Source organism: Arachidicoccus sp. BS20, from assembly GCF_001659705.1.
Lineage (GTDB): Bacteria > Bacteroidota > Bacteroidia > Chitinophagales > Chitinophagaceae > Arachidicoccus.
Genome location: NZ_CP015971.1, coordinates 1,384,114 through 1,439,968, shown reverse-complemented (window position 1 = coordinate 1,439,968; position 55,855 = coordinate 1,384,114). Strand labels below are relative to the sequence as shown.

Genomic DNA, 55,855 nt, shown 5'->3' with positions numbered 1-55,855 from the left:
TTTTTACAGAGAGTTCAAGCATTCCTGCGGAATTAAAATGTGCCAGAAATTCTTCACTTGCAACTGTGGAATAATTCTCCTGAATGCGGTCGATAATATTGTTTCTGCCGAAAGATATTTTATAATTTCTTCCATCGCGGTATTCTTCAAATTCTTCTTTGGAAATATTCACTACCACGTTTTCAAACTTGTCTATAAATATAATTTGTCCTTCCAGCCAGTTGCCGCCAAAGCTCGGACGCATAGGATAACGCTCTGTAAAATTTGTAAATTCTTCGCCTATTTGCAAAGGATATTTTCCTAAAACCAATTTACTCGTCGCTGCCGCAAACGCCGATAAATACTGTAAGGTATTCAATGGCGCTTGATGCGAAATGTTTACTTTAAACACTTCGGCAGGCTTTTGTTTGTATATCATTGTAAGAATGCCGTTGTCCGGACAAAGAATGTATTGGCTTCTATATTTTGCGATGAGAAAATGTGTGGGTTTAAACTCAAACAAATTCACGATTACAATGTGAATGGTTTCGCCGGGAAAATGTTTAAAAGCATTCTGACAAATGTATGCTGCTTCCGCAAAATTACTTGAAGACAAATCGTGCGATATATCCACTACTTGCAATGCAGGATGCAACGACAGCAACTGACCTTTGAAAGCGCCCGTAATAAAATCATAAGTTCCAATATCGGTTGATAGCGTTACAATAGCCATTTGCGCAAAAATCTATTTTATCAATTCTCCTTTTCTGAAATAAAATTTGTGTACCAGTTTATCTGCAAGCGATGGAAGAAAACGGTTTAAGAATACGGTTTCTTTTCCCTGTGTTGTTAATATTAGTGTGCGCTTTTTCTTCAGCATAGCGTTGTAAATATGTTGCGCCACTTCTTCAGCAGGCATTAGTTTCCCTTCATCCAGTTTCGATTCGTCTTCCGGCTGCGCGTGTTTGTTCAATGCTACTTTGCGAATGTTGGACGCTGTAAATCCCGGACAAACTGTAATTACGGAAACGCCTGTTTCTCTCAACTCCGTACGAATGGTTTCGAGCCAGCCATTGAGTGCGTGCTTGGATGCAGAGTAGCCTGAGCGTCCCGGCAGTCCTCTGAAACCCGCGATAGACGAGATTCCTACAATAGTTCCTTTGTTTTGAATAATGTAAGGCAACGCATATTTAGTGCAATAAACTGCGCCCCAAAAATTTACATCCATCAATTTTTGCAGCGTGCTTATTTCGGTATCGGCAAATAAAGCGCGCATGGAAATGCCGGCGTTATTAATCAACACATCAATCGTGCCGTAAGTTTTAATTACAGCGTGTATAAATGATTCACATTCGTTTTGCTTACTCACATCGGCTGTGTGTGTGAACAAAGGTAAATTTGGATGCAGGGTTTGGAGTTGGTATAGCTTATCAAAATTTCGTCCGCAAGTCGCCACCTTTGCGCCTTGTTGCAGAAACAATTCGACCAATGCTTTGCCAATTCCTTCCGAACCGCCTGTGATGACAACCACTTTATTTTCAAATGATGACATGGAATTAATTTATTATGAGCAAAAGTAAATAACATCGTTTCATTTCAAAAGTAAAAAATGTAAATATCATACTACATACTTTGAAAATTTGTATTTTGCTCAATTATTCAAGCCGCGAGAGGTAATGCTGAACAACGAACAATTAGAAACACTCAAGTATGAAATAGCCTTGTATGAAAGTGAAACCGCATACAAAACTCTTTTTGACTTATGCTTTCCGCCTTTGGTAAGATATGCTTTCACTTATTAAATTATAGTTTTGCGCCTAACTGGCAAAATAGTTCTTTTAACCCGGCATACAGATATGTAATGGCTGATTTCTACGCCTTATACAAATCTGGATTAAAAGAAGCATATCCCGAAGTATATGCAATGACACGCTTAACCGAAGTTACGGCTATTGCAAGAGTTACCGATAGGTTCGGAGCTATCCCTTATTCTAAAGTAGATGGCACGGTTACAGGTAGTTATCCTTATGATTCGCAACAAGATGTGTACTCTTTAATGTTTTTGAAGATAGATACGGCTTTGGATTTATTAAAAGCGCACGTTCAGGCAAACGGTTCTTCTTCTGCTGTGGGTAATTATGATTGTGTTTATGGCGGAAATTGTACAGAGTGGATAAAATATGCCAACACATTAAGATTACGCTTGGCTATGCGTATCGTAAAAGCAGACCCTGCAACAGCTAAAACACAGGGCGAAAAAGCATTGGCAGATGATGGTGGCTTGTTGTCCACTGCTGCCGATGTTGCAAAGATGAGTATATATGCAGGCTGGAATGGTGGTACAAATGATTATGACCTTGTAGCAGGTTGGGGCGATACCAGAGCAAACGCTGCCATCATTACTTATATGAACGGATATAGCGACCCGAGAATAAGCAAATATTTCTTGCCTGCGACAGATGCTTCCGTAGCGGGGCAATACATTGGACTTAGAATAGGAGGAGATATCAGTGCCGGCGCTCACGATACGTATGTTGGTTATTCCAATTTGAATGTAAACGGCGCCTTTTCGCAAAGCGCTTCGCAGCTGATTATGTCTGCGGCAGAAGCATGGTTTCTGAAAGCCGAGGCGGCTCTCAGAGGATGGGCGAATGCAGGCGATGCGCAAAATGATTATGAGCAAGGCATTCAGGTTTCTATGAACGAATGGGGTGCCAATATAGGAAGTTATTTAGATAATTCTACCGGCAAAGAAACTGCATACACCGACCCTAATGGTGCAGATAACAGCAGTCCCGCATTAAGTACTATAACAGTGAAATGGGATAAAAATGCTTCCGATGAACAAAAATTGGAACGCATCATTACACAAAAATGGATAGCTATGTTCCCCGACGGCGCCGATGCGTGGGCAGATTATCGAAGAACAGGATATCCACGGTTATTTCCTGTGGTAGTGAACAATAGCGGCGGAACTATTGATACGAAAATTCAGATTCGCAGAATTCCTTATTGTTCAGACCAAAAGACGCAGAATGCCGATGCTGTGAATGCAGCAATACAAAAATACCTGAATGGCAAAGACGATGGCGGACAACGCGTTTGGTGGGATGTTGCAGGAAAAGGAAATTTTTAAATAATCAATAAGAGGCTGCTTTTACGAAGGCAGTCTCTTGATTTAATAGCCATACTTATTGTTTAGAGTGGATATTATTTTTTACAATTTAAATATAATCTCTATGAAAAAGACAAGTATGTATATCGCTATATCAGCATTGTTGGTATGGCTGTTCGTTGGCTGTAGCAAAAATGTAAACGAAACAGCTTTTAAGCCTGAGTTATCGGCTGCTGCAAATACTCAATCAACTGCTACTCTCTCCTCTAAAAACGGTCCCACCGGTGTGTGCTATGTTGAAGTGAACAGCAACAATATTTTGAATGTGGGCAATTACGTTCTCCAAAATAGTGGACAACAGTTGTTTGACATTGGAATTATTTTCGCGGCAAATATCAATTATGATGCGACACAAGGCAAAGCTGTGTTGTACGACAATCCGCAGGTAACAAATGTGCTTACCAATGCAAGCACTTATATTCAGCCATTGCAGGCAAAAGGAATTAAGGTTTTGCTGAGTATTTTGGGCAATCATCAGGGTGCTGGTATCAGTAATTTTACAAGCAGGGCTGCGGCGCACGACTTTGCAGCGCAATTGTCAAATGCCGTAATGACTTACGGCTTGGATGGTATTGACTTTGACGATGAATATGCAGAATACGGGCAGCATGGAAGTCTTCCGAATTCCAATGATAGCTCTTTTATGTTGCTGGTAGAAGAACTCCGGTCTTTAATGCCCAACAAGATTATTTCGTTTTATTATATAGGACCATCTATTTCTCATCTTTCTTACAATGGTGCACAAGCCGGTAGTTATGTGAATTATAGTTGGAATCCTTATTATGGAACATTTGCTGCACCAAGCGTTCCCGGCTTGGGAAATGCCAATCTGGGCGCTGCGGCAATAGATGTTACTTCTACAAGTCAAAGTACGGCTAATTCTTTTGCGCTGCAAACAATCTCCGGAGGCTATGGGGTTTATTTATATTATAATCTTGATGCAACGAATCGAGCAAGCTATTTATCAGGTATTTCGAATGTGTTGTACAACGAAAATACAGTAAATGTAACCGATACAACGCTTGCTCCACCGAGTTCCGGCGCAATATTTTATCAGGACATCAATTATGGCGGCGCGGCTACGCAACAAATTCCTAAAGGAAATTATACATTGTCTCAGTTGCAGGCTTACGGCTTTGTAAATGACTGGGCTTCTTCTGTTCAGCTACCTGCGGGGTGGACGGCGGTGCTTTATACCAACGATAATTTTTCAGGAACTTCATGGACTGTAACAGAGAGTACAGTTGACTTTACAAGGCTTACAGCACGTCCCGGGTTATTCAGTATTATCAACGCCAATGACCAAATATCTTCTGTAAAGATTCAATAAAATAAAGTTGTCTTTTAAAAGTTAATTGATAAATAGCCAAGTAGTCTTCAATTGCTTGGCTATTTTTTATCTTCATGCTACAATTGTAAGGTATGTGTGCAAAATTAATTTCTTTTCTGAATAAAATTTCCGAACCGCAAAAAGCTGTCATCGGTTTAATGATTGCTGTTATAGCATATTTTCTTTGTCCGATGAAACCGTTGCCACGAGCGGTTTTCGGATGGAATGTGTTTTGTGTCGCTTTATTAATCCTCAGTTGGATTACATTTTTTACAACGCCGCCGCGAGACATAAGAAATGAGGCGCAGCGTGAAGACGGTAGCCGGATTATTGTATTCATCATTACATTGTTGGCAACGGTTTGGAGTATGTTTGCGGTTGTGGATATGATAATTTCCAATTCGCAAACCGGAGAAGGCAAAGCGTTTCATTTGGTTTCAGGAATTATTTGCATGATACTTTCTTGGTGTTTGATTCACACGATTTTTACGTTGCGCTACGCGAATTTGTATTATGCCATCGATAAAGAAAATAATTCATCCGAAAAAGGCGGACTTGACTTCCCGGGAAAAGAAAAGCCTGATTTTATCGACTTTGCATATTTTTCTTTTACGATAGGAATGACATTTCAGGTATCGGATATCGAAATTTCCGGAAAGCATATAAGGCGTTTCGCTTTGCTGCACGGTTTGTTTTCATTTGCTTTCAACGCACTTATCATCGCGCTTTCCGTGAATATTATTTCGGGATTAGTGTCGAAGTAAAATTATTTCTTATTGAATATTTTTCTATATAATTCCACGCCGTTGCTTGTTTTTTGCGGCGCATCTTCTTTTAATTTAAAACTATTGTCGTCGTTTGCACGAAGAAATAAAATGTTATTCTGATTGTTTTTGAAATACCCGTTTGACAAATCGTGCAAATGTGTAACGAAGAAAATTTTATTATCGCTTTCAAGCAATGCGTTAATAATTTGCCTTGCCACTTCAGAGCCTTCTCTTTCATTTGTCGCTGCAAACGATTCGTTGAAAAGCAGCAACGATGTGGGTTTTAGATGATTGGTAATGTCGTCCATGCGTTTCAGCTCTTCATCGAACTTGCCGCTTTCCATCGTGTTGTTTTCTTCTCTTTTGAAGTGTGTGAACACACCGCTGCAAAGATTTGCTTCAAACTTTTCGGCTGCCATAAACATTCCACACTGCATCATCAACTGTGCCGTGCCAATGCTTCTGAGGAAAGTGGACTTGCCGCCTTTGTTGGCACCTGTAATAATGATGAGGTTTTTATCATCCGCGATTAAATCATTCGTTTCAATTTTTTTGTTCATACTCAAAGCCAAACAAGCATCGTACAAATTTTTGCAGTTATGTTTTTTATGGGTTGATGAATAAGTTTTTGGAAAACAAAACGGCAAGCCCAATTCGCTGAAACGCTGATGCAGCCTGATATTTCCAAGCCAAAACGCTAACTCGTTTCGCAAAACGGTAAAGAAATTTAAAATATGTTCGTTGGCATCTGCAACAATGTTGGCGACTTTTCTAACGGCGTTATCGTTGAGTTCCGCAACGGCGCGCGCGCCGCTTTCGTCGCGCGGATTGATTTGAAAAGTATAGCCCGGCAATTTCGGCGGAAACATTTTTTGTAACCAATTCAAACGCTTTGCCGTGAACGAATGCAGCGTATAATTTACGCCTTTGTTGCCCGCGCCCAACTGCGCGCTCATCAATATGCCGTCTTTGGATTTGAGCTGCAAAAGTTGCTGTTTTACTTCATCGATGTATTCGTCTGAAATTTCTTTTTTCAATACAGAAAATAAATTGACAAAACCTTCGGAAGAAAATCTTCCTTCGTGTTGTTTTACATAATCGCGCAACGATTTCAGGTAATCAAGATAAATGTTCATCAGCCCGACCGAACCCGAAAGGACGGACGTCGGGTGTTTCGTGAAAATGCTGTACCACGTGTGTTTGCGGCTTTCGACAGCTTCAATCGACAGCTTATACATGGCTTCAATAACGGAACTGTTTGTCAGACAATCTTTCAAAATTTCCTGCCGGTAATGAATGGTTGCTTCGTCAATGAACGTGGAAGAAAGGATTACTTTTTTGGCAACTGTAAAGATTAAATCGTCGCCGCCAGACATACAATCGAACAATATTTTCAACCCGAAATCCTGCAGGAGCAATTCGCTGTTCCACAATATTGATTGCTCAATATTGAAGTCTTTGTTGCGGTATAAAAGATGTGCGTTCATGCGTTCTTTTTTATTTTCCAACGCCGCGGTTTGTGTCTGCACGAACCGCAATTTCGGTACGTGAGACACGTACCGAGGCGGAAACATTCATCGTGATAATCGTTCTTTAAGCTGCTGGTATGTGAGCTTGTATTTTTCTGCAATGGACAGCGCAAACGCAATGCCGTCGGGCGTTTTGCGCATTATTTTGAATGTGCGTATTGCAGGATTTTCTTTGTTCACAAGACTTACCATGCTTACCGTTTTATCACTATAACTAACTAATTCGTCGATAAACGTAACCCACAGGCAAAGTGAATCGAGCGACACAATTTTTTCCATAATTCTTTTGCAAAGAAAGATGGCGTCTTCCAGCGAAGTGGATGAAAATATTTCGTTTAAAATAATGATGCTTCGCGGTGTAGCTTCATCCAAAATTGTATGCACTCTTATTAAATCGTCCTCAAACTTGCTGCGATGCGTTTCCACATCTTCCTTTCTTTCGTAATGTGTAAAAATATTGTCAAACAAAAACAATTTTGCTTTGCTGCCCTGCACGGCGCAACCGAGTGAGGCGAGATAATGCGTCTGCCCGAATGTTCTTGAAAAAGTTGTTTTGCCGCCTTGATTCGGTCCCGTTACAATGATGAAGCGTTCTTTACCTTTCAGGGAAAAATCGTTGCACACAACCGTTTTGTTTTGCTGCGACAATTTGTGCGCAAGCGCCATGTCGAAAGTGTCGTAAGCGTAAATATCTTCTTTGCTGTCGGATAATTCGGGATAGCAAAATTTTAAATCTTTTTGTTTTATGGCGTTGATATAATCGAGGTAAGAAGCATAAAATTGCACTTCCCTGTCAAATTAATGTCCTTGCTGTCAAAAGTTTTTTCCGTGTAATCGTGCGCAGGATTGAATTTGAATTTGTCAAATATCTGTGCAATTTCGCTGCTGTAATCGCTTTCGGAATGATGCGCATTTACGTTGATGGTAAGCCCGTTGATGAGTACATTGTATCTTATTTTTTCCAAATCGGAAAGCAGGTTTTCAGCATCATCATTTAGAGAAATAAATGTTTGCGACGCCATGTATTCCGACAAATAATTTTTGAAAGAGAGCAATCCTTCGGAAGACAAATTGTAAGAAGAAATATTTTTAGATAAAGTCTGAACGCCTTGACAGTAAAGGATTACAGCGTCCAAGAATGTTCTTTCTTTTTGATAAGGATAAAAATATTTTTCCTGTTTTTGCAGTAAGGTGCGCATATCATTCATCGCGGCGGCGAAAGATTTTATAAGATTCATCAGCGTTGCATCTTCCAAATCTTTCATCACATTTTGACGATACATAATTTCGTCTTTGTCTTGCAAAGGCAAATAAAAAAACGGCTTCAAATCATACTGCGCTTTGTCTTCTGTAATTTTATTTACGACTTGGTCTAAATGCAAATCGACAAAAATTTCAGGCGTGTTTTCAACGTGCGATTGAACGTCTGAATTTTTATATAAAATACTTTTGAACGACATTTTTAGTTATAAATCGAAGATTTCTTAATAATTTCTTCTACATTTTCAAACGTATTAAACAAATATTTTTTCAGCTTGCTTTTCGGCACCCACTCAGCGCGCTCGATGCTTTCTTTTTCCAACGGAATAAGCTGCTCATTTTTGTCACCGAGCATCTCAAACCAATGCGTTTCTTTAATGGCTTCTTCGCGAAATTTTCTTTCATAATAAATATGTTCCGTTTTGCCGACAAAGCCTTTTAACTGCAAATTTTTCAAACCCGTTTCTTCCTGAACCTCATGAATGGCGCAACCTTCAAGCGTTTCGCCTTTGTCGAGATGGCCTTTTGGCAAGTCCCAAAGAAGCCTTCTGAAAATCATTAATAATTCTTTGTCCTGATTGATAACAATGCCGCCTGCAGCAAGAACTTTTTTCATAATCGTATTAATTTTTTCCTGTTTTAAAATAATTATCATACGCATGAGATAAACCTTCATCATGAATTTTTTGCACAACACGCGCCTTGTCATAAGGCAAAAATTCAAAATGCACTTCAACAGATTCAGGCGATTCCAAAGTTGTTTCGTGGTTGATGTTTACAAAGCAGCAACAAGCATCTGTGCTGCCCGTTTTTGACTTTCCAACTGAACCAACATTGATTGCGTGGCGATAAATTTTCTTATTTTCTTCTTCGCAAAAAATGGTTTTGTGATAAGGAACGTGCGTGTGTCCCATCAATAAAATATCTGCATTTACATTGTCCATCATTTCGTTCAAAAGCTCGTCCGGCGTGGCTTCCATAACATAATCGTTGTTGGAAAAAGGGCTGCCATGCACCATTGCCAAACGTAAATGATGAAACGGAAAACGAAATTCCAACTGCAACATAAAAGGCAGCGTGGACAAATATTTTCTGTTCTCGTCCGTGATAATTTTATTTACTCTTTTGATAGAATGCAAGCCGAATTTTTTCTGTTCTTTATTGGCATAAGAAAAAGAAAAATCGTTTTTATGATTGCCGATGCCTTCGTCGTGATTGCCCTGAATGCAAGGAATATCGTTCTTTCTGAGCAAATCAATTACTTCATTATCGAAGCACGCAAAATTTACCAAATCGCCCAAACAGTAGATGCCATCGGGCTTTTGGCGTTCTATAAATCTAAGCGTCGTTTCCAGCGCCGGAAGATTCGCATGAATGTCGCTGATAAATGCAAGCTTCATTTTTTATTTTTAATTTTTCTTTGCTTTCTTAAAGTCCCTCCTTTGGAGGGATTTAGGGAGGCTTTTAATATTTTAATAATCGCCCTCCGTAATAAATGGGCAACCCGCTTTTTTTAATTTCTCTGATAACGGTATTAATGTCATAATCCAGGCGAAAAAACTGTACTTCAACGGCATCGCTTTCCGTATGAAAATCTTTTTGTTCATCAATCGAAACAATAGCGTAGCAGGCGTGCCAGCTCCCGTCTTTCGGGCATCCTACCGAACCGGGATTGATGATGTGCTTGTAAAAGATTTGCCCGTTGTTTTCTTTAATAATCTCTTTGTGAAAAGATGCGTGGGTATTGCCGATGAGCAAAATATGAGTGTCTTCTTCATCCAGGATTTTCAATAATTGCGACGAAGGATAAAACCTGTAAATGCGTTCTGTATTGCTTTGCGGCGTTCCATGCGTAAGCGTGATTTTCAGTTCGCCAAAATTTGTTTTTACTTTCAGTTGCAACTTCAAAGGCAACTGTTTGAGCCATTCTTTGTTTGAAGCATTTGTGCGCTGTAAAGTGTATGCAATCGCTTCTTTGCCCCATTTCAATTCATCGTCCGTGCCGAAAGAAAAATTAAAATTGTATTTATCGTTGCCGATGCCTTCGTCGTGATTGCCACGCACGCATGGAATGTTGTGTTCTTTTATAAAATCAATCACTTCATTGCTCCACACATTTTGATTGACCAAGTCGCCGAGGCAATAAATGCCGTCCACGCCTTGCTTCAAAATGTGTGCATACACGGCTTGAAGCGCAGGCAAATTCGCGTGAACATCACTGAATACGGCTATTTTCATTATGCTATTCCGAATTTCTCATTGTATAATTTTATGCTTCGTTGTACGCATTTCCATGCTTCTTTTTTGCCGTACATATCGCCGACTTTCACGGTTTTATTTTCCAGCGCTTTATAGCTTTCAAAAAAGTTTTTCAGTTCATTCATCAAATGTTGCGGAATGTCTGTAATGTCGCTGATGTGTGCAAATGCAGGGTCGTTCGCGGCTACGGACAAAATTTTGTCGTCGATGCCGTTTTCATCTTCCATGTGCATGATGCCGATAACTTTTGTATCCACCACGCAAAGCGGCTGTATTTCAAACGAACACATAACGAGAATATCGAGCGGGTCGCCGTCATCAAAATAAGTTTGCGGTACTAATCCGTAATTCATGGGATAATGCGTGGACGAATAAATAACGCGGTCTAATTGCAGTAATCCCGATTCTTTGTGCAGCTCGTATTTCATGCGGCTGCCTTTTGGAATTTCAATCACGGCTTTAACGATTTCCGGTGCTTTATCGCCGATAGATATGTGCCACGGATGCACTACTTGTTTAATAATTTCCATAATTAAAGTTGTTTAATTTTTTTCACCACAGAGGCACAAAGTTCACAGAGGTTTTTCTTCGTGTTCTCTGTGTCTTTGTGGCAAAATATTATTGATTTTTAAAAGTTTTAATGCCTGCAAATGTTGCTTTGTCCCCCAATTCTTCTTCGATGCGCAACAGTTGATTGAACTTCGCAATGCGCTCGCCTCTGCAACCGCTTCCTGTTTTCAAATGCCCCGCTCCCGATGCAACCGTGAGGTCTGCGATAGTTGTATCTTCCGTTTCGCCGCTGCGGTGCGAGATGAAACAGTTGTAATTGTTTTTGTACGCAAGATCAATAGTTTGCAGCGTTTCCGTAACTGTGCCTATCTGGTTTAATTTGATTAAAACAGAATTGGCAACGCCTTCATCAATGCCTTTTTGCAGAATGGCAGGGTTGGTGCAGAAAATATCATCGCCCACCAATTCAATCTTATTGCCTAATTCTTTAGTCATCAGTTGCCAGCCGTCCCAGTCGTTTTCGCCCAAACCGTCTTCCAGCAAAACGATGGGGTATTGTTTGAGCCAACTGCCCCACAACACAATCATTTCTTCCGAAGTTTTGGATGATTTATCGCTCTTGAAAAAAACATATTTTCCATCCTGCCACATTTCGCTTGTTGCAGGGTCAAGGCAAAGTGAAATATCTTTTCCTGCTTCATAACCTGCTTTCCTAATCGCTTCAAGAATGACTTCAACGGCTTCTTCATTCGATTTTAAATTCGGCGCAAAACCACCTTCGTCGCCCACGCCCGTGAAATAACCTTTGCTGTTCAAAATACTTTTCAAAGCATGAAAAGTTTCTTCGCCCATGCGAATGGCTTCTTTGAAAGAAACGGCATTGTGTGGCGCAATCATAAACTCCTGAAAGTCTACATTATTATCCGCGTGCTTGCCGCCGTTAATCACATTCATACAAGGAACAGGCAATGTGTAAATATCTCTTTTGTATAAATATTGATACAACGGTTCTTTGTTATATGCCGCCATGCTTTTTGCATAAGCCATAGAAACCGCAAGTAACGCATTCGCGCCGAGCTTCTCTTTATTGGGCGTTCCGTCCAACTGCAATAAGGCTTCATCCAGCTTTGCCTGTGAAGCGAAAGATTTTTCTTCAAGCGCTTTTGCAATAATGTCGTTCACGTTGCTTACCGCTTTTAAAACGCCTTTGCCATTGTAACGTTTCTTGTCGCCGTCGCGCAGTTCAACGGCTTCTCTTTCGCCCGTGCTTGCGCCCGACGGTACAATGGCTCTGCCTTTTACATTGCGAACGATAGACGAATCGCCGTTGAAGCTGCCTTCAATATTTACTTCCGCTTCAACCGTTGGGTTGCCTCTTGAATCGAGTACTTCTCTCGCATGGATTTTTGTAATCTTCATTTTGTGACTTATTTTGATTTAAAATTTGTTTTGTTAAGTATGTATGTTCTGTTTTACCTTCAATATTTTCAATGCCTTGCCGTCAATAAGAAACACTAAGAGGATAACGGCGATTAATTGCGTAATGACCGAAAAAAGGATTAATCTGTTGATAGAAATGTCGTACAGCCGACCCATGATAAAACTTCCCGTAAACCAAAAAGTGCCGAATGCCGTGTTGAACAATCCGAAGCCTTTGCCGCGATTTTGTGCTGGAAGCATTTCTGCAACAATGGCTTTCATCACCGATTCCTGCGCGCCCATGCCAATACCCCAAATAATAACGCCGATTAGCGCCATGAAAAAATTGCCGCGAAAAACAAGCGGTGCAAAAAAGAATGCAATAAAGCTTGCAACAATTAAAACAGTGATGCCCAGCTTGTCAAATAATTTGCCCAGCAACAGCGCAACAAGTCCTTCGGCAGCCATTGCGATGGCGTAAAATATCGGAATGGTTTCATCATTCATTATTGAATGACTTTTGAAATGATAAGCCATTAAAGGAAAATCGGCGTAGCCCAAAGCAATAAAAACTGTCGATAAAATATAGAGCCAAAAAAGTTTGGGATAACCTTTTGTAACAAGACTTGTATTCTTTATTTCAAGATTGGAAGGATTGGGATATAATGAGCTTGCAACTAATAAAATAGTGATAGCAATAATTGCGGGAATTGCCAAAAAAGCGTAAGCAATTTTGTAGTTATTGTTGTGTGCATACAACGCCAAAGCAATCAGCAATGGTCCAACTGTGGCGCCTGTTTGGTCCATTGCTTCGTGCAAGCCAAAGCCCCAGCCGCTGCCCATTTGGCTTGCGCCGAACGACAGCATTGCATCGCGCGAAGGCGTGCGCAGGGCTTTGCCTATTCTTTCCAAAATCATTAAAACAACGGCGAGTTGCCAATAACCAGCTAACGCAAGCAACGGCACGGAAAGTAAATTGATGATATAACCCGAAATGGCAATAAGCCAATATTTTTTTGTCTTGTCGGCGAAGTAACCGGAAACAATTCTTAAACCATAACCAAGCAATTCGCCTAAACCGGCAACCCAACCTACGGTTGTTCCTGACGTGCCAAGCACTTCAAGATATTGTCCGTTAATACTTCGCGCCGATTCGTAAGTCATATCGGCAAACAGGCTGATGCAGCCAAGCAGGATTACAAATGTGGTAGCTTTCTTTTTGTTGATATCCATACCTATAAATGATTAATCTTTTTGATTAATTTTTACAGGCATCATCGTCCTTCTTAAAGGCGGTTGATAAGGTAGAATGCCATTACCTTTTTTTAAATTTATTGCATCCTTGGCGGCGTCAGCAGCACGGGAACTGTTGCATGGCGAACAACATACTCGGCTTTTGAGCCGCTTAATATTCGTCCGATTGCTGTGCGCCCGTGTGTTCCCATCACAATTAAATCGGCTTCCCACTGGTTGGCAATATTGATGATTTCTTCTTCGGGAATGCCTGTGGGCGTAAAGCGCAACACTTCGTCTTCGCCGTCGTATAGTTGAATGTATTGCTGTATCGTTCTTTCGGCTTCGTTCAGTAAAGCAGATTGGCTTTGCTCAGGCGTGATGCCCAAATCGGCATTGACGACTTCTTTGGATTGGTCAATCACATATACAAGTGCAACGGCTGCTTTTGTTGCATGAACAATGGCAAAGCCTGTGTGTGCAGCTTTCATCGAAAATGCACTGTCATCAACCGCGATTAATATTTTATTGAATATCGTATCCATATTGCAACAGTTTTATTTAAATAATAATGTGCCGCACCATGTAGCCAAAAATCCAAGTATTACGCTACACCCCGCATATAAAACGAAGTATAAATAATTGCCCTGATTCATCAGGCTGACACTTTCGTATGAGTAACTCGAAAATGTAGTAAATCCGCCGCAAATTCCGGTAATTAAGAACAATCTCCATTCGGCAGTAAACCATGCTTGTCGTGTAGCTAAGCCATACAATAAACCGATGATAAAGCATCCTGCAATATTTACAATAAATGTACCGAGCGGAAACGTCAGCGCAATTATTTTACTGATGCCCACTTGTGCCAAATACCGGCATATACTGCCGATTGCTCCGCCAAGTCCAACAAATAAAATCGGTTTCATGTACTTCTTTTTATTTCACACAGAGTCATGGAGTAAATGTTTTTTTGAGCCTCTTTTTCTTTGTATTCTCTGTGAGAAATTTCATTCAACATCCCAAAATTCCACTTCTTTATAAATAACCACTTTGTTATGTAATAAGTCTTTATGTTTTAAAAAAAATGTTTCTAATTTTTCTCTTTTATCAATCAGTTCCACAACCATCGCTAATTGTGAACTGTCGCCCTCTGCGCTTTGCATTACTATTTTACCGTCGCTGGTAAAACTTGTGTGCGTATTGTGAACGGTAGCATTGATAATGCCGTCTTTTTGGGCTTCTTTGATAATATGAAGATACGCAGATTTGGGAAACAATTTTCTGAATAGTGTTCTGTCGCCGTGCCTTATTTTATGAGAAGGCTCTACATAAATCCGTAAGTTGCCCAGCTTATGATTCTTTATTTTAGAATGTTCCATTTTTCTTGTTATTAATTCGTTTATCTCTTACTTCGTGCAATGTTTTATTATTATGGTGTAGTAAATCTTGGGCTTTAGGCGCACCTATTCTTTGTGTGCCGTAGATGCCTGTATGTCCGCTGAAATAATATGCAGTAAAGCAGGCAATCGCAAAATAAATGAGATATTCACCGCCGAAAAGTTCTACGCCCATAATTGTACACGCAACCGGTGTATTGGTAGCGCCGGCAAACACAGCGATAAAACCAAGTCCTGCCATTAAATCGACAGGTGCGCCTGTAACTTGTGCAACAGCATTTCCCAATGCCGCCCCAATGAAAAACAATGGTGTTACTTCGCCGCCTTTGAAGCCCATGCTTAACGTGATTGCCGTAAATAGCAATTTCCAAAACCAACTGAAATAGCCCGCGCCGCCTGTGGTAAAACAAGTAGCAATGCTTACTGAATTGGGATTCAGATTTGTTACACCAAGTCCCAAATAACTATCTGTTCCCAAAATGTAAGTCAGTGCAATAATGATGCAGCCGCCGGTAAAAGGTATCAGCCATTTTATTTTAATCAGCTTGTTGCTATAATTTTTTATGGTGTGGGAAAGTTCGGAAAACAAATATCCCGCAAGCCCGAAACATACGCCGCCAAGAATTACTTTGAGTAATAACAATACATCAAAGTGTATAACGCCAAATGCTTTAATAACGTCTTTAAAAGCAATCGCATATTGTGTATGTTCGATGCCCCAGGATTTGCAGGCAATGTTGGCAACTACGCTTGCCATGAGGCATGGCAGCAGGGCATTGTGATTAATTTTTCCAACGGTTAATACTTCCAATGCGAATATTGCGCCTGTGAGCGGCGTGCCGAAAACAGAACCGAAACCTGCGGCGATTCCCATCATTAGCAGAATGCGAATATCGTCTTTTGACAGATTGAATTTTCTGGCAAAAAAACTTGCGATGCTTCCGCCGATTTGAATTGCCGTGCCTTCTCTGCCTGCGGAACCACCGAAAAAATGCGTAATCACAGTAGTTGCCAACACCAATGGCGCCATGCGGAAAGGTACGCCGCCACCAGGTTTGTGAATTTCATCTACAATTAAATTATTGCCGCCTTCCGCATTTTTGCCCGACCATTTGTAAGAAAAATAAATGAAAATACCTGCCAGCGGCAACAGGAACAATAACCACGAATGTTGCCAGCGTATTTCAGTTGCACGTTCCAGTAGCCATAAAAACAATGCGACTATGGAGCCTATAACTGCTGCTACGGGAATTGAAATAATTGCCCACTTCAATAAATGTTTTGTGATAAAAAAATGTTCGAAAGAAGTCCTGATTTTTTTCATGAATCCTACAAATAAAAATTATGTGTTTTTACAACACGGTTAATAAATTTGTAGGCGCCATCAGCTTTTAGCGGTTGGAGAAGGAAGACACCATTTCCTTTTGCGATGCAAAGATAAATCATAATTATTAAGAATAAAAATTATTCGTTTTTTACGGTTAAATACGGAGAAATGTTGTTGTATGTTTCTTCGGATATAAAAGGAATCTTTTTCAATTCGTCCACCGATGTAAAACCATTGTGTTGCTCGCGGTAAATGATAATCGCTTTAATAATGCTGTACGAAATTTTGTGACTGTCGCGCATTTGCTGTTCACTTGCAGTATTAATATTTATCAATGTTGCGGGTGTTTGTGAACTTGCATTCTGCGATGTTTGTTGTTGAACAAGGGTGTCGTTAATTGTAAGATACGGACGAATAAGATTGAACGTTGAATCGCTGATACCGTAAGTCTTTTTCACTTCATCAATGCTTTTAAAACCGTGCTTTGCAGTTCTGAATTTTACAATTCGTTTGCTCAGTACTTCGCCGATGCCGGGAAGGTTTTTCCATTCATCTGCCGTTGCTGTGTTAATATCAATTGCGGCAATTTCTTTAGAAGATTTGTTTTGATAAGAGTAAGAATGTGTTGATGAATAATTGCTAAAATGCTGATGAATATTGCTTTTTATGTGAATGTAGGGAATGAGTTTGTCTGCGAGCGACTGATTGAGTCCGTAAATTTTTTTGATATCTTCCGGCTTGTAAAATCTTCCGCCTTTGTTGCGGTAATTGAGAATCGTATGAATATTTCTTTCGGGCAAGCCTAATTTTTTCCAACCGTTTTCGTCCAAAGTGTTCGGGTCAAATTCAAAGAAATTGACAAAGTCGATTTCTTGATTTACATTGTTGTGATAAGTTGCAATATGCGACGAAAGTTTTGTAGCGCTGTCAGTAAGTGTTTGTACGAATTGGTGTGTGGTTTCAACATTATCATTGGTTTTCCAAAACATCGATGCAGCCGTGACGCTTCCGATAATTGCGATAATGATAAGCGTTGCATTGCGTTCTTTTTTTGAAAAATGAAAATAACTTTTCCAATCGATTTTTTTCATAGAAGAGGGTTTAAAAGGTTAGACAGTTAAGTTACGAAACTTATTCTACGTCTAATGTCAAACCATCATACGCCAAATGAATATGCAGCGGCAATTCTTTTTCAACTTCATCGTGCAATCCAAGCTGATGGCTGATGTGCGTAAAGTAGGCATTCGGTATTTTTAGTTCATCAACTAACTCAACTGCTTCGCCTAATGTAAAATGCGAAATATGTTTTTCTTTGCGAAGCGCATTTATAACAAGTGTTTCAGAACCTTTGATTAATTCTTTCTGAACATCATCAATTTTGTTTGCATCTGTAATGTATGTGAAATTGCCGAAGCGAAAACCAATCACTTCCAGCCGATGGTGCCACACTTTTATGGGCGTTACTTTTATTTCGTTTACGAAGAACGGCTTGTAATTAATCGTGAACAAATCAATCTGCGGAATGCCCGGATATTTCGGTTCATCAAAAGCATAATAAAACTCGCGCCGCAATTGTACTTGCGTTTCCTCCGTTGCATACACAGCAATGCTTTTTTTCTGGAAATAATTGTAAGCTCTTATATCGTCCAAGCCCGCGATGTGGTCTTTGTGCGCGTGTGTGAAGAGCACAGCGTCAAGTGTGTCGTTTTGTGCACGCAACATTTGTGTGCGAAAGTCGGGCGTTGTATCAATGACGACGGTCGTCTTGTCCGATTTTATCAAAATGCTGCTGCGCAATCTTTTGTCTTTCGGATTGGTTGATGAACAAACTTTACAATGGCACGCAATCATGGGAACGCCGCTGCTGGTGCCGGTTCCAAGAAATGTGATATGTAATTTTTTTGTGTTCAAAAGAATATTGTTTTTGTCGTGAGACGTGAATCGAGAGTTGTGAAAAATATAACGCTTCACGTCAGTTATTTCTCATCGCCAAAATGCTGTCCACAATATAAACCGTATTGCCGCGCCATGGAATGCGTCCGTGATATTCAATGTAATGAAGGTCGAAAACCTTGCCGCTATTGACTTCCAGCGTATCAAATATTTTTTTGTCCTTGATGGAAAATTCAAATTCATAGCTTTGGAGCGGACCTTTGTTCTGCGAACCGAAACCTTGCTGAATTAATTTTCCTTCATATGTTTTAAAAATATTTCCTTTATAAACCGCAAAGTTCAACACGCCTGTTTTTACGCCTTCAGCAAATACAAAAAAGTAACGCCAATAAACGTATCCGCCGCAAAGCAGAACAATGATAACACAAAAAACAATGAAAAATTTTTTCATCCGGTCGGCGATTTTATATTGAGCAAATTACGATAAAATATTTTGAATTTATGCTAAATGACTGATTACGATTGTTTTCTTATTTTTGACCAAAACGATATTATGCGCAAGATTTTTGTCTCTTTATTATTGATAACCTTTAGCGTTCCTGTTTTTGCTCAGGAGGTTAAAACAAGATTGGCTACTGCAACGCAACATTTGTTGAACGATGTGCAAATGAAAAATGCTTCCATAAGTTTTTACGTTGCAGATGCTTCCACGGGGAAATTGGTGTATCAATACAATGGAGAAAAAGGATTGTCGCCTGCGAGTACACAAAAGATTTTTACAACAGTTGCGACGTTTGAAATTCTCGGAGATAATTATACTTTTAAGACGGATATCGGTTATAACGGAAATGTTTCCAACGGCATTTTAAAAGGCGATTTGATTGTAAGAGGCTTTGGCGACCCAACGCTGGGAAGCTGGCGATACGCGGGTTTCAAGCCGGAAGATGTGAAAGAAAAATTTCTTTCAATTATTGCGAATGCGGGTATTCAACAAATAGACGGTAATATAATTATTGACGAAAGCAGCTGGGGATTCAATCCAACGCCGGGCGGCTGGCCCTGGGACGATTTGGGAAATTATTACGGTGCAGGCGATTGGGGAATTAACTGGAATGAAAACCAAATCAACCTGACTTTGCGTCCCGGAAAAAGCGTGGGCGATGATGTTGCCGTTACAAAAATTGACCCGCAGTTGCAAGGTGCAAAATTAGTAAATCGATTAACAACAGGAAGTGCCGGTTCGGGCGACAACAGCACCATTTATGTTGCACCGTATTCTCCCGTTGTGTATGCCGACGGTTCTGTTCCTGCGGGAAAATCGTTGATGATTACAGGCTCAATGCCCAATCCGCCGTTGCAGTTCGGTTATGAACTAAAAAAATGGTTGGGCGAAAAAAATATTAGTTTGACCGGAGAAATTAAAACTGCATCTGACTTTATTTTAATGGACAAAAACGCTCCGAAGATGACGACCAAACTGGCTGTTTACAATTCGCCGTCGGCGCGCGATATTATTTATCATTTTCTGCGAAAGAGTGTTAATCTTTACGGAGAATCTTTTGCGAAAGCCATCGGTTGGCAGGAAAAAAACAATGCTTCAACAGCAGCAGGCGTAAGCGTAATTCGCAAGTTCTGGTTAGAAAACGGAATTAATTATGCTTCGTTGCACATGATTGACGGGAGCGGACTTTCGCCGCAGGATTATGTAACGGCGCACGCCGAAGTTACGGCTTTGTTGTACGCGCAAAAGAAAGATTGGTTCAGCGAATTTTATAAATCTTTGCCCACTTATAACGGCACGAAAATGAAAAGCGGAACCATTAGCGCATGTAAGGCTTACGCGGGTTATCAAACTTCCAAATCGGGAAAGAAATATGTATTCTCGATGATTATCAATGATTATTACGGAAGCCAATACAACTTATTGCCGAAGATGTATAAAATATTGGATGTGTTGAAATAATGTGTTGAATATTGATGTTCAATTATTCCGTTGTTTCCCAACAATATTCTAATTTTATTGTGTGAAAAATGAAAAGTATTATATAGAGTCCAATTCGTCGCTATTACGGTTTGAATTTTTCAGCGAAGGTCCAAATGGAAAAATAAAAAAGCAAGTCATTTTCAGACAAACCGATAATCCCAAAGTTTTCAATTTGGGTTTTGGCGATGTTGATATAGAAACGGGAATTATCAGCGATATTGTCATAACAAATAACAGCGACAGCAAAAAGGTTTTGGCGACCGTAGCGTTGACTGTATTGAAGTTTTTTGAGAAGTATCCTGATAAATATGTTTTTGCTACGGGCAGTACGCCATCCCGAACAAGACTTTATAGAATTGGAATTTCCAATAACTTTGAGGAAATAAGCGATTTTCTTGAAGTCTTTGGATATAACGGGCAAGATTGGGAAATTTTTAAAAAGGGAAAAGAATACGATGCTTTTCTTGTTAGAAAAAAAATATAATTTTGTAAGTGATGCAAACGATCGAAAAAAAAATAAAAAAGCAAGAGCCAGTCAAACAAGTGCTTAAAATTAAAGTCAATAAAAAGTTGGACAATATTGAAGACGCACCTTTTTTTAAAAAGAAAATGGCGAAAGCAAATAAAATATTGTCTGCCGCAAAACTGCCTGAGTAAGTTGCTGAGAAACGGTGCATAATCAATGCAATATTCAATTATTCAAATGCCAACGGATAATTTTTTCTTGCGTTTTCCTGAATTTCCCTGTATGTTTTTAACGATGCGAAACTCAGCAACAGCAGTGCAACAAATATGATGACGAACAGGAAATAATAAACAGGATGTTGTGTGAGGTTATCATAAATATCTTTTTTCCCAAAGAAAAATAGGTTTAAAAAGTTAGGAAGTTGACACACAATTCCTAAAGGCTGAAACACATTTGAATATTTTAAGCAAAGCAATTCTTTCTTCGTTTTTTTATATGCTCTGAAATAAAAAATTATGGACAAGATTACGGCTAACATGAAGAAAATTACCGTTGCTCCAACCAATATCTTCAAATTGTTTTTATTTACTTCAAAATAAAGAAAAGTAAAGACACTGATGAACAAAATCGTAACTGCAATTTTTGGAACAGTAAAATATTCTTTGAAATAATTCCAGTTTCTTTTTCTGATTTGTCTGGATGCGGCTTCTGTTTTTTGCGATATGATTTTTGAAAATCCCATTCGCCCGAAACCCGCATAAACACTGTTTAAAGTGGTTTCAAAATCTAAATTTTTATCTGCATCCATTTTTGCTTCAATAGCATTTGCAAGATGGTCAACCAACTCGATTTGCACGTCGTAATAACGCACATAATGCTGCACGCAAAATTTATATAAACGATTAATTTGTTCTTCGTTCAACATAGTTTATGATTGAAATGCTAAGGGATAATTGTTGTGAATTTTTTGAAGTAATTTTTTTGAAACAATAATTTCCGAATAATATAAGATGGATATTAACAAGACTGGACGCATTAATAAATGTCCATATTCTTTACTGTAAAATTTATAAATTAATGGAACTAAAAAAACGTACGTATAAAAAAGGATTGTAATAATGAGAAATAGATGTCGTTGAATACGGAATGCCAATATGACTTTATTTCTTTTCTTCATTAAATATTTAAATAATTGTCCTCTGCTAACAGTTAGAGAACCTATAAAATAAAAAGAAAGCAAAGCTGTATAATAAAGATATTTGGAAGGGAAAATATCAATAAATATTAGCATAATTGCTGCAATCGTTACCACAATTTTCGGCACAGTAAAAAAGCTTTTAAACTCTTTCCCAAATTCTTTCAAATACTCGCTGCGCAAGGCTTTGCGCTTTTCCGTTTCAATCGTTTTCCATTCTTTAGAAAATTCAGGCGCTTTTTCTTCAAGAATATTTTCAAAAGATTTGCCGGGAAATTGTGCCTGCTCTTCTTCAATTACCGAAGCTAAATGGTCGGTAATTTCTTGCTCCAAATCGTAATAAACAACGCCTTTTGCGTAGCAATAATTTTGTAGTGTTTTTATTTGTTCTTCGTTCAACATGGTCATGCAAGTTTAGGGTTAAGCACTAATTGAAGTGTATTTACAAAGTTCTGCAACTCGCTCATCGCGGCAGTTTTTTGTTTTTTGCCGTCTTTGGTAAGCGAATAATATTTGCGCACGCGGTTGCCGATATTTTCCATTTCCGCCTGCAAAATTCCTTCGGCTTCCAAGCGGTGCAAAAGCGGATACAGCGCGCCTTCCGTAATGTTCAGCTCGCCTTTGGTCAGCTCTTTCACACGCTGCGTAATTTCGTAGCCGTACATTCTTTTATTTTCGTGCAACAGCTTCATAATTATTGGCTCAAGGCAGCCTTTATATAAAATACTTTTGTTCATACTATTGATTTGTACAACAAATATACATAAACAAACAATACATTGACAACTTATGTATATTTTTTAAAGGAGTAAGAAAAAAAGCAACGTTAAAAATTGCGAACAAATTTGCGTTGTTTTAAATTTTTAAAATAGATTGCAGCATTGAGCAAAACCAATGAATCTATCTTTTGAAAATATCAGTTATTTGTGGACACTGTTAATCATTGTTCCGCTTGTTGCCTTGTTTATTTATGTATTAAAGTGGAAGACCAAAGTCAAAAAATCTTTAGGCGACGAACGTTTAATACAACAACTCACGCGGAATTATTCGTCCGGATTATACAAGGTCAAATTTTATTTAATTGCTATTGCATTGTTTATCGGCATTTTCGCGGCAGCAAATCTTCGCAAATATGATTCGAGCGACAAAGAAAAATCCGCCGGCATTGATATAATTGTTGCCTTGGATGTGAGCAAAAGTATGCTTTCGCAAGATATTAAACCCACCCGTTTAGATAGGGCGAAGCAACTGATTGGAAAGCTCACGGACAATCTGTACAATAATCGTCTGGGCTTCGTTGTGTTTGCCGGGCAAGCGGTTTTGCAAATGCCTTTGACTGATGATGTGGGCGCAATTAAAATGTATCTTTCAAATGTGAATACAGATGCAGTTCCTGTTCAGGGAACGGCTATCGGCGATGCGTTGCTCACGGCAAATAATTCACTGAACGCAAAAGATAAAAAGCATAAAGCTGTTATCTTGATTACAGACGGGGAAGACCATGACGAATCCACAGAAAGTGCAATAAAAACTTTGTATGACAACGGCGTTACGGTATTCACAATCGGAGTAGGAACGGCAAACGGTTCGCCCATTCTTGACCCTGTAACCAACGAATATAAGAAAGATGAAAATGGCAATACTGTAATTTCAAAGCTGAACGAAAAAGAGTTGAAAGAAATTGCACAAAAAACGGGCGGCGAATTTGTATTGCTGAATAATGATGCAACAGTTGTGAATACGATTGTTACAAAAATCAACTCTATGGAAAAGAAATTGATTGAATCGGGTAAGGTAGGCAGCCGAAATTATTTTTATTATTTTCCATATTTTATCGCAGCAATTTTATTGTTGTTGATTATCGAAATTTTTATTCCTGAAAAGAAAAGGAGCGTGGCTTGATGAAGAAATATTTATTCATATTTGCAGCGTGTTTTGCTGCTTTTACAGTAAACGCACAGAACAATGTGAAAGGAAACAAAGAAGTATTTCTTGGCAACAAAGCGTACGACAAAGGCGATTTAAAAACGGCGCAAAGCGAATATCAAAAAGCATTGAAACTGTCGCCGAATAATTGGTCGGCGCTCGCGAATCTTGGCATTGTCCAAAGCAAACTGAAAAATGCGGATGGTGCGGTAAAAAGTTTTGATAATGCTTTGACGAATAATAAAGATGTTCAATTAAAAGCTACGTTGAATTACGATAAAGGCACTACTTTAGCCAAAGCAAAGAAATATGAAGATGCTATAAAGGCGTTTAAAAATTCTTTGCGCATCAATCCCGAAGACCAGCAGGCGCGTGAAAATTTGCAGAAAGCCATCAATGAACTGAAGCAACAGAATCAAAAAAATCAGAACCAGAATAAAGATCAAAATAAGAACAAAAACCAGCAACAAAAACAAAACGACAAACAACAGCAAAAACAGGATAAGAATAAGCAGCAACAAAAACAACAGCAGCAACAAAACCAAATGTCCAAAGAGCAGGCAGAGCAATTGTTAAAAGCTTTGCGCCAACAGGAAAAGGAAACCCAGCAGAAATTAGACCGGCAAAAAGCAGGCGGCGGTGTTCCTAAAAATGGAAAAGACTGGTAGTGTTTTAATTGTTAAAAGAATTTTCGGATTATTCAGCCGTTGTCATCAAAGAGATATGACAATACAATGGAGAAATAACCCGAAGAATGATTTTGATACAATAAATATTCGGTTTAACTCCTCTCCAATGCTTGTTTAATATCATCAATCACATCGTCGGCATATTCCAAACCAACGGAAATACGAATCAAGCCGGGTGTAATACCAACTTTCAATCTGTCTTCTTCCGATAGTTTTGAATGTGTGGTGCTTGCGGGATGCGAAGCAATGCTGCGTGAGTCGCCGAGATTCGGAGTGAGCGACAACAATTCCAAAGCATCCATAAATTTCCTGCCGGCTTCCACGCCGCCTTTGATTTCAAAACACACAATGCCGCCGCCCGCTTTCATTTGTTTTTTTGCGATTTCGTATTGAGGATGACTTGGAAGGAAAGGATATTTCAGCCATTCGATTTTCGGATGATTCTCCAGTGCTGTCGCTACTTTCAGCGCGTTCTCGCAATGGCGTTGAATACGTACGTCTAAGGTTTCCAAGCTCTTGCTCAACACCCAGGCATTAAAAGCGGAAAGTGTTGGACCTGAATTACGGCAGAACAAATATATTTCGTGAATCAAATCTTTTCTGCCGGCAATTGCGCCGCCCAAAACACGACCTTGTCCATCCATCCATTTAGTTGCAGAATGAATGGATAAATCAGCGCCGAAATCAATCGGAGTTTGTAAGAATGGTGTGGCAAAACAATTATCTACGGCATAAATCAAATTATGCTTCTTCGCAAGTTTGCCTACTTCTTCCAAATCAACCAATTCCAATTGCGGATTGGTGGGCGTTTCGAGATAAACCATTTTTGTGTTGGGCTTAATTTCTTTTTCCCAAACGCTCAAATCGTCTGCAGGAACGAAGGTATATTCGATGCCGAATTTGTCTAAAAATTTGGTTACTACCGTAACCGTTCCGCCGAAAATAGAACGGCAGCAAAGCAAATGGTCGCCCGTTTTCATCAACGCCATAAACGAGCTGAACACCGCAGCCATGCCGCTTGCAACGGCAAATCCCGCTTCAGCTTTTTCAAGCAAAGCAACTTTATTGGCAAACTCATCCACGCTCGGATTGCTGTAACGGCTGTATATATTATCGTTGTTTTCATCGGCAAAAGCGGCGCGCATAGATTCCGCATCGTCAAATACAAAACTACTTGTCAGGTACATTGGCGATGAATGTTCTTTCTGGTATGTTTCAGGCATTCTTGCACGTATTGCCTGCGTTTGCGGATGAAGTTTTTTAGTCATTTTATTACACGAATTTTATCGGATTACACGAATTATTTTTAACTGCTATATTGTTTTTCTCACAAAGGCATGAAGACTCTATAAAATTATTTTGTCTTCCTTTGTGCCGTTGTGTCTTTGTGGTTCAAAATTTTATTATACGAATTATGGAACGCCGATTTTGTATGATAATTATGATTTTCAATTATCCTTATAATCTTTAAAATCCATCCAAATCAAGGTTCAGACTATTTCCCATTCAATACTAACTCATATTTTATCACTGCTCCGGCTGCTTTCAGCGTTGCGGCTACGGAGCAATATTTGTCCAGCGATAAATCAATGGCGCGGCGTGCAGCGTCTTCCATTACTTCGCCGTCGATAATGAATGTGAGAAAAATCTCTTTCCACAAAGCCGGCTCTTTATCTTTTTCGCGTTCGCCGTTGGCAACGACTTTATAGTTGGTAACGTTTTGGCGTTTCTTTTTCAGTATGCTCAATACATCAATACTGGAACAGCCTATAAGCGCATTCAGCAAAAGTTGCATGGGACGTGCGCCGTAGTTTTCGCCGCCGAGTTCGGGTTTGGAATCTATTTTTGTGATGATGCCGTTTTCGTCTTTTGTATCGAATGCATAATGCTCGTTCGCACGAATCAGTTCAACTGTTGCCATATCATTTTAATTAGGGATGCAAATTTAGTCATAAATAAGCATAAAATGTCGGTTGAAATCCGCCGCTATGTCATTAAATTGTTATAATAACATTCGTGGATAAGTCAAATTCCCGTGAAATCCAAAATGGAATTATCTTTGCATTTACATTAATATATTATTCAAATTTTAAAATAAAACAATTATGGCATTAGAATTCACAGACGCAAACTTTGACACCGAAGTTTTGGCAAATGATAAATTGACCGTTGTTGATTTTTGGGCTGAATGGTGCGGACCTTGCCGTGCAATCGGACCTGTTGTAGAAGAACTTGCAAAAGAGTACGACGGACAAGTGAAAGTAGGCAAACTGAACGTGGACCACAACCCTGAAGTGAGCATTAAATACGGCATCACATCTATTCCTGCAATTTTGTTTTTGAAAAACGGGGAAGTTGTGGACAAACAAATAGGCGCAGTTCCGCGTTCTATTTTGGAAAACAAAATCAAAGCGAATCTTTAAGAGGTTGCGTTAAGTAATAAAAAAGCCAATCAATTTTGATTGGCTTTTTTATTTACATGAGATTCCTCTCTCGTTCCTCGTTCGGAATGACTGGCGAACGTTTTCAGATTTTTTCTTTGTGTTCCTTTGTGCCGTTGTGTCTTCGTGGTTCAAGAAAATCGCTCAATCTTTTCAATCATGGTTACACAATCTCGCTTAACTCCAGCCAACGCATTTCTTTCTCTTCCAGCAAGGTTGCAATTTCGCCGATGCGGTTGCTTTTTAAATGCAGCTTTTCAAAGTCTAAATTAGGATTGCTCAATTCATTTTCCAGTTGTGCTTTTTCCGTTTCGAGGTCGGCAATTTCCTTTTCCAGTAATTCAAATTCACGCTTCTCTTTGAAGCTCGCTTTTTTCTTTGCCGGAGCATTTATGTCTTCAATTTTTGGAGAAGATTTTTCTTCCGCTTTTTGTTGAATTTGTTTCTTGGATAATTCTTCTTCTCGCTGCGCAAGCCTGTATTGTGTATAGTTCCCGGGAAAATCACGAATCTCTCCATCGCCTTCAAACACAAATAAATGTTCCACCAATCTGTCCATGAAATAACGGTCATGCGAAACAATCAACAAACAGCCTTGATATTCCGCAAGAAAATTTTCCAACACCGCGAGCGTAGGTAAATCCAAATCATTCGTCGGTTCGTCAAGGATTAAAAAATTCGGGTTGCGAAACAAAACTGTTAATAACTGCAAGCGCTTTTTTTCGCCGCCGCTCAACGATTCAAGATAGGTATATTGTTTTTCCGCAGGAAACAGAAAAAGCTCCAGAAACTGCGCTGCGCTTAGGCTTCCGCCTTTTGCCAACGGAAAACTTTCGGCAATGGATTTTACATATTCAATCACACGAACGTTGTCTTTTATTTCCAATCCCTGCTGCGAAAAATTACCGAATACAATCGTATCGCCAATGTTGATTTTGCCGCTGTCCACAGGTTCTATTTGTTGGATAATGTTGAGCAAGGTAGATTTACCCATACCGTTTTTTCCGACAACACCGATGCGCTCGCCGCGCCGAAAAGTATAATCGAAACCTTTGATAATTTGTTTATCGCCGTAGCTTTTATAAATCTTTTTCAGCTCAATGATTTTACCGCCGAGACGGTTCATTTTCATATCGAGTCGAATCTGCGTATCAACAATTTTTTGTTTTGCCTTTGCTTCTACTTCGTAAAAATTATCTTGTCGTGATTTGCTTTTTGTGGTACGCGCTTTCGGTTGCTTGCGCATCCATTCAAGCTCTTTGCGGTATTCGTTTTTCGCTTTGTCAATCGTTGCCAGTTCGCTCTCGATACGCGCTGCTTTTTTCTCCATGTAATTCTCGTAATCGCCTTTGTACACGTGCATTTGCGAGCGTTCGAGTTCCCAGATTTCTTCACAAACTGCATCGAGAAAATATCTGTCGTGCGTTACCAAAAGCAAGGTTACATTTTCCTGGTTGAGATAATATTCGAGCCATTCAATCATTTCCACGTCGAGATGATTGGTCGGCTCGTCCATCATCAATAAAGTATGTTTATGCTCAAAGCCAATGTCTATCAGCGTTTGCGCTAATGCGACACGTTTTCTTTGCCCGCCGCTTAATTTATTTACAGGCTGATGAAGATTGTGAATATTGAGCTTGGAAAGAATCTGTTTCACTTTCGCATCAAAATCCCACGCGCCCGCTTCATCCATTTTTACGATTAAATCGGCGATACTATTTTCATCATTTTTTTCAACGGCTTCTTCGTATTCACGAATGATTTTAAGTATTGGATTATCTGTATGAAAAATATTTTCCAATACGGATTTTTGTTCGTCAAATTGTGGGTCTTGTTCAAACAACGCAACGGTTACATCTTTGTGAATCCAAAGTTTTCCCTCGTCGGGCGTTTCTTTGCCTGCGAGAATTTTCAGCAAAGTGCTTTTGCCCACGCCGTTACGTGCAATCAACGCAATTTTATCTCCTTCATTTATGTGAAAAGAAATGTTGCGAAACAGCGGCGTAATGCCGTAACTTTTTGTAAGATTTTCTGCGGATAAATAATGCACTTAGTAAATTAAGAATTATAAATTATGAATTGAGATTTCTCCTATCGTCGAAATGACGCGAAGAAGAATGTTGAACACGCTTACGCGTCATTGCGGCGAATGCCGCAATCTCTTGTCGTGCGTAAATTTTGCCAAGAGATGCCGAAACAAGTTCGGCATGACGTGAAAGCTCTTTATTTTTTATCGGAAACATCGTAATCAAATCTGTCTTTGAGTTCTGTGTCGATTTCTTTTGTTACAGTTTCTATATCTTTCATTAATTCTTTCTTGTGGCGCTTTGCTTCGTTTAACCAACTGCCGTAAAATCGGATATGATATTCCACTTCGGGCTGACGTATAATTTTATCGATAGGAACAAATCCGTCAAATGCATACTTTCCTGTCTTGTTTCCTATAAAGTTTTTATAATCTATTCTTCTGCTGTCGAAAAGATTGGCATCGTTATTTGCAGTAAAGGGAAGAGTGGTGATATAAAGCCGCGTGATATTCGATAACAGTTTTTGATTTTCTATTAATCGTAAATATCCCGAAGATTTAAAACTCTCAAACCTGCTGTTATCGAAATTAAAGTATTCGGTATTTAAAAGAAAGCCTGAATTGGTGTCCAAATATTTTGAATTAATTCTGTTGCTGTCCAATTCTGTAATTGCGCTGTCGTAATAATCAATAGTCGGTTGGAAATCTTGTATATCAGCAAAAAGATTTGAGTCTATCTCAGCTAAATCATTTCTCGTTCCGATCAAAAAGTTTTTTTCTATTTCTTTATCATGCTTTTCATCATTCCAATTATGAAACCAAAGCGTAATGCTCACGGCGATAATGATGATGAGAATTTCTAACAAAAAGTCTTGTATTTTTTCTTTCCATTTTTTATTCTTATTTGTGAGTGCGTGAACAGCTTGCTTCGCGTGCGCTATAATTTTTTCTTCTTCTGCCATTGTAGTTTAGATTTAAAAATGATTGCATTAAGAACGGAATAAAGATAATTGTTTCAAACTTATTCTTCCTTCATAAATCGCTTTGCCTACAATCGCGCCGAAACAGTTGATTTTACTGAGTTCCAGCAAATCATCAACCGAACTTACGCCGCCGCTTGCGATAAAATTAATGGGAGGAAATTTTGTAATAATCTTTTTATACAATTCAATGGACGGACCTTGCAGCAAACCGTCTTTGCTTACATCGGTGCAAAAAATGTTTTTTATTCCTTTTGAAAAATATTTTTCTATAAAAGAAAAAACATCAATGTCGGTTGTTTCTGTCCAACCGTTTACTGCAATTTTTTCGCCTTTCACATCCGCGCCTAACAAGAATCTATCTGCGCCGAAATCTTCAATCCATCCGCTGAACAACGCTTCATTTTTTACAGCGATGCTTCCAATGGTTGCATATTTTGCACCTGAATTTAAAACCAATTCAACATCTTCTTTTTGCTTAATGCCGCCGCCGAAATCAATTTCCATGTTCACGGCGTTGGCAATATTTTCCAACACTTTGTAATTGATAATTTTTCCTGCCTTTGCGCCGTCTAAATCTACCAAATGCAATTTTCTCAGACCTGCATCAGCAAAGGATTTTGCAACTTCAACAGGATTTTCGTTATAGATTGTTTTTTGTGTGTAATCGCCTTGTGTAAGGCGCACGCATTTACCGTCGATAATGTCAATTGCAGGAATGATAAGCATTTGTATAAAATAATTTTCGGCAAATGTAAAGCATAGTTAAGTTATAAATGATTTGTAAGAAATAAACCACATAGAAACATAGGTTTTTGCATAGATGAACGAAGCAAAAATAAAAGCAACACAAAGATTTTCATCGAAGATGAAAATGCTATGATTTTTTAATAGCGTTTTAAATGTTGAATTCTAATTTCTAAATTCAAAATATTTAATTCTATGTCTCTATGTGGTTTCACATCATACGATATTATTTTAGCGTAAATTTTATACCGGCAAAAAAATTATTAGTTAAACAAATTTTAGCTTGCTTTCATTATTCAACAACTAAAAATTACAACTATGACTACTCAGGAAATTGCAGAACGCTTTTACGAACTCGACACAAAAGGCGACTTTACAACCATTTATGAAGAATTGTATTCGTCCGACGTAAAAAGCATTGAGCCTGCGCATAGCCGGTGGGCGACCGTTGAAGGTATCGAAGGCATACACGAAAAAGGGAAACAGTTTCACGAAACTTTGGAAGAGTTTCATGGCGGCTACACCAATCCGCCGATTGTTGCCGGCAATTTTTTTGCCTGTGCAATGGGCATGGATGCAACTTTTAAAGACAGAGGGCGTGTGCAGTTAGACGAAATTGCTTTGTATGAAGTAAAAGACGGAAAGATTATTTCGGAACAGTTTTTTTATTAAGATTTTTTAGCCACGAATGCACGAATAAATTTCATTCGCGCATTCGTGGCTAAAATGTCTTTATTGAGGCGCTGTCTGGCTTAAAACGCGTCTTATAACTTCAACTTCAAACTCTCCTTTTTCCTGTTCAACCTGAGGCACTAAGCCGGGATAATTGTCTTCAATGAAAAACTTGAAAAATTTCAAATTCTTGAACAATTTGAATTTATGCGTTTCGGGTAAATAAATAATTGCTTTCATTCTTCTCGACATAGCGGAAGCAATTGCTCCACCTAAAATTCCGGACATATTGCTTGTGAAAAAATCTTCGGTATATAAATAAGCTCCTTTACGATAAACTTTTAAATAATAATTGCCGCCGTCGCGTGCTTGCCCTTTACTGCCTTTGTCGAAGTTTTTAACAATATCTTTCATTCTGATATATAAATTTGTGCCATCTGATATTGCAAAAGCGTCTTTTATATTTTTTCCTGCTGCGTTTGAAAACCGATAAGCGATGGAGTCATTATTTGTTCTTGCTGTGAAATCGCTTGTTTCCGATGGCGTTTTATTTTCAAAATCTTCAATTGTTCCGTAGATACCTTTGGGATAATTTGCACTTACCGAAGGGTCATTTTGCATTGGGTCGAACTGATTTTGCGCGCTTACCCAAAAAGGCAAAATCAGCAGAAATAAAGAGAGCAATTTGTTTCTCATTGTAAATATTTTATGCTTTGATTTTGTTTGCTATAAAAAAGAAACTGTTTCTCGGTTAAGATGAAAAACAGTTTCTTTTGATGGTCTTATGAAAATTTACGCCAGTTTCTTTTTCAGATTTTCATCAAGCGCATCTAAAAATTCTTCAGTATTTAGATACTGGTCTTTGGTTACTTTGCTGCCGTGAATGCATACCGCCAGGTCTTTCGTCATCTTGCCACTTTCAACAGTTTCAACACAAACTTCTTCCAAAGCATGAGAGAACTTAATCAACTCTTGGTTATCATCCAGTTTTCCGCGAAATTCTAAGCCTCGTGTCCATGCGAAGATAGACGCGATAGGATTTGTAGAAGTTGGGTTGCCTTTTTGATGTTCACGGTAATGACGCGTAACCGTTCCGTGTGCAGCCTCGGCTTCCATCACTTTTCCATCGGGTGTTACGAGCGTTGAAGTCATCAAGCCGAGCGAACCGAAACCTTGTGCCACAGTATCGCTTTGTACGTCGCCGTCGTAGTTTTTACAAGCCCAGACAAAATTGCCGTTCCATTTCAATGCGGATGCAACCATGTCGTCGATGAGGCGATGCTCGTAAACGATTCCTTTTTCTTGGAACTTTGTTTTGTATTCGTTCTGATAAATCTCTTCAAAAATATCTTTAAAGCGGCCGTCGTATTTTTTCAGAATGGTATTTTTTGTTGACAAATAAAGCGGCCAGCCTTTTGCCAATGCCTGGTTAAAGCACGCATGAGCAAAGCCTTTGATACTTTCGTCGGTGTTGTACATTGCCATAGCAACGCCATCGCCTTTGAAATTATACACCTCATATTCTTGCGTCGTTCCGTCTTCGCCTTCAAATTTTATCGTGAGTTTTCCTTTGCCTTTTGTAACAAAATCCGTTGCGCGGTATTGGTCGCCAAACGCATGACGACCGATGCAAATAGGTGCTGTCCAGTTAGGCACGAGGCGCGGCACATTTTTACAAACAATCGGTTCGCGGAAAACGGTTCCGTCCAAAATATTACGGATAGTACCGTTGGGCGATTTCCACATTTGCTTTAAATTAAATTCTTTCACGCGCGCTTCGTCGGGCGTAATGGTTGCGCATTTGATGCCGACGCCGTATTGCAATATTGCATTTGCTGCATCAATCGTTACCTGGTCGTTGGTTGCGTCGCGGTATTCGACACCTAAATCGTAATACTTAATATCAATGTCGAGATAGGGCAATATCAGTTTATCTTTAATAAATTTCCAAATAATCCTGGTCATTTCATCGCCGTCGAGTTCCACAACAGGATTTGCTACTTTGATTTTTTCAGCCATATAAAGGTTATTTTTAGTTAGAAAATAGAATGCTTACAAAAGTAAGGTATTGGTGCGAAAATAAATGTTATGAAAATTTGATAATGAAATGATTTGATTAAAATGGTTTGAATTTTAGCTCGCCACTAATACGCGAATTTTTTTCTTCTGTTCATTAGACAATAATTTTTATCTGTACATCTGTGGTTGAAAACCAATCTTCAATTATTTATTATATCCTTATCAAATTATCAAATTCCGCAATAAATAATTCCCTTACATTTGCTTCAATCTAAAACCAAAAAATACAGGAATGGGTTGGCTGTACACGATTTTATACTTAGTAGGTTATCCTATCGGGCTTTACGGAATGTTTAAAAAAGCAGGTGTTGCACCCTGGAAAGCATTTGTGCCCTTTTACAATACATGGCTTATGTGTGAGCTGTGCGGCATCGGCAAGTTGTGGTTTTGGTTACAGCTTATTCCCATTGCCGGCGTTTTCATTACGATTTGGATAACGATAATTTTTGTGATGCAGTTTGGTAAATTCTCTTTAATTGACCATGCGTTTACTGCAATTGTTCCGTTTATTTATTTGCCTTATCTCGGCTTTTCAAAAGATGTAAAATATCTGGGACCGGACGCGGTAAAAAAATATAAAAAATCTACCGTCCGCGAATGGATTGATGCGCTGGTATTTGCAACGGTTGCGGCTACGCTGATTCGTACATTTATTTTTGAAGCGTATGTGATTCCATCGGGAAGCATGGAAAAAACTTTGCTGATTAATGATTTTCTTTTTGTAAACAAAATAAGCTACGGAGCGCGTGTTCCGCAAACGCCTATCAGTTTTCCGTTTGTGCATAATTTTATGCCTTTTTCACAGACTGTTCCGTCTTATACCAAAGCTGTGCAATGGGGCTACTACCGTTTACCCGCCTCAAATCCTATTAAGCGAAACGATGTGGTAGTGTTCAATTTCCCGGCAGGAGATACTATCATTAATGAGCCGGGTTATGGTTCGTTAAATACATATTACGATGTTTTGCGAGACACTTATCACGGAAACAGAGATGCCCTAATGTCCGAGCATGATATACTGGTTCATCCGATGGATAAAACCGATAATTACATTAAGAGATGTACCGGCGTTCCGGGCGATACTATTCAGGTAAAGCATACGGTTTTATTTGTAAACGGAAAGCCTGCGTTTGTCCCGCCTACTTCACAAATGGAATATACCGTAACCACCAATGGTAATGCTTTCAATAATGATGAACTTTCAAATCAGCTGCATATTAAAACCGAAAAAGTAAATGACGGCGATGAGCCGGAAGTAGAACAAATCGGTAATAATGAATATGTGTTTGATGTTACCGAAGATGAAATTGAGCAGGTAAAAAAACTGCCGAATGTAGTGAATGTATCTCTGGCTGAAAGACCTGCGGAAGAAGTATTTCCATATTTCAACTTGTCGCTTGGATGGAGTGCCGATAATTTTGGTCCGTTGTGGATTCCGAAAAAAGGAGCAACAATTACTTTGACTCCAGAAAATCTTCCGATATATCAAAGAATCATCACAACGTATGAGCATCATACATTGTCGCAAAATGGGAATCAGTTTATCATCGACGGTAAACCAACCAATCAGTACACTTTCAAATACAACTATTACTGGATGATGGGAGATAACCGTCATCGCAGTCAGGACAGCCGTTATTGGGGGTTTGTTCCCGAGACTGCTATTGTGGGCAAAGCATCGCTGATTTGGTTCAGTTGGCAAAACGGTCCGCGCTGGAACAGGATTTTTAAAGTGATAAAATAAAATCGTATCTTCAATTTTTATAAAGTCTCATTGTTAAAAACGATGAGGCTTTTTTGTCTGAATCAAATTTGACTTATGCAAAAAGAATTTAGTTTTAAATATGAAATATTCAATAGCATTGACGAACTGAATAGTGAAGAAAAATCATTGTTGGAAAAAGCGCGACAAAATACTGAAAATGCGTATGCACCTTATTCGCAATTCAATGTGTCGGCGGTTGCTTTGCTGGAAAATGGGACAACTATTGCTGCTACGAATCAGGAAAATGCAAGTTATCCGGTTGGCATTTGCGCAGAGAGAACTTTATTGAGCGCAGTATCATCATTACAGCCGAATCAATTAATAAAAACGATGGCTATCAGTTATCACAACTTAAACGGCAATAGTGGAAAACCCATTTCGCCTTGCGGTATTTGCAGACAATCGTTGCTTGAATATGAAAACAGATTTCAAAGTTCAGTCAAAATTATAATGAGCGGGTTGGGCGGCGAAGTGGTGGTTGTCGAAAGTGCTAAACAATTATTGCCTTTCAGTTTTTCTGCGGAAGATATGAAGTAGAAGATATACCACAGATGAATTTTTTCTCTGCCACGAATGCTCGAAAGTTCATGAATAATAATTGACTTTCGTGTGAATTATTTGTCCACAGCAATTTTTTATCTGTGCATCTGCGGCAATTTCTCCATAAACTGAAAATATTCTTTCTCAAACCCAAAATCAATTGATTCGGGATTTTCCTTGAAAAGTCCATAAACGCTGCTTCCCGAGCCACTCATGGAGGCGTAGATTGCACCACGTTCGTATAGTTTTTCTTTGATAGATTTTATCGCGGGATATTTTTCAAACACAGGTTTTTCAAAATCGTTTTGCAGCGTATGTTTCCATTCCTCCACCGGACGACTAATTGTTTCGTTCAATGATATTTCCAAAGATTTCGGTTGAATTTGTGAGAAAGCCCAACCTGTGTTGATATGAATTTTCGGATGAATTAGTACGATGAAATACTTGCTTAAATCCAAATTAATTTCTTCCAATATTTCGCCGCGACCTTTTGCGATGCAAGGTTTGTTGTGAATGAAAAACGGGCAATCGCTGCCTAATTGCAAAGCATATTTTGCCAAATCGTTTTGTGAAATATTCAGTTGAAATTTATTGTTCAGCAATTGCAATGCATATGCACCGTCCGAGCTTCCACCGCCAAGTCCTGCGCCCATTGGAATTGTTTTGTGCAGGTGCATTTGAGCATTCGACAAGTTTGGAAAATCTTTTTTGATTAGCTGAAATGCCTGTGTGCAGAGGTTTTCGGAAGAAGACACAGCTATCTGCAAGCCCGAAGTTGTAAAAGAAAATTCATTTTCCTTGTTTTTAATTATTTCCAAAACATCGCATAATTGCACGGGATAAAAAACGGTTTCCAAATCATGAAAACCGTCTTCACGCTTGCGCGTAATGTATAATCCTAAATTAATTTTTGCATTGGGAAAGGTAACCATTGCGAGCGTGTTGATTATTTTTTTCTGCGGTTGATTTCATCGCGGATGGCAGCAGCTTTTATATAATCTTCCGATTCCAAAACTTCGTTCAGCATATCTTGCAGTTCTTCAATGCTTTTGTTTATAAGCGCCTGATTTGGGTTTGACGGTATGGTAGTGCTTGTATTTTCAATATTTGTTGTGGGTGTGCCACTTTCATCTATAACCAAGCTTGCACTTTCCAAAATGTGTTCGTAAGTATAAATAGGACACCCAAAACGTACCGCAAGCGCAATGGCGTCGCTTGTACGACTGTCGATTTCCGCCGTTTGTTTGTCGTTGATGCAGACGAGTGTTGAATAAAAAACGCCTTCCTGCAAATCGTTGATAATAACCTCAACCAACTCGATATTGAATGCTGCGGTAAAATTTTTAATCAGGTCGTGTGTCAGCGGACGAGATGGTTTCATGCGTTCCAAAGCTACGGCAATTGCCTGTGCTTCAAAACCGCCAATTACGATGGGCAGTTTCCTCAATCCGTTCACTTCGCCCAAAACTACTGCATAGGATTGCGTTCCCGACATACTGTGCGAAAGGGCGATTATTTCCAACTCGATTTTTTTCATCCGTACTTTATCGTCTTTTTGAATAAGTTACAAAAGTAAAAAAATCGGTAAGGAAATGAAAATGAGATTTGGTTTATTTTGAAAATAAAAAGATTAAAGCAGGGCGAGAAACTCTTTTACCGTGAAAACAGGCAGCGATGCAATCGCCGATTTTTTTAATTTCTTGTCTTCGCTGATGAAATAATCTGTTTGAAAATGAAGCGCGGTATAATATTGTAAAGCATCTTCAATGTCTGTCATGCGGGAACTGATTGCATTCAGAACAATTTCGTGCGAAGTATCTATAACTTTGATATGTGCCAAAAGCCCAAGCAAAATTTCTTTGGTTTTGGAATTTCCGTAAGCTTTGACAAGCCAATAAGCGGTAATATGAATAACAGACGGCGTTACAAATGCGGCAACTTTGCCTGCAACGATGTGTGAAAAAAGTTGGCGTGTTACAGGATAATTATCTCTTTTCAGTGTGAAATCGAGTAGCACGTTTGCATCTATAAAAATTTTAGAAGCCATATTTTTCGTGTTGCTGTTCGTAAAAATTTTGTTTCTTGTAGCTGTCTGCAACAAGGTTTTGGTCTGGATTTAATTTGTCAATTATATCCAGAATATTTTTTTCCTTGTTGGTTGAATTGACAAGCGAATCAAGATAATTTTCTATCATCTGCGAAATGCTTGTCTGTTTTTTAATGGCAAAAACTTTTACTTTTTCCAACAAATTTTCTTCTATGGTAATATTGAGTCGTGTTTTCATTTTTTTGTTGTTTGTAAAACAAAAATACGCATAAAATTGATTTATGCGTATTTAGAATTTTATAATGAACAAATTTCTTATTTATTTCCCTCTTCAAACTTCTTCTTCACTTCATCCAAATGATTAATGAACTTTTGAATATCCGGGTCGTAGCTGTATTTTTCATCGCTCAAAGGATTTCCTTTCAAATCAAGAAACATATACAAAGGCTGAGAAATCAAACCGAACTTTGTTTTTTCATAATCCAAATATTTATCGCCAACGGTTGCAATAGTTCTTCCGTTTTTGTCTTTGTAAACCTGGCTCGGCTGCAAACTCGTTTGTTCATCGGTATATAAACTAATAATGACAAAATCGTTTTTCAGTCTTTTTAATACATCGGGATTGCTCCAAACTTCGCCTTCCATTTTGCGGCAGTTGGTGCAGGAATATCCTGTAAAATCAAGCATTACAGGTTTGTTCAATGCTTTTGCGGCAGCCATTCCTTCGTCCAAATCGAAATATGTTGTCAATCCTAATGGCGCTTTTATTTTGTCTGCAAGAAATTTCGGCGGTTCGGCTTTCGCAGTCGAAACGCTTGCTGTGGCTGCGTTTGAAGCACTTCCTATTTTATATTGCAAATCGTTCAGGTTAAAATCCTGTGTGCTTTCGGGCGGTAATATTCCGCTTAAAGATTTCAGCGGTGCGCCCCACAATCCCGGAATCAAATACACGCCGAACGTGAAAAATGCGATGGCAAAAAACAATCTCGGAATACTTACAAATTTCAAATCGCTATCGTGTGAGAATTTTATTTTACCCAATAAATAAATTCCTGTAAGCAGAGATAATACAATCCATATTGATAAGAAAACATCTCTGTTGAGCAAATGCCAGCCGTAAATCAAATCTACGCTCGACAAGAATTTCATTGCCATTGCCAACTCTACAAAACCGAAAACAACTTTCACGCTGTTGAGCCAACCGCCGCTCTTTGGCAGCGCGTGCAGTAACGACGGGAAGAAGGCAAACAGAGAAAACGGGATTGCCAAACCAACGCTCAAACCTAAAATTCCCATTACGGCTGATAATCCGGCTTGTGCATTTGCCGAACTTACCTGTGGCAGCAAACTTCCGATGAACGGACCTGTGCAGGAAAACGAAACAATAACCAAAGTGAGCGCCATAAAGAAAATGCCGATGATGCCGCCTTTGGATGCTTTTGAATCGGCTTTGGTTGCCCAACTGCTTGGCAAAGTCAGTTCAAACGCACCGAAAAAAGAGATGGCGAAAATGACAAAAATTGCGAAGAATAAAAGATTGGAAACCGCGCTCGTCGCAATAGTGTACATGATGCTGTCGCCGAAAATTTTTGTAAGGACAAAAGTAGGAACAGTATAAATCAAGATAATGGAAAGCGAATAAGTAACTGCGTTGCGAATACCTTCGCTGCGGCTTTTGCTGCGTTTCAAAAAGAAACTTACCGTAACGGGAATCAACGGAAATACGCATGGCGTAAACACGGCAATCAGCCCGAAACCAAGACCAATCCAGAATATTTTTAATAACGATGTATTGCCTTTCGTAACATCGGTTGATGAAATATTCTGCGTGTTTGAAGCTGTAGTATTTGCTTTTACCAAAGGCACTAAAATGTTTTCTTCGCCTGTGGGAAAATCATCTCCGTTTTTAGCAAACCAAGAGAATTTTCCTTTGACAATTGCTTCTTCAGAAGATGAAATATGTAACGGAATTTTGAATGTAACACTATCGGTATAATAATGTAGCGTTGCATCTAAAGTTGCATCCTGTGTGGTTTGCAATGTTCCGGCTTCGGCAATTGTATCGGTCGCGCGGATGTATTTGGCAAGCGAAGTATCGGGCTGAAACGACGAAATAAACGAAGTATCGCTTCCCATTTTTTGGGTTGAAAAAAGTGCCGCACCTTTTTGAATAGTCGCGTGAATATCCAGTTCTGCAAGTGTATCGTTAATACGGATAACGGTGTCTTTGAACTGGACAGCGTTTTGCGCATTCACATAAGCAATAGAAACAAACAGGCAAATGAATGCCAAGAGCAATTTCCGCATGGAAAAATTTTTTAGTTAATTAAATTGTACTTACAAAGGTAACAAAAGTAAAAAGGTTTGCTCTTTCTACGAAAAAGCAAACCTTTAATTTTATGAATTAGTTAATTATTGCAACTTAACAGAGAATGGAACATCCATTGGCGGACGGCACTCATGGTCGTTACAAGCCATGAAATTAACCGTTCCGGTTACATTTGTTTTTATATTGCCCTTTACTTTCACGACTTGAATAAAATCAACTTTGTCGGAATAAGATTTTACATCTACACCAAAGTTAGGGTCGTGCATAGTTTTTAAATCGCCTTTTTCTTCTGTTTTTCCTACAAGTGTTACCAACGGATTTTTGTTAAACTTAAATGTCGTAGGTACAGGTCCGCCATCGGGTGTGTGTTGCGAATAAACGTGCCAAGGCTCGGCAAATGTAGCCGTGATAATTACTTTGTAGGTTCCTGCACTTACTTTTTCTGCTTTGCTTGTCCAGTTTACCGGACTTTCCTGTGCGAATGCCGCTATGCCTAAAAATGCAAGCGCAATTGTTGAAATCAGTTTTTTCATCTTTTGTTATTTTGTTATTACATTGAACGTCAAAAATAGACAGATAAAATATAATAAAGTTTAAAAGTTTGTTTTGTTTAACCACATAGGAATATAGAAAAACTATTGAGAAGTAAAAAGTGCGCTCAATATTTAGTTGTTTAAGAAATCATAGGTTTCATCTTCGATGAAATCTATGTGTCGCTTTGTATTCGCTTTAATCTAACTATATAATAAAACTACTGTGCCTATGTGGTTTATTTATTTTTAGTTCAACCCCAAGAATTTAAACACTTCCACGCCGTCCACATTTCCCAGTAAAGAAGAAGTTGCACGTTCAGGATGCGGCATCATTCCGAAAACGTTGCCAGCTTTATTTCTGATTCCTGCAATGTTGCGTGCTGCACCGTTCGGGTTTGCTTCGGGAGTAATGTTGCCGTTTTTATCGCAGTAAGTATAAATAATCTGATTGTTTACCTGCAATTCGTCCAACAATTTTTCATCAGCCTGAAATCTTCCGTCTCCGTGTGCTACGGGAATCTTTAACGGCGTTCCGTCAGCAGATTTTATGAAAGCATTTTTGCAAACAAATTGTCTGTGCGCATTCATCATCAGCACGCCGGGAAGTAAGTGGCTTTCGCATAGAATCTGAAATCCGTTGCACACGCCTAAAACTTTTCCGCCTTTGTTTGCAAATTCAATAACGCTTTGCATCATCGGGCTGAAGCGCGCAATAGCGCCGCATCGCAGGTAATCGCCGTAGGAAAATCCGCCCGGCAGCACAATGCAATCGTCGGTCGTAAAATTGCTCAAATCTTTGTCTTTGTGCCAAAGCATTTGCACTTCTTTGTTCAAATCGTTTTGTAAAGCATCGTGCATATCTTGGTCGCAATTGGAACCGGGAAAAACTACAACGCCGAATTTCATAGAGAGAAAGTTTATTGAGTCGCAAAGGTAAAAATTAAACAGCACTTTAAGCTCCGAAAACGCTAAAGTTTTTTCGCGTTGGGTGGGTGTTTTTGTGTATTCTTTTTGATTTCGATTTGCGGTTTTTGAGGCGTTAAACTGCGCAGCAAAGACATTCCGTCAAAATTGTTGAACAGGCAAGCGATAATGAGCAGCCAGAACAAAAGTGCAACGGCAATTTTTCTTTTACTGTAATAAAATAAATTTGCCGCAACTGCTGATGCTGTGGGTATTACCACAAACCACGCACTTGTCCAGTCTTTGTCTTTTACAAAAGGAATTGTAAGCGCCAAAAGCACAAAAAGTAATACAAGAATAATCCATTGTTTACGCGCGGAGATAACCAGCTTGCCAAAATAATTCTGCAAATACGCGAAACCCAAAATTACACATAGTAAAATGGCAATACCTGCAATAAGAAAATATGTTTTGTCGGAAGGAACAAGCCAGTGCAAATTCGATGCCGGCAAGTAAGTAACCGCTTGTTTCAGGTTGCCTTGGATAAGAAAAAGAATGCTTCCAAGAAAATAATAGGGCAAAATGGCTCCGGTAAGATAGGCGAAAAGTTCATTTAGTTTTACGGGTCTCAAAATGAGTACCGAGATAAGCCCAAATACAACAATGGCAATACCTGGCGGAAATACAAGCGCACATAAGCCGGCTGTGAGTCCGCAGTTGAAAACACTCTTGACCGGTTGTTGCGAGTTATACAATCTGACCAGCATATTTATCAACAAAATGATAAACAGGTTTGCAATCAGTGCGGCGCTTACGTTTTCCCATTGCGGCAGCAGCGCTGAAAATATAACGAAACACATTGCCGGAGTAAAATTGGTGTTGGGAAACAGGCGATAATTGCTTAGCAAATAATTGAGCCGAAGCGCCTGAATGAGAATAAGCGCCTGATATATTAATGCTATAAAAACGGACGGCATATTTTGCAGAGATGCCATTAAAGAATACAACAGGTTGCTTTTGTCCGGTACTGCTACAATGGAAGGCAAAAAAAATAGGCGTATATGCACGAAAATGCTGAGCGTAATGAGGCGGAAAACGCCGGCTGAAGATTTTTCTTTAAAAAGGCTTACCACTGTATGATGTTGTTATAGCTTATTGTTCGGCAAATATAGCTGATGTAGAAAACACGTTCAAATCATTATTGACGGCTAAAATAATTAGCCGTTCACTAACGGATGTAATTATTTTATCTGCTATTTTCGCTGTCTGTTTTTGATAGATATTTGATTGTTTTGGATATTATTTTTGAGTAAATCGAAAACATTTGTTTCACTAATTACTTCAAGTGTGAGTAAAATAAATATCAACCGAGTATCTCTTGCAAGTCTTGTAATTGCTTTAGGTATTATTTATGGAGACATTGGAACTTCGCCATTATACGTTTTGAGTGCTATTACGCGCGATTCTATTCCCGGAAGGTTTGAAGAGTTAATCGTTGGCGGGATTTCCTGCGTTATCTGGACGCTTACCTTGCAAACGACTATTAAATACGTGGTGCTTACTTTGCGTGCAGATAACAGGGGAGAAGGTGGTATTTTCAGTTTGTACGCTTTGGTACGCCGGCAGCGGAAGTGGCTTGTTGTACCTGCCATGATAGGTGGTGCAGCGCTTTTGGCAGATGGTATTATTACGCCGCCGATTACAGTAACATCGGCTATTGAAGGCTTGCGGCAAATCCCGTATTTACACCGCTTTTTGCCGGAAAACGATCCTGCGCCGATAATGATTATTGCCATTACTATTATCAGCATGTTATTTTTTGTGCAGCAGTTCGGAACAGATTATATCGGGAAATTGTTTGGTCCCGGAATGATTACCTGGTTCCTGATGATGGCTGTCATTGGAAGTATGCACCTGGTGGATAGCGTTTCTATTTTTAAAGCATTCAATCCATATTATGCGGTTCGTTTGATAATAGATTATCCGAGTGGTTTTTGGTTATTAGGCGCGGTGTTTCTGTGTACGACGGGAGCGGAAGCCCTGTATTCCGATTTGGGGCATGCGGGCAGAAAAAACATCTACTGGACATGGGTTTTTGTGAAAATTTGCCTGATTATAAATTATTTGGGACAAGGTGCGTGGTTGCTGAAGCAGCATAGTGCAGGCACGCTTGATTTGTCGCAAAATCCGTTCTACGCCATGATGCCGCAAAGCTTCAGGATTTTTGGAATATTTATAGCGACGGGGGCAGCCGTAATTGCATCACAGGCATTGATTTCCGGGTCATTTACCCTGATTTCGGAAGCCATCCGGTTGAATCTTTGGCCCAAAATGAAAATTAAATATCCGACGGAAGAAAAAGGGCAGGTTTTTATTCCGGGAATCAACACATTGTTGTGGGTAGGGTGTTTGTGTATTGTATTGCATTTCAGAAGCTCCGATAAAATGGAAGCGGCTTACGGCTTGGCAATCACGCTGTGTATGATTAGTACTTCTATTTTGTTTGCTAATTATTTGATTGGACGCCGTTCTAAGAAACGCTGGGTTGTTCTGTATTTATTTGTTTACCTGCTTATTGAATTTTCTTTTCTCGGAGCTAATCTTAATAAATTTCCGCATGGTGGTTATGTAGCCATTATCGTTGGCGGCATATTGTTCGGCGTGATGTATATCTGGTACAGAAGCCGGAAAATCAAAAACCGCTACGTGGAATTTGTTCGTTTGGAACATTATATCCCCATGATTCAGGAATTGAGCAACGATAAATCGATTCCTATGTATTCCACGCATTTGGTGTATATGACCAGCGCGAATAATCCGAAAGAAATAGAGCACAAAATCATTTATTCCATTCTTAACCGGAAACCGAAGCGCGCAGATATTTATTGGTTCGTTCATGTAGATATTTTGGACGACCCTTATACAACAGAATTTTCTGTAGAGCATATTATTCCGAATGATATTATTCGTGTTGAATTCAGGCTTGGCTTTCGCGTAGAACAAAAAATTCAACTGATGATGAAGCGTGTAGTAGAAGAATTATATGCAAATAAAGAAGTGAATATTACAAGCCGTTATGACAGCTTGGAGAGAAGTAATGTAGCAGGCGATTTCCGGTTCATCGTTTTGGAAAAATTCCTTTCTACCGACAATGAACTGCCTTTTTCCGAAAAGTTGATAATGCGTTGTTATTTTTGGCTTAAACGCATCAGTCTGAGTGAAGAGCGTGGTTTTGGTTTAGACCCAAGTTATGTGCATGTAGAGAAATTTCCACTGATTGTTTCGCCTTCGCGTAATATGAACCTGAAAAGAGTATATCCACGCGGCGAAGAAGTGTGATTATTTAAAATTTTAAGCACACGGAACTTATATTAAGAACCTTTTGTTGTCAATCGCAAAAGATTGTTTTTTGTCTATCTTCTGATAGATGGAATTTATTTGTCATACGAATATCAAATCTTTTTATTTTAAGAGGCGGAATTTAATAATGTAGATTTCTGTTCGTAACTTCGCAAATCAAACTGGGACGTAAGTTCCCGTTTTGAAAATAAAAAATTGTGAATCATGATTACCGTTTCAGAATCAGCAAAAACATATATTGAAAACCTGATGAAAGACGTGCCTTCGGGCAAAGAAAAATTTGTGCGTGTAGGCGTGCGCGGCGGCGGTTGTTCGGGCTTGGAATATCAGTTAGATTTCGATTCCGAAAAGCGACCGGACGACGAAGTTTTTACCGATAAAGGCATCACGGTTTTAGTGGACAAAAAAAGTTTGCTTTATTTGTTCGGAACAGAGTTGGATTACACCGGCGGACTGAACAGCAAAGGATTATTTTTCAACAATCCGAATGCTACACGCACGTGCAGTTGCGGCGAAAGTTTTGCAGTATAAACCATGATTTGAATGATTTTGCTGATTGACATGATTGGCAGAATGATAAAATTGAGAGTGATTGAAATGACGGAAGACCTTTGCACGTCATTGCGAGTGAGGAGCAAGCGCGGCAATCTCTTTAATTATTTAAAAATTATTTTGACTTATTTTTTATGCCGAATATAAAAGAAAAAGACGAAGATATTTTAGACCGCATTTCCACGCAGGAATACGAATACGGCTTTACGACAGATATTGAAATGGACATTATTCCCGCAGGGCTGAACGATGAAGTTGTACGGTTTATTTCTACGAAAAAAAACGAGCCGGAATGGTTGCTCGAATGGCGTTTGAAAGCATTACACACTTTTCAAAAGCAAGCGTTTCCAACATGGCAAAATTTTGAAATGCCCGAAGTAAATATTCAGGGAATTTCTTATTATGCTGCGCCGAAAAATAAAAAGAAACTGGAAAGTCTTGATGAAGTTGATCCTGAATTGCTCGAAACATTTGCGAAGCTCGGCATTCCTTTGAGCGAACAAAAAATATTGGCAGGCGTTGAAGAAACAAATCTGCCGAAAGTGGCTGTGGACGCGGTTTTCGACAGCGTTTCGGTTGCGACAACTTACAAAGAAGAATTGAGCAAATTGGGAATTATTTTCTGTTCCATCAGCGAAGCTGTGAGAGAGCATCCCGATTTGGTAAAAAAATATTTAGGCTCCGTTGTTCCGTCGTCAGACAATAAATTCAGTTCTTTAAATGCTGCGGTTTTTTCCGACGGTTCGTTTGTGTATGTTCCTAAAGGCGTTCGTTGCCCAATGGAATTGTCCACTTATTTCAGAATTAATACGGAAAATACAGGACAGTTTGAACGCACGTTAATCATCGCCGATGAAGGCGCGTATGTAAGTTATCTCGAAGGTTGCACGGCGCCGCGCCGCGACGAAAACCAGTTGCACGCGGCAGTTGTGGAATTGATTGCGTTGGACAATGCGGAAATAAAATATTCAACAGTTCAGAATTGGTATCCCGGCGATAAAGACGGCAAAGGCGGCATTTATAATTTTGTAACAAAGCGCGGCGCGTGTCGCGGTGTAAATTCCAAAATTTCGTGGACGCAAGTGGAAACAGGTTCTGCGATTACATGGAAATATCCGAGCGTAATTTTGCAGGGCGATAATTCCGTAGGTGAATTTTATTCCGTTGCCGTTACCAAAAATCATCAGGTTGCAGATACGGGAACAAAGATTTATCATTTAGGAAAAAATACGCGCAGCCGCATTATTTCCAAAGGCATTTCCGCGGGTTTCGGGCAAAACAGTTATCGCGGTTTGGTGCAGGTTGGAAGCAAAGCCGAGAACGCGCGCAACTTTACGCAATGCGATTCTTTGCTGATTGGCGATTTGTGCGGCGCACATACTTTTCCGTATATCGAATCGAAAAATAATACGGCAACCGTTGAGCATGAAGCGACGACTTCAAAAATAGGCGAAGACCAGATTTTTTATCTCAACCAGCGCGGCATCGATACAGAACAAGCCGTGGGAATGATTGTAAACGGTTATGCACGCGAAGTGTTGAATCAACTGCCGATGGAGTTTGCGGTGGAAGCGCAGAAATTGTTGAGCTTGACGCTGGAAGGAAGTGTTGGATAATTTGAAAATTCTTTTGTTATGGAAACAATATTAATTCATACCGAAAATCAGGAGCAATCAAAAGCTGTAAAGGCTTTTATGAAAGCGTTGAATATCAAGTTTGAAACGAAAAAAGAAAAAGGTTATAATCCTGAATTTGTCCGGAAGATTTTAGAAGGACAAAAGGAAATTGAAGAAGGTCGCGGAATTAAAATTGCTTTGGAAGATTTATGGAAATAATTTATTCCAGTAAAGCAAAGCAAGACCTTGACTTTTGGAAGAAATCGGGTAATAAAAAAGTTCAGAAAAAGATTTCGGAATTGATTGAAGATATTTTGATTCATCCATATGAAGGAATCGGAAAACCCGAAGCATTAAAAGAAAATCTTTCAGGATTTTGGTCGAGAAGAATTACAAAGGAAGACAGATTGATTTATCACATTATTTATAAAGTAGAAGATTCGGTTTTATCTATTTTATCGTTAAAAGGGCATTATAATTTATAAAGAGTATTTAGTAAAATATGTTATCAATAAAAAATTTACACGCTTCGGTTGAAGACAAGCAGATTTTGAAAGGCATTAATTTGGAAGTGAATGCAGGCGAAGTTCATGCGATTATGGGACCGAACGGTTCGGGAAAAAGTTCATTGGCTTCAGTGTTGGCAGGACGCGAAAACTATACAGTTACAGAAGGTTCGGCTACGTTGGACGGAAAAGATTTGTTGGAACTTTCGCCCGAAGACCGTGCACGTGAAGGCGTGTTTCTTGCGTTTCAATATCCTGTTGAAATTCCGGGCGTGTCGAATATCAATTTTTTGAAAACGGCATTGAATGAAATCCGCACATATCGAGGACTTGAACCGTTGGATGCAAAATCTTTTTTGAAATTAACCAAAGAAAAACAACAGTTGGTTGAGTTTGATGCGAAGCTCGTCAATCGTTCTTTGAACGAAGGTTTTTCGGGCGGCGAAAAGAAACGTAACGAAATTTTGCAACTCGCGATGCTTGAACCTAAACTGTCCATTTTGGATGAAACCGATTCGGGGTTAGACATTGATGCGTTACGCATTGTTGCGAATGGCGTAAATAAGTTGCGCAGCAAAGACAATGCGTTTGTTTTAATTACGCACTATCAAAGATTGTTGGAATACATTGTTCCCGATTTTGTTCATGTATTATACAACGGCCGCATCGTGAAATCGGGCGGAAAAGAGCTGGCTTTGGAACTCGAAGAAAAAGGTTACGATTGGATTAAGGAAGAAAATAAAGTGCTTTCTTAAATTATTTTGAATGACAATGTTGAAAGAAATAGACATAACGAAACAGAGAACGACTGACCGCATGGAAAAAAAGAATTTGTACGATACGTTGACGGAATCATTCGGTCAGGTGTATGCTCAGTTTGAACACACGGAAAGTACGTCGTTGCTTGCGAAACGCAAAGCGGCGTTCGATTTGTTTGCACAACAAAATTTCCCCACAACGAAAAATGAAGAATGGCGTTTTACCAATATCACGCCGTTTGTGAACGAATCCTACGCTTTACATTCTTGCAATGAAGTAGAACAATCAACGATTCAGGAAGCAATTGAAAAAGCGACCATTCCGAATTTGGATGCGTATTTGTTGGTGTTGGTAAACGGCGTTATCAATCATGAATTTTCAAATTTACCTTCATCGGAAAATATAAAAATTCAAACAATTGATGAAGTAAAAAATATTGCAGGCTTTGATAAATTTGTCAATAAAACCATTGATGTTGCTAAGTTTCCTTTTGCTGCATTGAACACGGCTTTCTTTGAAGACGGTTATTTTATCGAATTGAAAAAGAACTTTCAGTTGGATAAATCGTTGCAGATTATTCATGTTTATTCCGAAAAAGAAAATGTGTTTCTGCAACCGCGCAATATCGTGAAACTCGCGCAGGGCACGGCTTGTAATATTATTGAAACTTCTGTCTGTATAAGCAAGGATACGGTTTTTGTAAATAGTTTTACGGAAGTTTTCGTGGAAGAAAATGCGTATTTCAGGCACGCACATTTTCAGCGAGGCAATGCCAATGAAAGATGGATTGTGCATACGCAAGTGGAACAGGAGCAAAACAGCCGTTACGATAATTATACGATTACGTTGCCACAGGCAGATTTGGTGCGCAATAATTTAAACGTGGTTTTAGACGGGAAAAATACCGAAACACATTTGTACGGATTGTATCTCGTGGGCGATAAACATTTGGTGGACAATCATTCAAAAATTGACCACAAATATCCGAACTGTGAAAGCAATCAATTGTATAAAGGTGTGATTCTCGATGGCGGTCGCGGCGTGTTCAACGGAAAAATTTATGTGCATCGTCCTGCTCAAAAGACCAATGCTTTCCAGCAGAATAATAATTTGTTGTTTAGTCCGAATGCGGTGATTAATTCAAAACCGCAGCTCGAAATTTTTGCCGATGATGTGAAGTGCAGTCATGGAAGCACGGTTGGTCAATTCAACGAAGAATCCTTATTTTATCTGCGTTCGCGCGGTGTAGGCGAAGAAAGCGCAAAGAGTATGTTGGTCAATGCGTTTATGTTTGATGTAACGGAAAAAATCAAGAATGAAGCCTTGCGCAGTTATCTGGAACATTTGATTGAAGATACGATTGAGAAAGCGCAAAAAGAATTATAATTGGCTGCTGTGTGAAGCCGACGACGCTTCACACGATTATTCTGTCACCTCATGGCGACAATCGCTAAGAAGCAATATAATAAAGATGCGAAGCGAGGACGCTTCGCATAGCAAATTCATTTTTATGTCATTACTTCAACCACAGCAATTTTCGCTGTGGTTTTTGTTTACCTTTGTATTATTAAATTTGTTTTATGGAACTTATGGTTGATATAAAATATGAACAAATTGTGGAATTGGTAAAACAATTACCCGAAAGTAAAATTGTGCAGCTGAAAAGTTTTTTGGAAAAGAAAAATTCTTCCAAAAACAAAGCAAGTGCACAAAAGAAAAATGATTTGCAAACATTGCTTTTGAACGGGCCAACTATGTCCGACGAACAATACGAAACATTTTTACAAAACAGAAAAATGTTCAATCAATGGCGGACGAAATGATTTGCATTGATACTTCAGTGTTGATTGATTATTATAGAAAGCAACACAAATCAAAAACATTATTTCATCAGCTTTCTTTGCAACACTCAAACTTTGCGGTTTCTGCAATTACACAATATGAAATTTTAGTTGGAAGTAATGAACAACAAAATGAATTTTGGCAACTCATTTTTTCACAACTTACTATTTTAAATTTCGATGTTGTATCAACATCGAAAGCGGTAGAAATTTTTCAGGAATTAAAATCAAAAAGAAAGTTGATTGAAATGCCCGATATTCTGATTGCTGCAACTGCGATTGCCAATGACTGCACGTTGGTAACGCTAAACAAAAAACATTTTGCGCGTATTAATGCGCTTAAACTTTTATAGAATGTCATCAATATTATCACAACAAGAAATAAAAAATATACGCGCTGATTTTCCCATACTTGAACAAAAAGTTTACGGATTGCCTTTGGTGTATTTCGACAATGCGGCAACTACGCAAAAGCCGAAACAAGTATTGGAATCATTGGAAAAATATTATCGAGAATACAATAGCAACGTGCATCGCGGCGTGCATCATTTAAGTCAGGAAGCGACGGAAGCATACGAAATTGCGCGTAAGAAAATTGCGAAATTCATAGATGCGAAAGACGATAAAGAAATTATTTTCACACGCGGAACGACCGAAGGAATTAATCTCGTTGCAAGCTCTTTCAGCAAAACGTTTTTGCACGAAGGTGACAGCGTATTGATTTCCGCAATGGAGCATCATTCCAATATTGTGCCTTGGCAAATTGCCTGTGAAGAAAAGAAAGCAAATCTCAAAGTAATTCCGTTCAATGAAAAAGGCGAATTGCTGCTCGATGAGTTTGACAAATTGTTGGATGATTCCGTGAAGATTGTTGCCGTAACTTATGTTTCCAATTCGCTCGGAACAGTCAATCCTGTGGAAGAAATAATTGCAAAAGCGCACGCGAAAAATATTCCCGTGTTGCTCGATGCAGCGCAGGCTGTGCAGCACATTCCACTTTCTGTACAAAAACTGGATGTGGATTTTTTGGTGTTTTCGGGACACAAAATTTACGGACCGACGGGCATTGGCGTTTTGTATGGAAAAGAAGAATGGCTGAATAAAATTCCGCCGTATCAAGGCGGCGGCGATATGATTAAAACCGTAACATTTGAAAAGACGATTTACAACGAATTGCCTTTTAAATTTGAAGCGGGAACGCCCGATATTTCAGGCGCTGTTGCACTCGGCGCGGCGATTGATTATGTGAGCGAAACCGGTATTGAAAAAATTCATGCGACAGAAGATGCGCTGGTGAATTTTGCTTTGGAAAAAATGAAAAACATTCCGCAAATGCGTTTCATCGGCGAAGCAAAAAATCGTTCAGGCGCTATTTCGTTTTTGTTGGGAAATGCGCATCCTTTTGACACCGGCGAGTTGTTAGATAAGCAAGGAATTGCCGTGCGCACGGGTCATCATTGTTGCCAGCCCGTGATGGATATTTTTAACATTCCCGGAACGGTGCGTGCATCATTTGCTTTTTACAATACGGAAGAAGAAGTGGATGTGTTGGTAAAAGGAATTGAAAGAGCGGCGAAAATTTTGATTTAATAAGTCAATAGCCAATAAGTCAAATAGTCAATGAATGACCAATGACTTTTGACTACTTGACTAAAGAAAAAATAACATGACAATAGAACAATCGCAACAAGAAATAATTGACGACTTTGAATTTTTGACGGACTGGATGGATAAATATGAAATGATTATCCAGATGAGCAAAGACCTTCCGTTGATTGACGAGCAATATAAAACACCGGAAAATTTAATCAAAGGCTGCCAGTCGCAAGTGTGGCTGCACGTAGATTACAAAGACGGTTTGCTGCATTTCACGGCGGACAGCGATGCCTTGATTACAAAAGGTTTGGTGGCTTTGGTGGTGCGCGTTTTGTCCAATCACACGCCGAAAGAAATCATCGATGCGAACCTGCATTTTATTGATGATATCGGTTTGCGCAGTCATTTGTCGCCTACGCGCTCCAATGGTTTGCTGTCGATGGTAAAGCAAATAAAAAATTACGCCATTGTATTTTACACACTTGAACAGAAAGAAAAATGAACAACGAAATTCCTTTGAGAGATAGGATTGATGCGGCTTTGCGCACGGTTTACGACCCGGAAATTCCGTGCAATATTGTAGAGCTTGGCTTGATTTACAGTACAGAAGTTAAAGACGATAATGTTGTGTTTGTTACGATGACTTTGACCGCGCCGGCTTGTCCTGTTGCAGGCGATATTGTGATGGAAGTGCAGGATAAAATCAAAAACCTTGAAGGCGTTACAGACGCGCACGTACAACTGACTTTTGACCCGCCGTGGAATAAAGAAATGATGAGCGAGGAAGCGAAACTGGAGTTGGGGTTTTATTAATGAGTAACGAGTAATGTGTAATGATTAATAAACGTAACAAGAAGCAAATAATTGATATTATCCTAATCGGCGTTGCTATATTGTCATTATTAATTGCTTTAATCCTCAATTATTATAGGTTTCAATTTTTCGGTGTACATGAAGGAGATGCAGCAAATAATTTCTCTTTCAATGTTTCTATTTTTATTCCTTTAGTTTTATTGTCCGTATTATTATCTCTGATTGTTAATTATAGAATTTCTACAAATTGGAAGATGAGAACTATTCTTTGGATGAAATTAATTCCATTAATTATTTCGTGCTTGATAATACTTTTATTCATTTTCCAAATTATCAGAATTTTTCGTGTAAGCGAATAAATTATTTTTCATGATAAAATTCCTTTTTATATTCTTCATCATCATCTTCGGGTTGTATGTTTTATTCAGCCGCAAGCCCGATTTTTTTGACGGAGAAACAACTACGGCAACCATTCATTTCCTCAAAGACAGTACGCAAAAAGTACAGCCTTATGCCGTTTTTTCTTTGGACGGAAAAGACACTTTTCGCGCGAAGGCAAATTATCTTTTCCGCAGTTTTCAAGAGCATGAAAAAGTAACTGTAATTTATGAAAATTCCAATCCGCAAAACGCTGCCGTTTATAGTTGGTGGGGATATTGGATTTCCTGGAAAGAGCTGCTGGCGTGCATTATAGGCTATTTTGTTTTGTTCCAGGCGGCAAAGTCTATTGTAAATAATCCATCGCCGGAAGCTGTGAAAGAACTGGAAGATTATGCGAATAAACCGAAAATAAGGCAGCGGAGATACAAGTGATTATTAAGATATAAAACAATCGAGGCTGTTTTCTATATTGAAAACCCAGTTTCATGTAGAAGAATAACAAAAAATTACTGATTGCACTCATCTTCGGATGGGTGCATTCTTTTACAGGCATCTATAAAAACAATCTTCTCTTAGCAGACATTGACATTCCAAGCTGCAATTTCGTGTATCATTTTTTACAGGTTGCCGGGTGCAGACTAAAAAGAGTGGTCTTCTATTATCAGCCACAAACAGCCTCGTGCGCTTCCCGGTTTGCCTGCGTTTTTATATGCCTTTATTCCATTTTAATAAATATACTTTTTTCAGGATAGAGTACCCGTTACCTATTCCTTTTCGTTGGTAGGTATATATCTTATCCTGTTCAATAATTTCCCCGCCACTTTTACAATTGCCTTATTAGTATTCATTCCCGGCAATAACTGCTTATAGAATAACAACAGAGCAGGGTCTTTGCGCACAGCCATCCGGGCACATTCTATCAATATTGACTTGATATAATGATTGCCCCTGCGGCTCATACTGCCGATACGCTGCGTCTGTCCGCTGCTGTGGCAATCGGGTGTCAGCCTCTTTTTTGTTTTAGAAAATATTTGTACAGACGCGCTTTACTACTGTATGCAGAAATCTTTAAAGTATCCTTTCCTTATATCGCTTGTATGTTGCAGGCATCTGTTAATTATCTACGGAAATAATACGCACCTGATACGGATTTGATACGGACTTAATACGGACTTGATCCTTAATATATGAACTACTTTAAACGTTACAGTCAACTGAAAGTTTAACGGCGGTGTTGAGCAAAATGGTTCATCGCGGATAAGAAAACCGAAGGAAATTTTTTGTTATAACAGCAATAGCAACAACAGATGCAGCTACGGCACGGGAAAGACTTCATTACATTATAGATGACATTGAAGATATGCGTGTAATCAGCCTTTATGAATTTCTAAAAGTAGAAATTGATGAGGAAGAAGGTATTCAACTTTCTGACGAATTGCAAGCAGCACTTGATTAAATGGACGATGATTTGGACAAAGGCTTTGCTACGCAAGAAGATTTCAGAAACTATGTGAAAGAAAAAGTTTCAGCTAAATAACCTGTCGCGCTTTTAATAAGGGTTACACAACTATGATTTGCAAACTCATGGTAAAACGGCAAAAAAATGCCTGTACTCACAGCTTAAGCAGTCTGTTTATTTGTTATTTCCGCTATGAGATTTGATAGAGGTTGTTGTTCAAAATATCATGATATGACATATAAAACGTTAAAGAGGGTATGTAAAAAGGTTGATGAACTCTATAAGAGAATTGTATAAGCGACACTATGATTCCGTCATGTGTCTGAATAAGAAAGAGACTGTCTTGACTTTTTAGTCTCTTTTATTGTCGAAAAAATATTTTTTCAATTTATTCTGATAATATAGCTTTGATATCAAAATAATATCAGATAAATTTTCAACTATGGAAAAGATTATAAAACCAATGTCAGGATTTCTTGCATTATTGATTGCTGTTATCCTGTTTATTACGGGCATTATTTGTTTTACAAAAATTCCTGTAAATGATGTATTTGGAATTATCGGCTTTTTATGTTTGGCTGTCGCCATTTTCTTTATGAAAGGCTTGATGATTATCAGTCCGAATTATTCACGTGTGCTTAATTTCTTTGGAAAATATGTGGCATCGGTAAAGGATAATGGTTTATTCTTTGTAAATCCTCTGTTCAGTACACAGCGTATAAGTTTGCGTGCGAATAATCTGCAAACGCAAATATTGAAAGTGAATGATAAAATGGGTAATCCAATTGAAATAGGCGCTGTAATTGTTTGGCAGGTCGGCGATACTTACAAAGCGGTTTATGATGTACAAAATTATACAGCTTATGTAAATACCCAAAGTGAAGCTGCTGTACGTATGCTTGCGGGAAGTTTTGCGTATGATAATCTGGAAGATGAGCGTGCTGAAATCACGCTGCGTGAAGGCGGCGCGAAAGTGAACGAAATTTTGGAAAAGGAGTTGACGGACAGGCTTGCGCCTGCGGGCATTATTATTCGTGAGGCGCGCATCAGTCATCTTGCGTATGCGGCGGAAATTGCGGGCGCCATGTTGCAACGACAACAAGCAACGGCGATTGTGGCGGCACGTACAAAAATTGTAGAAGGCGCAGTCGGCATGGTGGAAATGGCGCTGAACAAATTATCCGAAAGACAAATTGTTGAACTCGACGATGAAAAGAAAGCTGCTATGGTAAGCAATTTGATGGTAGTGCTTTGCGGCGAAAAAGGGGCGACACCTGTGATGAATACAGGGACGCTTTATCAGTAATTTTTGTAAAAGAGCAGTGTGAACGAGAAAAAGAATTTTGTAATCCGTATTGACATGGCTACCCATAAAGCATTGGAAAAATGGGCGGCTGATGAATTCCGCAGCGTAAACGGGCAGATAGAATATTTGCTCAATAAGGCATTGATTGATGCAGGAAGAATCAAACAACAGGAAAAGAAAACGACAAAAAAATAATTTTGAAATGATGATAAAAAACGGTTACAATATCAATTCTGTATTGTTGTTGTAAAGATTATTTTTTATAT

64 protein-coding genes and 2 riboswitches (1 of these 66 cut by a window edge) are annotated in these 55,855 nt (G+C 39.0%); of the genes, 27 read left to right on the top strand and 37 right to left on the bottom strand.

Annotated elements, in window-relative coordinates:
- On the bottom strand, nt 1–712 hold the 5' portion of the coding sequence (locus A9P82_RS06455; RefSeq protein WP_066205608.1) for an SAM hydrolase/SAM-dependent halogenase family protein. It extends 107 nt beyond the left edge of the window; only the first 712 of its 819 coding nucleotides appear in the window; the start codon lies at nt 710–712; the stop codon falls past the left edge of the window.
- A gap of 12 nt (nt 713–724) precedes the next feature.
- Complete coding sequence (locus A9P82_RS06450; protein ID WP_066205605.1) at nt 725–1,531, bottom strand: SDR family oxidoreductase; 807 nt, start codon at nt 1,529–1,531, stop codon at nt 725–727.
- A gap of 210 nt (nt 1,532–1,741) precedes the next feature.
- On the opposite strand from A9P82_RS06450, the gene A9P82_RS06445 reads away from it, so the two are divergent.
- From A9P82_RS06445 to A9P82_RS06435, 3 genes are all read left to right on the top strand, one after another.
- On the top strand, nt 1,742–3,115 hold the full coding sequence (locus A9P82_RS06445) for a SusD/RagB family nutrient-binding outer membrane lipoprotein (protein WP_082915259.1): 1,374 nt from the start codon (nt 1,742–1,744) through the stop codon (nt 3,113–3,115).
- A gap of 103 nt (nt 3,116–3,218) precedes the next feature.
- A complete protein-coding gene (locus tag A9P82_RS06440) occupies nt 3,219–4,484 on the top strand; it encodes an endo-beta-N-acetylglucosaminidase H (protein ID WP_066205599.1) in 1,266 nt (421 codons plus the stop codon).
- Nucleotides 4,485–4,576: 92 nt separating this feature from the next.
- A complete protein-coding gene (locus A9P82_RS06435; protein WP_066205596.1) occupies nt 4,577–5,248 on the top strand; it encodes a DUF1345 domain-containing protein in 672 nt (223 codons plus the stop codon).
- A 2-nt stretch (nt 5,249–5,250) separates the two neighbouring features.
- On the opposite strand, the gene A9P82_RS06430 is transcribed toward A9P82_RS06435, so the two are convergent.
- From A9P82_RS06430 to A9P82_RS06360, 16 genes are all read right to left on the bottom strand, one after another.
- A complete protein-coding gene (locus A9P82_RS06430; protein WP_197492260.1) occupies nt 5,251–6,780 on the bottom strand; it encodes a MutS-related protein in 1,530 nt (509 codons plus the stop codon).
- 45 nt (nt 6,781–6,825) lie between these two features.
- Entirely contained in the window at nt 6,826–7,566 is a 741-nt protein-coding gene (locus A9P82_RS15630) for a MutS-related protein (protein WP_197492259.1), read from the bottom strand.
- Entirely contained in the window at nt 7,524–8,240 is a 717-nt protein-coding gene (locus A9P82_RS15625; protein WP_197492258.1) for a hypothetical protein, read from the bottom strand. Before A9P82_RS15625 ends, A9P82_RS15630 begins: the two co-directional genes overlap by 43 nt.
- Before the next feature lie 2 nt (nt 8,241–8,242).
- Entirely contained in the window at nt 8,243–8,656 is a 414-nt protein-coding gene (locus A9P82_RS06420; protein ID WP_197492257.1) for an NUDIX hydrolase, read from the bottom strand.
- A gap of 7 nt (nt 8,657–8,663) precedes the next feature.
- Nucleotides 8,664–9,440, bottom strand: coding sequence for a metallophosphoesterase family protein (locus tag A9P82_RS06415; RefSeq protein ID WP_066205589.1), 777 nt, complete (start codon nt 9,438–9,440; stop codon nt 8,664–8,666).
- 64 nt (nt 9,441–9,504) lie between these two features.
- The gene (locus A9P82_RS06410; RefSeq protein WP_066205587.1) at nt 9,505–10,278 is read right to left on the bottom strand and encodes a metallophosphoesterase family protein; all 774 of its coding nucleotides are present in this window, start codon (nt 10,276–10,278) and stop codon (nt 9,505–9,507) included.
- A complete protein-coding gene (locus A9P82_RS06405; RefSeq protein WP_066205584.1) occupies nt 10,278–10,829 on the bottom strand; it encodes an inorganic diphosphatase in 552 nt (183 codons plus the stop codon). Before A9P82_RS06405 ends, A9P82_RS06410 begins: the two co-directional genes overlap by 1 nt.
- An 88-nt stretch (nt 10,830–10,917) precedes the next feature.
- Nucleotides 10,918–12,228, bottom strand: a complete 1,311-nt coding sequence (eno, locus tag A9P82_RS06400) for a phosphopyruvate hydratase (RefSeq protein WP_066205578.1) — start codon at nt 12,226–12,228, stop codon at nt 10,918–10,920.
- 33 nt (nt 12,229–12,261) lie between these two features.
- Nucleotides 12,262–13,461, bottom strand: coding sequence for an MFS transporter (locus tag A9P82_RS06395; protein ID WP_066205573.1), 1,200 nt, complete (start codon nt 13,459–13,461; stop codon nt 12,262–12,264).
- A gap of 28 nt (nt 13,462–13,489) precedes the next feature.
- Nucleotides 13,490–13,557, bottom strand: a riboswitch (Fluoride riboswitch).
- 2 nt (nt 13,558–13,559) lie between these two features.
- Nucleotides 13,560–14,006, bottom strand: coding sequence for a universal stress protein (locus A9P82_RS06390; RefSeq protein ID WP_066205571.1), 447 nt, complete (start codon nt 14,004–14,006; stop codon nt 13,560–13,562).
- Between the two features lie 12 nt (nt 14,007–14,018).
- Nucleotides 14,019–14,387 carry a fluoride efflux transporter CrcB gene (crcB, locus tag A9P82_RS06385; protein WP_066205569.1) on the bottom strand — a complete coding sequence of 123 codons (369 nt, stop codon included), beginning with the start codon at nt 14,385–14,387 and terminating at the stop codon, nt 14,019–14,021.
- Nucleotides 14,388–14,468: 81 nt separating this feature from the next.
- Nucleotides 14,469–14,840, bottom strand: a complete 372-nt coding sequence (locus tag A9P82_RS06380) for a DUF190 domain-containing protein (RefSeq protein ID WP_066205567.1) — start codon at nt 14,838–14,840, stop codon at nt 14,469–14,471.
- Entirely contained in the window at nt 14,827–16,182 is a 1,356-nt protein-coding gene (locus A9P82_RS06375; protein ID WP_066205563.1) for a voltage-gated chloride channel family protein, read from the bottom strand. Before A9P82_RS06375 ends, A9P82_RS06380 begins: the two co-directional genes overlap by 14 nt.
- 44 nt (nt 16,183–16,226) lie before the next feature.
- A riboswitch (Fluoride riboswitch) is annotated at nt 16,227–16,289 on the bottom strand.
- 33 nt (nt 16,290–16,322) lie between these two features.
- Nucleotides 16,323–17,276 carry a ComEA family DNA-binding protein gene (locus A9P82_RS06370; RefSeq protein ID WP_066205561.1) on the bottom strand — a complete coding sequence of 318 codons (954 nt, stop codon included), beginning with the start codon at nt 17,274–17,276 and terminating at the stop codon, nt 16,323–16,325.
- Between the two features lie 40 nt (nt 17,277–17,316).
- Nucleotides 17,317–18,096, bottom strand: a complete 780-nt coding sequence (locus A9P82_RS06365; RefSeq protein WP_231891217.1) for an MBL fold metallo-hydrolase — start codon at nt 18,094–18,096, stop codon at nt 17,317–17,319.
- Nucleotides 18,097–18,157: 61 nt separating this feature from the next.
- Nucleotides 18,158–18,529, bottom strand: coding sequence for a hypothetical protein (locus A9P82_RS06360; protein ID WP_066205558.1), 372 nt, complete (start codon nt 18,527–18,529; stop codon nt 18,158–18,160).
- Nucleotides 18,530–18,586: 57 nt separating this feature from the next.
- On the opposite strand from A9P82_RS06360, the gene dacB reads away from it, so the two are divergent.
- From dacB to A9P82_RS15400, 3 genes are all read left to right on the top strand, one after another.
- Nucleotides 18,587–20,041 carry a D-alanyl-D-alanine carboxypeptidase/D-alanyl-D-alanine endopeptidase gene (gene dacB / locus A9P82_RS06355; protein WP_197492256.1) on the top strand — a complete coding sequence of 485 codons (1,455 nt, stop codon included), beginning with the start codon at nt 18,587–18,589 and terminating at the stop codon, nt 20,039–20,041.
- A gap of 61 nt (nt 20,042–20,102) precedes the next feature.
- Nucleotides 20,103–20,546: a DUF6934 family protein gene (locus A9P82_RS06350; RefSeq protein WP_066205553.1), complete on the top strand. Its 444-nt coding sequence runs from the start codon at nt 20,103–20,105 to the stop codon at nt 20,544–20,546.
- 11 nt (nt 20,547–20,557) lie between these two features.
- Nucleotides 20,558–20,719, top strand: coding sequence for a hypothetical protein (locus A9P82_RS15400; RefSeq protein WP_156522616.1), 162 nt, complete (start codon nt 20,558–20,560; stop codon nt 20,717–20,719).
- 38 nt (nt 20,720–20,757) lie between these two features.
- Here A9P82_RS15400 and A9P82_RS06345 read toward each other — a convergent pair whose 3' ends face one another.
- Genes A9P82_RS06345 through A9P82_RS06335 form a run of 3 tightly spaced genes read right to left on the bottom strand, consistent with a single transcriptional unit; the run spans nt 20,758 to nt 22,460 of the window.
- A complete protein-coding gene (locus A9P82_RS06345) occupies nt 20,758–21,453 on the bottom strand; it encodes a hypothetical protein (RefSeq protein WP_066205550.1) in 696 nt (231 codons plus the stop codon).
- A gap of 3 nt (nt 21,454–21,456) precedes the next feature.
- On the bottom strand, nt 21,457–22,125 hold the full coding sequence (locus tag A9P82_RS06340; RefSeq protein ID WP_066205548.1) for a hypothetical protein: 669 nt from the start codon (nt 22,123–22,125) through the stop codon (nt 21,457–21,459).
- A gap of 2 nt (nt 22,126–22,127) precedes the next feature.
- Nucleotides 22,128–22,460, bottom strand: coding sequence for a PadR family transcriptional regulator (locus A9P82_RS06335; RefSeq protein ID WP_066205545.1), 333 nt, complete (start codon nt 22,458–22,460; stop codon nt 22,128–22,130).
- Between the two features lie 157 nt (nt 22,461–22,617).
- Here A9P82_RS06335 and A9P82_RS06330 point away from each other — a divergent pair, with 157 nt between their 5' ends.
- Entirely contained in the window at nt 22,618–23,625 is a 1,008-nt protein-coding gene (locus A9P82_RS06330; RefSeq protein ID WP_066205543.1) for a vWA domain-containing protein, read from the top strand.
- Complete coding sequence (locus A9P82_RS06325; RefSeq protein WP_066205541.1) at nt 23,625–24,317, top strand: tetratricopeptide repeat protein; 693 nt, start codon at nt 23,625–23,627, stop codon at nt 24,315–24,317. The genes A9P82_RS06330 and A9P82_RS06325 overlap by 1 nt, the downstream gene beginning before the upstream one ends.
- Nucleotides 24,318–24,430: 113 nt before the next feature.
- On the opposite strand, the gene A9P82_RS06320 is transcribed toward A9P82_RS06325, so the two are convergent.
- Nucleotides 24,431–25,606, bottom strand: coding sequence for a trans-sulfuration enzyme family protein (locus A9P82_RS06320; protein ID WP_066205537.1), 1,176 nt, complete (start codon nt 25,604–25,606; stop codon nt 24,431–24,433).
- 227 nt (nt 25,607–25,833) lie between these two features.
- The gene (locus tag A9P82_RS06315) at nt 25,834–26,259 is read right to left on the bottom strand and encodes an OsmC family protein (protein ID WP_066205535.1); all 426 of its coding nucleotides are present in this window, start codon (nt 26,257–26,259) and stop codon (nt 25,834–25,836) included.
- A gap of 184 nt (nt 26,260–26,443) precedes the next feature.
- Between A9P82_RS06315 and trxA the strand changes: the two genes are divergently transcribed.
- Nucleotides 26,444–26,761: a thioredoxin gene (gene trxA / locus A9P82_RS06310; RefSeq protein WP_066205532.1), complete on the top strand. Its 318-nt coding sequence runs from the start codon at nt 26,444–26,446 to the stop codon at nt 26,759–26,761.
- A gap of 181 nt (nt 26,762–26,942) precedes the next feature.
- Here trxA and A9P82_RS06305 read toward each other — a convergent pair whose 3' ends face one another.
- From A9P82_RS06305 to hisA, 3 genes are all read right to left on the bottom strand, one after another.
- Nucleotides 26,943–28,829 (bottom strand): ABC-F family ATP-binding cassette domain-containing protein, encoded by a 1,887-nt coding sequence (locus tag A9P82_RS06305; RefSeq protein ID WP_066205529.1) that lies wholly within the window; start codon nt 28,827–28,829, stop codon nt 26,943–26,945.
- Nucleotides 28,830–29,002: 173 nt separating this feature from the next.
- Nucleotides 29,003–29,767 (bottom strand): hypothetical protein, encoded by a 765-nt coding sequence (locus A9P82_RS06300; RefSeq protein WP_066205525.1) that lies wholly within the window; start codon nt 29,765–29,767, stop codon nt 29,003–29,005.
- Nucleotides 29,768–29,794: 27 nt separating this feature from the next.
- Nucleotides 29,795–30,514, bottom strand: coding sequence for a 1-(5-phosphoribosyl)-5-[(5-phosphoribosylamino)methylideneamino]imidazole-4-carboxamide isomerase (gene hisA, locus A9P82_RS06295; protein ID WP_066205523.1), 720 nt, complete (start codon nt 30,512–30,514; stop codon nt 29,795–29,797).
- Nucleotides 30,515–30,850: 336 nt separating this feature from the next.
- On the opposite strand from hisA, the gene A9P82_RS06290 reads away from it, so the two are divergent.
- A complete protein-coding gene (locus tag A9P82_RS06290) occupies nt 30,851–31,204 on the top strand; it encodes a nuclear transport factor 2 family protein (RefSeq protein WP_066205519.1) in 354 nt (117 codons plus the stop codon).
- A gap of 60 nt (nt 31,205–31,264) precedes the next feature.
- On the opposite strand, the gene A9P82_RS06285 is transcribed toward A9P82_RS06290, so the two are convergent.
- On the bottom strand, nt 31,265–31,900 hold the full coding sequence (locus A9P82_RS06285; protein ID WP_066205516.1) for a hypothetical protein: 636 nt from the start codon (nt 31,898–31,900) through the stop codon (nt 31,265–31,267).
- 96 nt (nt 31,901–31,996) lie between these two features.
- A complete protein-coding gene (locus tag A9P82_RS06280) occupies nt 31,997–33,223 on the bottom strand; it encodes an isocitrate dehydrogenase (NADP(+)) (protein ID WP_066205513.1) in 1,227 nt (408 codons plus the stop codon).
- A gap of 292 nt (nt 33,224–33,515) precedes the next feature.
- Here A9P82_RS06280 and lepB point away from each other — a divergent pair, with 292 nt between their 5' ends.
- A complete protein-coding gene (lepB, locus tag A9P82_RS06275) occupies nt 33,516–35,027 on the top strand; it encodes a signal peptidase I (protein WP_082915257.1) in 1,512 nt (503 codons plus the stop codon).
- A 75-nt stretch (nt 35,028–35,102) separates the two neighbouring features.
- A complete protein-coding gene (locus A9P82_RS06270) occupies nt 35,103–35,585 on the top strand; it encodes a cytidine deaminase (protein WP_066205507.1) in 483 nt (160 codons plus the stop codon).
- A gap of 98 nt (nt 35,586–35,683) precedes the next feature.
- Here the strand turns inward: A9P82_RS06270 and ispE are convergent, their stop codons facing one another.
- From ispE to A9P82_RS06230, 8 genes are all read right to left on the bottom strand, one after another.
- Nucleotides 35,684–36,520 carry a 4-(cytidine 5'-diphospho)-2-C-methyl-D-erythritol kinase gene (gene ispE, locus A9P82_RS06265; protein ID WP_066205505.1) on the bottom strand — a complete coding sequence of 279 codons (837 nt, stop codon included), beginning with the start codon at nt 36,518–36,520 and terminating at the stop codon, nt 35,684–35,686.
- A gap of 14 nt (nt 36,521–36,534) precedes the next feature.
- Nucleotides 36,535–37,125, bottom strand: a complete 591-nt coding sequence (locus A9P82_RS06260; RefSeq protein ID WP_066205502.1) for a bifunctional nuclease family protein — start codon at nt 37,123–37,125, stop codon at nt 36,535–36,537.
- Nucleotides 37,126–37,218: 93 nt separating this feature from the next.
- The gene (locus A9P82_RS06255) at nt 37,219–37,635 is read right to left on the bottom strand and encodes a type II toxin-antitoxin system VapC family toxin (RefSeq protein ID WP_066205500.1); all 417 of its coding nucleotides are present in this window, start codon (nt 37,633–37,635) and stop codon (nt 37,219–37,221) included.
- The gene (locus A9P82_RS06250) at nt 37,625–37,873 is read right to left on the bottom strand and encodes a DUF6364 family protein (RefSeq protein ID WP_066205498.1); all 249 of its coding nucleotides are present in this window, start codon (nt 37,871–37,873) and stop codon (nt 37,625–37,627) included. Before A9P82_RS06250 ends, A9P82_RS06255 begins: the two co-directional genes overlap by 11 nt.
- Before the next feature lie 77 nt (nt 37,874–37,950).
- Complete coding sequence (locus tag A9P82_RS06245; protein ID WP_066205495.1) at nt 37,951–39,942, bottom strand: protein-disulfide reductase DsbD family protein; 1,992 nt, start codon at nt 39,940–39,942, stop codon at nt 37,951–37,953.
- 105 nt (nt 39,943–40,047) lie between these two features.
- Complete coding sequence (locus A9P82_RS06240) at nt 40,048–40,497, bottom strand: protein-disulfide reductase DsbD domain-containing protein (RefSeq protein WP_066205492.1); 450 nt, start codon at nt 40,495–40,497, stop codon at nt 40,048–40,050.
- 246 nt (nt 40,498–40,743) lie between these two features.
- Complete coding sequence (gene purQ, locus A9P82_RS06235; protein ID WP_066205489.1) at nt 40,744–41,403, bottom strand: phosphoribosylformylglycinamidine synthase subunit PurQ; 660 nt, start codon at nt 41,401–41,403, stop codon at nt 40,744–40,746.
- A 62-nt stretch (nt 41,404–41,465) separates the two neighbouring features.
- Nucleotides 41,466–42,533 (bottom strand): DUF6427 family protein, encoded by a 1,068-nt coding sequence (locus A9P82_RS06230; protein ID WP_066205486.1) that lies wholly within the window; start codon nt 42,531–42,533, stop codon nt 41,466–41,468.
- Between the two features lie 214 nt (nt 42,534–42,747).
- Between A9P82_RS06230 and A9P82_RS06225 the strand changes: the two genes are divergently transcribed.
- The 13 genes from A9P82_RS06225 to A9P82_RS06155 all read left to right on the top strand — a co-directional run bounded on the left by A9P82_RS06225 (nt 42,748) and on the right by A9P82_RS06155 (nt 53,256).
- Complete coding sequence (locus tag A9P82_RS06225) at nt 42,748–44,739, top strand: KUP/HAK/KT family potassium transporter (protein ID WP_066205484.1); 1,992 nt, start codon at nt 42,748–42,750, stop codon at nt 44,737–44,739.
- 225 nt (nt 44,740–44,964) lie between these two features.
- Nucleotides 44,965–45,291, top strand: coding sequence for a HesB/IscA family protein (locus A9P82_RS06220; protein ID WP_066205482.1), 327 nt, complete (start codon nt 44,965–44,967; stop codon nt 45,289–45,291).
- Between the two features lie 155 nt (nt 45,292–45,446).
- Nucleotides 45,447–46,928: a Fe-S cluster assembly protein SufB gene (sufB, locus tag A9P82_RS06215; protein WP_066205480.1), complete on the top strand. Its 1,482-nt coding sequence runs from the start codon at nt 45,447–45,449 to the stop codon at nt 46,926–46,928.
- A gap of 18 nt (nt 46,929–46,946) precedes the next feature.
- Nucleotides 46,947–47,147 (top strand): DUF2683 family protein, encoded by a 201-nt coding sequence (locus A9P82_RS06210; protein ID WP_066205478.1) that lies wholly within the window; start codon nt 46,947–46,949, stop codon nt 47,145–47,147.
- Nucleotides 47,138–47,413, top strand: a complete 276-nt coding sequence (locus A9P82_RS06205) for a Txe/YoeB family addiction module toxin (RefSeq protein ID WP_066205476.1) — start codon at nt 47,138–47,140, stop codon at nt 47,411–47,413. The genes A9P82_RS06210 and A9P82_RS06205 overlap by 10 nt, the downstream gene beginning before the upstream one ends.
- A gap of 17 nt (nt 47,414–47,430) precedes the next feature.
- The gene (gene sufC / locus A9P82_RS06200; RefSeq protein ID WP_066205471.1) at nt 47,431–48,189 is read left to right on the top strand and encodes a Fe-S cluster assembly ATPase SufC; all 759 of its coding nucleotides are present in this window, start codon (nt 47,431–47,433) and stop codon (nt 48,187–48,189) included.
- 16 nt (nt 48,190–48,205) lie between these two features.
- Nucleotides 48,206–49,579 carry a Fe-S cluster assembly protein SufD gene (sufD, locus tag A9P82_RS06195; protein WP_231891216.1) on the top strand — a complete coding sequence of 458 codons (1,374 nt, stop codon included), beginning with the start codon at nt 48,206–48,208 and terminating at the stop codon, nt 49,577–49,579.
- A gap of 194 nt (nt 49,580–49,773) precedes the next feature.
- A complete protein-coding gene (locus A9P82_RS06185; RefSeq protein WP_156522615.1) occupies nt 49,774–50,016 on the top strand; it encodes a hypothetical protein in 243 nt (80 codons plus the stop codon).
- Nucleotides 50,001–50,387, top strand: coding sequence for a type II toxin-antitoxin system VapC family toxin (locus A9P82_RS06180; RefSeq protein WP_066205457.1), 387 nt, complete (start codon nt 50,001–50,003; stop codon nt 50,385–50,387). Before A9P82_RS06185 ends, A9P82_RS06180 begins: the two co-directional genes overlap by 16 nt.
- A gap of 1 nt (nt 50,388) precedes the next feature.
- On the top strand, nt 50,389–51,624 hold the full coding sequence (locus A9P82_RS06175; RefSeq protein ID WP_066205449.1) for an aminotransferase class V-fold PLP-dependent enzyme: 1,236 nt from the start codon (nt 50,389–50,391) through the stop codon (nt 51,622–51,624).
- A gap of 76 nt (nt 51,625–51,700) precedes the next feature.
- Nucleotides 51,701–52,132 (top strand): SufE family protein, encoded by a 432-nt coding sequence (locus A9P82_RS06170; RefSeq protein WP_066205446.1) that lies wholly within the window; start codon nt 51,701–51,703, stop codon nt 52,130–52,132.
- On the top strand, nt 52,129–52,443 hold the full coding sequence (locus A9P82_RS06165; protein WP_066205443.1) for an iron-sulfur cluster assembly protein: 315 nt from the start codon (nt 52,129–52,131) through the stop codon (nt 52,441–52,443). Before A9P82_RS06170 ends, A9P82_RS06165 begins: the two co-directional genes overlap by 4 nt.
- Nucleotides 52,444–52,812: 369 nt before the next feature.
- Nucleotides 52,813–53,256 carry a hypothetical protein gene (locus tag A9P82_RS06155; RefSeq protein WP_066205440.1) on the top strand — a complete coding sequence of 148 codons (444 nt, stop codon included), beginning with the start codon at nt 52,813–52,815 and terminating at the stop codon, nt 53,254–53,256.
- Between the two features lie 332 nt (nt 53,257–53,588).
- Here A9P82_RS06155 and A9P82_RS15855 read toward each other — a convergent pair whose 3' ends face one another.
- Complete coding sequence (locus tag A9P82_RS15855) at nt 53,589–53,831, bottom strand: transposase (protein WP_369815751.1); 243 nt, start codon at nt 53,829–53,831, stop codon at nt 53,589–53,591.
- A gap of 894 nt (nt 53,832–54,725) precedes the next feature.
- Here A9P82_RS15855 and A9P82_RS06145 point away from each other — a divergent pair.
- Both A9P82_RS06145 and A9P82_RS06140 read left to right on the top strand, forming a co-directional pair.
- On the top strand, nt 54,726–55,589 hold the full coding sequence (locus tag A9P82_RS06145; RefSeq protein WP_066205433.1) for an SPFH domain-containing protein: 864 nt from the start codon (nt 54,726–54,728) through the stop codon (nt 55,587–55,589).
- Nucleotides 55,590–55,643: 54 nt separating this feature from the next.
- Complete coding sequence (locus A9P82_RS06140; protein WP_231891215.1) at nt 55,644–55,784, top strand: hypothetical protein; 141 nt, start codon at nt 55,644–55,646, stop codon at nt 55,782–55,784.
- Nucleotides 55,785–55,855 lie beyond the last annotated feature (71 nt).

What these genes read in the sequence shown, in the direction of transcription:
- A9P82_RS06260 (WP_066205502.1), bottom strand. Translation starts at nt 37,125, where the DNA reads ATGAAAAAAATCGAGTTGGAAATAATCGCCCTTTCGCACAGTATGTCG.
- A9P82_RS06245 (WP_066205495.1), bottom strand. Translation starts at nt 39,942, where the DNA reads ATGCGGAAATTGCTCTTGGCATTCATTTGCCTGTTTGTTTCTATTGCT.
- A9P82_RS06320 (WP_066205537.1), bottom strand. Translation starts at nt 25,606, where the DNA reads ATGACTAAAAAACTTCATCCGCAAACGCAGGCAATACGTGCAAGAATG.
- A9P82_RS06340 (WP_066205548.1), bottom strand. Translation starts at nt 22,125, where the DNA reads ATGTTGAACGAAGAACAAATAAAAACACTACAAAATTATTGCTACGCA.
- A9P82_RS06300 (WP_066205525.1), bottom strand. Translation starts at nt 29,767, where the DNA reads ATGGCAGAAGAAGAAAAAATTATAGCGCACGCGAAGCAAGCTGTTCAC.
- A9P82_RS06410 (WP_066205587.1), bottom strand. Translation starts at nt 10,278, where the DNA reads ATGAAAATAGCCGTATTCAGTGATGTTCACGCGAATTTGCCTGCGCTT.
- A9P82_RS06185 (WP_156522615.1), top strand. Translation starts at nt 49,774, where the DNA reads ATGGAACTTATGGTTGATATAAAATATGAACAAATTGTGGAATTGGTA.
- A9P82_RS06285 (WP_066205516.1), bottom strand. Translation starts at nt 31,900, where the DNA reads ATGAGAAACAAATTGCTCTCTTTATTTCTGCTGATTTTGCCTTTTTGG.
- A9P82_RS06325 (WP_066205541.1), top strand. Translation starts at nt 23,625, where the DNA reads ATGAAGAAATATTTATTCATATTTGCAGCGTGTTTTGCTGCTTTTACA.
- A9P82_RS06205 (WP_066205476.1), top strand. Translation starts at nt 47,138, where the DNA reads ATGGAAATAATTTATTCCAGTAAAGCAAAGCAAGACCTTGACTTTTGG.
- A9P82_RS06165 (WP_066205443.1), top strand. Translation starts at nt 52,129, where the DNA reads ATGAACAACGAAATTCCTTTGAGAGATAGGATTGATGCGGCTTTGCGC.
- purQ (WP_066205489.1), bottom strand. Translation starts at nt 41,403, where the DNA reads ATGAAATTCGGCGTTGTAGTTTTTCCCGGTTCCAATTGCGACCAAGAT.
- lepB (WP_082915257.1), top strand. Translation starts at nt 33,516, where the DNA reads ATGGGTTGGCTGTACACGATTTTATACTTAGTAGGTTATCCTATCGGG.
- sufD (WP_231891216.1), top strand. Translation starts at nt 48,206, where the DNA reads ATGTTGAAAGAAATAGACATAACGAAACAGAGAACGACTGACCGCATG.
- A9P82_RS06450 (WP_066205605.1), bottom strand. Translation starts at nt 1,531, where the DNA reads ATGTCATCATTTGAAAATAAAGTGGTTGTCATCACAGGCGGTTCGGAA.
- sufC (WP_066205471.1), top strand. Translation starts at nt 47,431, where the DNA reads ATGTTATCAATAAAAAATTTACACGCTTCGGTTGAAGACAAGCAGATT.
- A9P82_RS06335 (WP_066205545.1), bottom strand. Translation starts at nt 22,460, where the DNA reads ATGAACAAAAGTATTTTATATAAAGGCTGCCTTGAGCCAATAATTATG.
- A9P82_RS06390 (WP_066205571.1), bottom strand. Translation starts at nt 14,006, where the DNA reads ATGGATACGATATTCAATAAAATATTAATCGCGGTTGATGACAGTGCA.
- hisA (WP_066205523.1), bottom strand. Translation starts at nt 30,514, where the DNA reads ATGCTTATCATTCCTGCAATTGACATTATCGACGGTAAATGCGTGCGC.
- A9P82_RS06280 (WP_066205513.1), bottom strand. Translation starts at nt 33,223, where the DNA reads ATGGCTGAAAAAATCAAAGTAGCAAATCCTGTTGTGGAACTCGACGGC.
- A9P82_RS06420 (WP_197492257.1), bottom strand. Translation starts at nt 8,656, where the DNA reads ATGAAAAAAGTTCTTGCTGCAGGCGGCATTGTTATCAATCAGGACAAA.
- A9P82_RS06440 (WP_066205599.1), top strand. Translation starts at nt 3,219, where the DNA reads ATGAAAAAGACAAGTATGTATATCGCTATATCAGCATTGTTGGTATGG.
- A9P82_RS06415 (WP_066205589.1), bottom strand. Translation starts at nt 9,440, where the DNA reads ATGAAGCTTGCATTTATCAGCGACATTCATGCGAATCTTCCGGCGCTG.
- trxA (WP_066205532.1), top strand. Translation starts at nt 26,444, where the DNA reads ATGGCATTAGAATTCACAGACGCAAACTTTGACACCGAAGTTTTGGCA.
- A9P82_RS06290 (WP_066205519.1), top strand. Translation starts at nt 30,851, where the DNA reads ATGACTACTCAGGAAATTGCAGAACGCTTTTACGAACTCGACACAAAA.
- A9P82_RS06175 (WP_066205449.1), top strand. Translation starts at nt 50,389, where the DNA reads ATGTCATCAATATTATCACAACAAGAAATAAAAAATATACGCGCTGAT.
- ispE (WP_066205505.1), bottom strand. Translation starts at nt 36,520, where the DNA reads ATGGTTACCTTTCCCAATGCAAAAATTAATTTAGGATTATACATTACG.
- A9P82_RS06250 (WP_066205498.1), bottom strand. Translation starts at nt 37,873, where the DNA reads ATGAAAACACGACTCAATATTACCATAGAAGAAAATTTGTTGGAAAAA.
- A9P82_RS06270 (WP_066205507.1), top strand. Translation starts at nt 35,103, where the DNA reads ATGCAAAAAGAATTTAGTTTTAAATATGAAATATTCAATAGCATTGAC.
- A9P82_RS06380 (WP_066205567.1), bottom strand. Translation starts at nt 14,840, where the DNA reads ATGGAACATTCTAAAATAAAGAATCATAAGCTGGGCAACTTACGGATT.
- A9P82_RS15625 (WP_197492258.1), bottom strand. Translation starts at nt 8,240, where the DNA reads ATGTCGTTCAAAAGTATTTTATATAAAAATTCAGACGTTCAATCGCAC.
- A9P82_RS06210 (WP_066205478.1), top strand. Translation starts at nt 46,947, where the DNA reads ATGGAAACAATATTAATTCATACCGAAAATCAGGAGCAATCAAAAGCT.
- A9P82_RS06405 (WP_066205584.1), bottom strand. Translation starts at nt 10,829, where the DNA reads ATGGAAATTATTAAACAAGTAGTGCATCCGTGGCACATATCTATCGGC.
- A9P82_RS06330 (WP_066205543.1), top strand. Translation starts at nt 22,618, where the DNA reads ATGAATCTATCTTTTGAAAATATCAGTTATTTGTGGACACTGTTAATC.
- A9P82_RS06375 (WP_066205563.1), bottom strand. Translation starts at nt 16,182, where the DNA reads ATGAAAAAAATCAGGACTTCTTTCGAACATTTTTTTATCACAAAACAT.
- A9P82_RS06145 (WP_066205433.1), top strand. Translation starts at nt 54,726, where the DNA reads ATGGAAAAGATTATAAAACCAATGTCAGGATTTCTTGCATTATTGATT.
- sufB (WP_066205480.1), top strand. Translation starts at nt 45,447, where the DNA reads ATGCCGAATATAAAAGAAAAAGACGAAGATATTTTAGACCGCATTTCC.
- A9P82_RS06155 (WP_066205440.1), top strand. Translation starts at nt 52,813, where the DNA reads ATGATAAAATTCCTTTTTATATTCTTCATCATCATCTTCGGGTTGTAT.
- A9P82_RS06180 (WP_066205457.1), top strand. Translation starts at nt 50,001, where the DNA reads ATGGCGGACGAAATGATTTGCATTGATACTTCAGTGTTGATTGATTAT.
- A9P82_RS15400 (WP_156522616.1), top strand. Translation starts at nt 20,558, where the DNA reads ATGCAAACGATCGAAAAAAAAATAAAAAAGCAAGAGCCAGTCAAACAA.
- crcB (WP_066205569.1), bottom strand. Translation starts at nt 14,387, where the DNA reads ATGAAACCGATTTTATTTGTTGGACTTGGCGGAGCAATCGGCAGTATA.
- A9P82_RS06370 (WP_066205561.1), bottom strand. Translation starts at nt 17,276, where the DNA reads ATGAAAAAAATCGATTGGAAAAGTTATTTTCATTTTTCAAAAAAAGAA.
- A9P82_RS06220 (WP_066205482.1), top strand. Translation starts at nt 44,965, where the DNA reads ATGATTACCGTTTCAGAATCAGCAAAAACATATATTGAAAACCTGATG.
- A9P82_RS06345 (WP_066205550.1), bottom strand. Translation starts at nt 21,453, where the DNA reads ATGTTGAACGAAGAACAAATTAATCGTTTATATAAATTTTGCGTGCAG.
- A9P82_RS06240 (WP_066205492.1), bottom strand. Translation starts at nt 40,497, where the DNA reads ATGAAAAAACTGATTTCAACAATTGCGCTTGCATTTTTAGGCATAGCG.
- A9P82_RS06140 (WP_231891215.1), top strand. Translation starts at nt 55,644, where the DNA reads ATGGCTACCCATAAAGCATTGGAAAAATGGGCGGCTGATGAATTCCGC.
- eno (WP_066205578.1), bottom strand. Translation starts at nt 12,228, where the DNA reads ATGAAGATTACAAAAATCCATGCGAGAGAAGTACTCGATTCAAGAGGC.
- A9P82_RS06395 (WP_066205573.1), bottom strand. Translation starts at nt 13,461, where the DNA reads ATGGATATCAACAAAAAGAAAGCTACCACATTTGTAATCCTGCTTGGC.
- A9P82_RS06170 (WP_066205446.1), top strand. Translation starts at nt 51,701, where the DNA reads ATGACAATAGAACAATCGCAACAAGAAATAATTGACGACTTTGAATTT.
- A9P82_RS06445 (WP_082915259.1), top strand. Translation starts at nt 1,742, where the DNA reads ATGCTTTCCGCCTTTGGTAAGATATGCTTTCACTTATTAAATTATAGT.
- A9P82_RS06255 (WP_066205500.1), bottom strand. Translation starts at nt 37,635, where the DNA reads ATGGCTTCTAAAATTTTTATAGATGCAAACGTGCTACTCGATTTCACA.
- A9P82_RS06360 (WP_066205558.1), bottom strand. Translation starts at nt 18,529, where the DNA reads ATGAAAAAATTTTTCATTGTTTTTTGTGTTATCATTGTTCTGCTTTGC.
- dacB (WP_197492256.1), top strand. Translation starts at nt 18,587, where the DNA reads ATGACTGATTACGATTGTTTTCTTATTTTTGACCAAAACGATATTATG.
- A9P82_RS06435 (WP_066205596.1), top strand. Translation starts at nt 4,577, where the DNA reads ATGTGTGCAAAATTAATTTCTTTTCTGAATAAAATTTCCGAACCGCAA.
- A9P82_RS06315 (WP_066205535.1), bottom strand. Translation starts at nt 26,259, where the DNA reads ATGGCAACAGTTGAACTGATTCGTGCGAACGAGCATTATGCATTCGAT.